Here is a 53,923-nt window from a genome sequence, read left to right on the forward strand (position 1 = left end):
TTCGACCTCTACCGTGACTTCCTGCTGACGCCGCAGGACGGCGGCCTGGAGTACCTGAACGCCGCGCTCGGGTTCGAGCGGGGCACCGTCAACCAGGGCAACTTCTCGGTGCTGCCGCATGCGGCCATCCCTGACGGCGGAGCACTGACGGGAGCCCGCGAGGCGGTCACCGTGCACGAGCTGGGCGGCGGCACCCCGATCCGAGTCGAAGCCGAGAACGTCGGCAAGGGCGGCATCGACGCCGGCGTGTTCGGCTACTACGCCGTCAACATTCACGACACCGGCGGCCTGGCGCTCGTCAACGACCCGATCACCCCCTGACGGCGGCTGACCGATGGCGGAATGGGCGACGCCCGAGCAGGCGCGGGACTCGTGGAGCGACGCGCCTGACGACCCTGCCCTGCTGGGCCGTCTGCTCAACGCCGCGCAGGAGATGTGTGAGCTGTACGCGCCGGCACTGGCCACGGGGGAGCCAGTGCCGGCCCGCTACACCGAGGCGGTGATCTTGCAGGCGCGGGAGGTGTGGCAGGCGATGGACCGTGACGGCGACGTGCTCGGGTTCGACGGCGAGTACGCCGTCCGGGTCCGGCCGCTGTCGGCGTCGGTGAAGTCGCTGCTGCGTCCGCCGCGGGGTCGGCCGTCGTTCGGGTCCTGGGGGTCGACGTCGTGACGAGCATTCAGAAGTGGGTTGCGGGTGTGCTCGATGACGCGCTGCCGGACGCGTACATCGTGCGCGGCTACTGGTGGGCGCCGGACGGGGCCGAGCCCGGCCGGACGTACGTGTCGGTGTACCGGACGCTGGCCGAGCCGGCCGCGAACGTGCAGGGCGCCCGCCGGCACGAACTGAACGTGGACGTCATGACGAGCATCACCAACCCGAAGAAGGCGGACGACGCGCTGGACGCGGCGCTGTCGGCCGTGCTCGACGTCATCGACACAGACGAAGACTTCGGCGGCCTGACGTGGGTGCGGGCGGACCGGATCGTGGCCGGCGAACAGCAGTACCCGGCCTACACCATCAGCGTGTGGTGCGTGAGCACCCGAGAGACAGAGGAAGGCGCCTGACATGGCACAGATTGCCGTCAAGCCGTTCGTGCTCAAGGACGTTCTCCTGGGCATCGAGGTCGACAACTACGAGGCGCACGTGTCGGCGGTGACGTTCACGCCGGCCAACTCCGCGCAGGAGTGGCGCGGCCTGACCCCGTCCGCGGTGTTCACCGACCCGGGGTCGGAGACGTGGACGGTCACGCTGGAGATCGCGCAGGACTGGGAGACCCCGGATTCGCTGGCCCGGTACCTGTTCGAGAACGCCGGCCAGACGCGGGCGGTCACGTTCAAGCCGCAGTCCGGGTCCGGTCCCACGTTCGAGGCGAACGTCACGCTCGTGTCGCCGGCCATCGGCGGCACCGGCAACTCGTACGCGACGGCGTCCGTGGCGTGCGGCGTGCAGGGCCGCCCGACTCTGGTCGACCCGTCGCCGGCGCCTGACGCCTGGACCGCGGAGACCGCCTACGAGGTGGGCGACCGGGTCAGCATCGGCGCCGCGGTTCTGCGTGCGCTGACGGACGGCACGTCCGCCGCCGCCGAACCGACCGCGCCCGGCCGCAGCAACGTCGTCGTCGACGGCACCGTGGCCTGGCTCCAGACCGCCTGACCCATGCTGCGCGTCGGGAACCATCGCGAGCTACAGGCCGTCGTCTTGGCGTTGAAGGCGATGGACCGTGACCTGGCCCGCGATATCCGGCGCGACACCGTCCGCACGATGGGGCCGGAGTGGAAAGAGGCCGTACAGCGGCGGGCGTCCTGGCACATGGATCACCGGGTGATCGTGCCGGGCACCCGCATCGCTGGCGGCAACCCGCCAACGATGATCGCCGCATCGTCCCGGCGGCGGCTGTCCGGCGGGCTGGTGCCGGTGCAGGCGTGGGGCGGGTTCGAGTTCGGGTCGAACCGGAGCCGCCGCACCACCTACACCCGCCGCAACCGCCGCACGGGCGGCACACACAGCGTCACCCGCAACACCACCAGGCAGCTACCGCGGCGCGCACCCCGCGGCCGTGTCGCGTACCCGGCCGTCGCCGAGATGGCGCCACGCCTCGCGTCGCTGTGGGTCCAGACCGTAGTCCGTCGAGTGCACGAGGCCGCCGAAGGGAGGCAGTGAGACATGGCCCGCCCGATCCGCATACCCATCGTCTCCGACGTCTCCGGGGTCTTACGCGGCACCAACGACGTAGAACGTGCGCTGGACGACGTAGCCGACTCGCTCGACGACGTCTCCCGCGAGGCGCAGCGAGCCGGCCAGGACGCCGGCCGCGAGCTAGCGGACGGGTTCGAGCAGGGCATGCGGCTGGTCGACCGCGTTGCGGAGGTCGCGGGCGAGGACGCTGCCCGCGAGTTCGAGGCCGGACTACGCGCCGGCAAACCGGCCGACGTGCTGGCCGACGACTTCCGGGCCGCTGCCGACCGGGTCGGCGCCGAGGCTGACGGCATGGCCGCCGAGGTTGAGGGCGCCACCGAGCGGATGGAACGCAGCTTCCGCGACGCGTTCGACAGCATCCCCAACACGACGCGCCCGGCGATGCAGCGCACTGCGCAGGACGTGGACGACACCGCGTCGCGTACCCGGGCCAGCATGCGCGAGCTGGGCGACGAGGCCAGGCAGAACGCAGCCGAGACGTTCTCCAGCTTCGACGGCAGCGCCCGGTCATTCGCGGACGGGCTACAGGGCACGTTGGGCGGCATCGTCGGGTCGCTCGGCCCGCTCGGTGCTGCCATCGGCGCCGCCGGAGCGGCCGGCGTGGGGCTCGTCGTCCGGCAGTTCGACCGGGCAGGAGAGCGCGCCGAGGCGTTGCGCGAGCGTGTCCGCGGTGTGCTCGACAGCCTTAACGAGATACGCGACCGTGGCGGGTCCGCGCTCGATCCCATGATCGACCGGCTGTACGAGATGGCCGATGCCGCCGGCGAGGGTGACGAGTCGCTGGCCCGGCTGCGTGAGGACGCCGAGGGCATCGAGGGTCTGTCGTTCGAGGGGCTGGCGCAGGGTCTGGCCGGCGACGCCGACGCGCTCGACGAGGCCGCGGACCGGATCCGCGACTACCGGGCCGTGATCGAGGACGAGCTGTTGCGCGCCATCCGACTACAGGACACCGAGGGGGAAACACGCTGGGCGCGGGAGAGGGACCGCGTAGACGACCTAATCGGTAAGACCGAGGAAGAGGCCGAGGCTCGCCGCCGGGCCGCAGAGGAACGCGCCGCGCTCGAAGCAGCGGGAATTCAGGAGCTGATCCGCCGCCAGGAGGCCGAAGAGGAAGCCGCTGCGGCCCGCCAAGCTGCGGTGGATGAGTACCTGGCGGCTGGCGAGGTGGTCGCCGAGCGGGAAGCGGCCATGCAGGCGGAGCGGGTCGAGGCGGCGGAGGCCGCGAACCAGCGCATCACTGAGTCGGTGCTGTCGCTGTCGGAGGCGTACGGCGAGGTCCGTAACGACGCCATCGAGGACGGCGAGATCACCGCGTCCGAGTTGATCGGGATTCTCGACCAGCAGTTGGCCGACCAGAACGCTCGCATCGAGGCGTGGGCGTGGGCGCAGGAGAACCTGACGGCGCGGCAACGGCAGGTGCTGCTCGACATGGGTGAGGACGGGTTCTTGGCGTTGCAGGGCCTCATCAACGCCACGCCGGAGCTGCGCGCCGACGCGCTGGCCCGGCTCACCACGGTCGGTGAGCGCAAGGCGTCCGCGGAGGTGGACGGCTACGAGCGCGGCATACCGGACACGGTGCCGGGACCGAACATCGTTGCTGGGTTCGACGGGTCGGCCATCGAGCGCGGCTTGGCGAGGTTCCACGGCATGACGATCCCGATCAACTTCCGCGGCACGGTGGGCCGTACGAACGTGATGACGAACTGAGGGGTGGGTGTGGCTACGACGATCAGCAACGGGACGTCGGCGGTGGTGCCGCTGCTGGTGCTCGGGTGGGCGCCGGTGCGGCCGTCTCGCGCTGTTGTGCACCGCCTCATCGGCGATGTGTTCGCGGCGGTGACGCTGCGCCCGCAGGCGGCTCGTGAGGGCACGCTGCGGCTGCTGTGCGCGGACGAGGCGGCCGCGCAGGCCGCGGTCGATCTGCACTCGCAGGGTGTCGTCCTGACGATCACGGACGGGGACGTGGCCGCGGTGTCGATGACGTACGTGGTGACCGGGAACGTCGCTTCGGAGCTGGACCCGCAGACGCTGCGCCGGTGGCTCGTGTCCGTGGACTACACCGAGGTCGCGCCGTGACGGTCTCGACCCACCTGACCCGGCTGACCATCGCCGGCCGCGCTGTCGACGTCGCGGACGCGTCGTTGACCCTGGACGCTGACCAGAACCCGTACGCCGTCCTGACCGCCACGGTGCCGCTGGCGGCGCTGAGTGACGGCGACGTGGCCACGAACGGGCACGGCCAGTTCGGGACGCGGGACATCTTCAACGAGGACCCCGAGAGCTGGTGGTTCAATCCGCACGGCATCCCCGGCCCGGCGGACACGGTCCTCGTGGATGGCATGTGGGTGACGACGTGGAATGAGCCGTCCTCGGCGTACCCGCTGCCGCACTCGCGCACGTCGTTTCAGTACGTGCCGGCGCTGGCCCAGCACTCCTACACCGCCTCGACCCGCATCCGAGCCGACGTCGATCTGCTCACCGCGACCATGGTCGTGGAAATGGTGCGCGAGGGCGGGTGGTTCGACGAGGTCGGCCGGTTCACCGTGCCCAACGTGCCGGCCGGCGAATGGGCGCAACTCGCAGTCGAGTTCGCCGCGCCGACCGGTGCCCGGTATGTGCACGTGCACGTCGAGACCCGCGCCGTCGACGGGTACGAGGTCGGGGACACGCTCGTGCAGGACGGCGTCACGATGGCGCGGACGCTGTCCATGGACGCGCTCGACCCGCGCCAGACCCCACCGCCACCGGTGTCCGTGGGGCTGACGCAGGCGTTCTCCTACGGCAACCCGCTGGCGGACATCTCCGCCGACTACGCCGGCGCCACCTTGGCGGACCTGGCCCGGGTGGAGACCGACTTTCTACTCACGGCCGACTTTGAGGACGGCTTGGACGGGTTCACCGGGACCAACCCGAACAGCGCCGTGTGGCCGAACCACGAGTCGATCTTGACGCTGTCGACCGAGCGTGCGCACAGCGGCGCGCAGTCGGTGCACGTGCAGGCGGTCAATCCGACCAACGTGTGGATGATGTTCGGGCCGCCGGCGCCGATCCCGCCGGGGAAGCCGTTCTTCGCCGACGCCTGGTTCTACTGGACCGGCACCGGCCCGGCGGCCGCGGCGACCATGGTCGAGTTCTACGACGCTGACGGGCAGTGGGTGGCTATCAGCTACGGCACCGCCCACGCCGCGCCCGTAGGCACGTGGAACCGTGTGCGCGGCGACATCGAGGTCCCGGACAACCCGGCCATCGCGACGGCCCGCCTCGTCGTGTACGTGTCGGCGGCCGGCGCCACCGATGTCTGGTTCGACGACGTCACGTTCCGGTTCGCCCGGCTCGGACTGTCGTCGCTCACCAGCGAGTACGGGCGGGCGTTGAACCCGAGGTTCGGGTTCGCCCCGTCGACGAGGGTGCGCGCGAACCTACACCTGCGCCGCGTGAGTGTCGGCCACCAGCCGGGGACGGTCGCCATCGAGGCGGCGTCCGCGGACTCGCTGCTGCTGGACTACAGCCTGGTCGCCACGTCGGCGATGACGCCTACCGGATCGACGATCCGCGACTGCGTGAACATGGTCTTGTTGCACGTGCTCGGGGTCGCGTTGCCGGCCGGCGACACCGGCGGCGAGCTGGTCGACACCGAGGCGCTGCCCTGGCAGCCCGGCGAAGGCAGCTACGACTACCTCAACAGCATCGTGGCGATGGGCGGGTACCGGCTGTGGTGCGACGAGCGCGGCACCTGGCGCCTGGAAGACCCCGAGCTGGTGGTGCCGCCGTCACGGTTGGCCGGGTCCGCGCTCACCGCGGTCGACCTCACCGAAGAGATCGACCGGGCCGGCGGGCTGTGGTGTGACGCGGCCGTGGTCACGTACGAATGGGAAGACAGCAACGGCACGTCGCGGCGCCGGCACGACGCCGCCGGCATCACCGGGTCACGCACCGCCACAGCCACGGTCCAGCGGCCGTACCCGGGGTCGGGGATGGCGCGGGGCATGGTGCGCAAGGGCCAGTCCTACGGCCGCGTGGTCGGCTACACCGGGGTCTCGAACTACGACGTGCGCCCGTACTGGGCGGTGCAGTTCGACATGCCGGACGGGTCGATCCAGCAGGGCGTGATCTCACAGGTGCGGTGGGACCTGCCGGCCGACGAGATGACCGTAACCACGCGCTGGCTGCTCGGCATCACCGAGCACTCCTACCTGTACACGCCGCCGGGCGTGGCCTATGACGACGTCCCGGCCGGGGTGTCGTACGACGACTACCAGTGGACGGGGTGACACATGGCCAACGGTGATGACGCCGCCGAGGTCGGCATGGACGTGGTGGCCGGGTCCCAGGACATCAGGCAGGTCTACTCGGAGGTCAACAAGACCCGCGACTACCTCGCGCAGCACCGCACCAGCGGCACGCACCGGGCCGACCAGATCACCAGCGGCACACTGCCGGTGGCGCGTGGCGGCACCGGACGGAACAACCTCTACGCCGCGTTCAGCGACGTCGGCGCGCACCCGACCACCAATCGTCTGCTGATGGTCGACCAGAACAACATCGTGCGGAGCCTGCGCAACGGCGACCTCGACCCGGCATACATCGGGTACCGCCTGCACTTCGGCATTTGGGAGGGCCTGACGTTCGCCGCCGATGGCACGGAGGTGGTCGCCCACGAGGCCGGATTCACGCCGACGTTCGTGCAGACGCAGGGGTTCCTCACTGCCGGCGGGACCGCCGTCATCGTCACGCCACGTGCGGACAACGAGCCGGCCAACAGTGAGAACGTGTTCTTGCGGGCGTTCAACCTGCATACCGGGACGCCGTACCAGGGCAACCTCTCGAAGGTGTCCTACATCGTGGGGAGGTCGGCCTGACATGGGCGCGCTGGACGAGAACGGCATCTGGCTCTACACCGAGGACGACCCCGCTTCCCCGTTCTCGGACACCCTCAACCTGCTCGCCGAGTCGACGTCGGACCAGTTCACCGCCGACCGTGCCCGCCTGTCGGCCGTTGAGGGCCGCGGCAACGCGTCCGCGTGGTCGCCGTCGTTCACCAACGCCGCGGTCGGCAACGGCGCCGTGAACGCGTACTGGGCCAGGGTTGGTGCCCTCGTCCACTGGTCGTGGAAGTGGGTGTTCGGGTCGACCTCGAACATCACCGGCGTGTTCGTGTCCGACCTCCCCACGGCCGTCACCGGCGGGTCGTGGATGGCGGTCGGGTCCGGGTTCGTCGGCCGCGGCACGGCCACGTCGAACCGGACAACCCTGGTGTGCCGCATGTCCAGCTCGAGCGGGTTCAACCTGTGGATGGACGGGGACAGCGTCAACGAGGATTCGCCGCTGGGGCCCTGGCTGGCTGGCGACGTCATCAGTGTGGGAGGGGTGTACCTCGCGGCATGAGCGACACAGTCACCGTGGCACTCATCGGCGCGATTGGCGCCATCCTGGCCGGCGTGCTCGTCGAACTCGTGCGAACCCGCCGCCGAGCCGACGTCGCCGCCCACGAGGTACAGCCCAACGGCGGCGACTCGCTCCGTGACGTCATCAACCGGATCGACCGCCGCCAGCTCGTCGCCAGCGAACGCGCCTCCCGTACGGAGGGAAAGGTCGACCGGCTCGGCATCCAGCTCGCGGACCACCTGGCCGCCGCGGCCGAGGAATCACGGACCATCGCCCGCATACTGCGCCACCTCGACCTACCAGACGCGTAGCGGGGAGAGCCGCTACAGGCGCTCGATGCGCTCTGCGATCTGCGAGCCAAGGCCGGGCCGGCGGGCGTCTGGCTGCCAGGTGAGCGCGGCGACGACCAGCCAGGCCATGAGGAAGGCGCCGCCAGCGCCCATCATTAGGACTCCAAGGGTGCGGCCGGTGGCGCTGCCGTCGTCGTAGCCTTCGGGCAGGCTGAGGCCGTAGGCGATGGCGCCACCGGCGAGCAGGACGCCGGCGAGCGTGACCAGGGCGGCCCGGAACGGGTTGACTGGCGTCGGGGTGGGTGTGCTCATCGGGTCCTCCATGGAAGCGGTCGGGTACGTCTACCACGGACCCCGGACACAACCCGCGGTGTCCGGGGCCGGCGGGTGTCTACGTGGCGAGTCCGGCGATGATGGCGAAGACCATCATGGCACCGATGGCGCCGAGGATGATCATTGCCCAGCGGGCCAGGCCGGGTGGTGGGTCGTTGGGGTCGGTAGGGTCGTGCATGGGCCTGCCTCCAGCCTGCGTCTGGCGGGTGGGTCAAGAGCCCGTCGCGGTGTTGGCGCACCTGCGGCGGGCTCGCCACGTCTACGGTGCGGGCACCACCGCCTCTCGATCGCGGACGGCCGCGGCGGCGGCGCCGTGCTGGTTGGTGTGCAGGTACATGGTGGTCTCCTGTCAGATGGCGTCGACGACAGCGGTCAGTTCGTCGTCGTCGACGAGGGTGTAGATCTGTGTGGTGGCTACCGACGCGTGCCCGAGCAGCCGTTGCACGGCGCGCAGGTTGCCGCTGGTGCGCAGCGCCCGGGTGGCGAAGCGGTGCCGCAGGGTGTGGCCCTTCATGCCAATGGCTCGCTTGGCGATGTCGCCGACGAATCCGGGCGAGACGTGCCCGCTGGTGCGGCCGGGGAACACCCATTCGAGCAGGTCGTCTTTGCGTGCTCCGCCGTAGCGCCACCCGGTGCCGGTGGCGCCGGCCTGCCGCCGCTCGTATTCGTCGGCCAGGGCCAGCGCCCACCGCCGCTTCACCGGCAGCACGCGGGTCTTGCCGCCCTTGCCGTGCAGCCGGATTCGGACCGGGATGGTCCGCATCGTGCCGTCGTCGAGGATCACCTGCGACCACGTCATGTCGTCCCACCGCTGCCGGGCTGTCTCCGCTGCCCGGGCGCCGCCTTCCGCACCCGACAGCAGCACGAGCGCGGTCTTGTGGTCGGCGGCGGCTAGCGCGTCCTCGAACACCGGTTCGGGGGTGGGGGTGGGGACGCCGCGGGGCACGCTGGGCGTTTTCAGCCCGATGGTGGGGTCGCTCTTGCACCGCTTCGTCTCGACCATCCACCGGTAGAACCCGCGGAGCGCGGCGATCTCGGACTTGAGGGATTCGGCCGACCACTTCCAGGATGCGAGCCAGCTCACGATGTCGTCGCGGCTGACCTTGCCGGGCATGCGGTGCAGGTGGTACTCGCAGAACCGCCTGATCTGGTAGCGACGCTTCCGGATCGTGGTCTCCGGCTTGAAACCGGCGGCAGCCAGGGCTCGCGAGTAGGCGTTGATGCAGTCCGCCCAGGCGTCGATCCGTCTCCGGGCGTGCAACTCGGTGGTCTCCCCGCTGGTACGTACATCGTGGCAAGGGTGATCTTCAGCCACGTCGCTACGCAAAGTCACGACCCGCTCACTCTCTGTGACCGGATTGCAATGTTTGCCCCGGCGTGTCGGGAGGGTACGAGTTGCCGGATTGTGGCAATGGGCGAGCGGAGCGCCAGGACTTCGTGCGTGCTGACCTCAGCGGGAGCGGCTGAGTCGAAATACCGACCGGTACCCACACCGTTCGGGTTGCAGTTCCGGGCGGGTGGTGAGCTCGGCCACCGCGGCGGCCTGCTGCGCGGCAACCCAGGCAGCGAGCCGGGCCCATCCCGCGACCGCCTCCACCACCCCATACGTCGACACCGCCGTCACGTCCGTGTCGGCCAGCGCCCGCGCCAGCCCCGGCCCCGTCGGTGTCTCCTCGACCGGGACTTCCCCGCCCGCGTGGTCGTCGAGCAGGGCGGTCAACTCGTCGTCGAGGAGGCCGTCCGGCAGCACATCCAGGCCGACGTCGGCGTCGGCGGGCAGCTCGCCCGGGTCGAAGCTCACCCATGCCCCGGTCCGCGGGTCGCGGGCCACCAGACCCGCCGCCGCGGGATCGACACCCCGCAACACACCACTCAGACCACCTTTTCCGAACATACGAACGACCCTAACAGCCACCACCGACAACATCCCCGGAGCCAATGTGCGAACGGGGTCGGTCGCAGGGACAGGCGCACGTCGGCCAGCCGGAGCCGGCAGCATCAGGGGCATCTACCAACTGAGGCGCTGCGCGACTTCCGGCGTAGTCCGCCAGCCGCCCACCTGTGCCGTTCCAGCCGTCCGCCAGCGACCTCGGCGGCCCCTTCCGGCGGGGGCCCGCCGCGCCGTCGGCCACGTCGTGGAGCCCGCCCGAGCGGTCCCCGTTCCAAGCCGGCGAGCGCCGGACGTCGGGAGAGGTCAGCGCACGCCGTAGAGGTAGTCCAGTGCGAGCTGGTCCAGCCGCTCGAACGCCATGCCGCGGCTCGCGGCCTCGTCCGGGTCGAAGGCCTCGGCGCGCAGCGACTCGATGTCCTCGCCCTCGGCGAGGGTGGGGACGGCCAGCTGGTCGACCCGCGCCGCCTGCAGCGCCTCCTGCACCTCGGGGTCGGCCCGGAACGCGCGGGTCTTCTCACGCAGGATCAGGTAGTTGCGCATGCAGCCCGCGGCCGACGCCCACACGCCGTCCATGTCCTCGGTGCGCGGCGGCTTGAAGTCGAAGTGCCGGGGGCCGTCGTAGCCGCCGGACTCGATGATGTCGACGGTCCAGAAGGCGCCGCGGGCGTTGCCCGCGCCGAACCGCAGGTCCTGGTCGAAGCGGGGGCCGTGCTGGCCGTTGAGGTCGATGTGGAAGAGCTTGCCGTGCCACAGTGCCTGGGCCAGGCCGTGCGCGTAGTTCATGCCGGCCATCTCCTCGTGCCCGACCTCCGGGTTCAGGCCGACCAGCTCGGGGTGCTCGAGCTCGTTGATGAAGGCGATGGCGTGGCCGATGGTGGGCAGGAGGATGTCGCCGCGCGGCTCGTTCGGCTTGGGTTCGATGGCCACCCGCAGGTCGTAGCCGCGGTCCAGGATGTACTGGCCGAGGATGTCGAAGGCTTCCTTGTAGCGGTCCAGGGCCGCTCGGATGTCCTTGGCGGCGCCGGACTCCGCGCCTTCCCGGCCGCCCCACGCGACGAACACCTTCGCGCCCAGTTCGGCGCCGAGGTCGATCTGGTCGGCGGCCTTGCGGATGGCGAAGCGGCGCACGTCGCGGTCGTTGTTGGTGAAGCCGCCATCGCGGAAGACTGCGTGCGAGAACAGGTTCGTCGTGACCATCGGAACCTGGATCCCGGTCTCGTCCAGGGCGTCGCGGAACGACTTGAGCCGACTGTCACGTTCGGCCGCGGACGCACCGAACGGGACCACGTCGTTGTCGTGGAACGTGATGCCGTAGGCACCGAGCTCGGCCAGCTTGTGCACGGCGGCGGCGGGGTCGAGCGGCGGGCGCACCGCGCCGCCGAAGACGTCCACCCCTTCCCATCCGACGGTCCAGAGCCCGAAGGAGAACTTGTCGTCCCGGGTCGGGGTGTAGTCGTTCATGTGCCAGCCTCCAGTGCGGCGGTGATCGGGAGCGGGCCGAAATGTTTCGACGGTGTTTCGCACACCCTATGGCTGCATCGAGCCGCCCCGCAAGGGTCAACAGCTGGCCAATTCCGGTCACTGCGGTCGCCGTTGACAGGACGGTCACCGCGTCACTACGGTGACGGCTCCGAAACTTTCGGTCCGGCGAGAGGTGACGCGTGGCCATCAGCGACGAGGTACGCAGGAGCCAGGCCTGGTTCGGCGCCGTCGCCGGCCGTTCCGGCATGATCTACCGGTCCTGGCTGCGCAATCAGGGGTATGGCGCGGAGGTCTTCGACGGGCGGCCGGTCATCGGCATCGCCTCCACCTGGTCCGAGCTGGCTCCCTGCAACGCACACCTGAACCGGGTGGCCGAGTCGGTGAAGCGCGGGGTGTGGCAGGCCGGCGGTTTCCCGCTGGAGTTCCCGGTCATGGCCACCGGCGAGACGCTGATGCGCCCGACCGCCATGCTCTACCGCAATCTGCTGGCCATGCAGGCCGAGGAGCTCATCCGGGCGAATCCGCTGGACGGGGTCGTGCTGCTGTCCGGCTGCGACAAGACCACGCCGGGGCTGCTCATGGGCGCGGCCAGCGTGGATCTGCCGGCCATCATGGTCACCGGCGGGCCGATGCTCAACGGCAAGTTCCGCGGCGAGGACGTCGGCTCCGGCACCCATGTCTGGAAGTTCGAGGAGGACCTCAAGGCCGGCCGGATGACCCAGGAGGAGTGCTTCGTCGCCGAGGGCTGCATGGCCCGGTCCAACGGCCACTGCATGACCATGGGCACCGCCTCGACGATGGCCTGCATGGCCGAGGCGCTGGGCATGCAGCTTCCCGGCTCCGCCACCTGGCCGGCCGTCGACGCACGCCGGTTCGAGGTGGCGCAGCAGGCCGGGCGGCGCATCGTCGCCATGGTCGACGAGGACCTGCGGCCCAGCGCCGTCATGACCCGGGCGGCGTTCGAGAACGCGATCCGCGCCAATGCCGCCATCGGCGGGTCCACGAACGCGATCGTGCACCTGACCGCGCTGGCCGGGCGGCTCGGCGTCGAGCTCGGCCTCGACGACTTCGACGAGCTGGCCCGGCCGGTACCTACCATCGTCGACCTGATGCCGTCGGGTCGGTTCCTGATGGAGGACTTCTGCTACGCGGGCGGGCTGCCGGTGGTGCTGCGCGAACTCGCCGAGGCGGGGCTGCTCGACGGCGACGCGCACACCGTCACCGGGCAGAGCATCGGCGCGAACGTCGCCGCCGCAGAGTGCTGGAACCGCGAGGTCATCCGGCCGCTGGCCGAACCGCTGCAGGAGGCCGGCACCGGCACCGCGGTGCTGCGCGGCAACCTGGCACCGGGCGGCGCCGTCATCAAACAGTCGGCCGCCTCGCCGGGGCTGCTGACGCACACCGGCCGGGCCGTCGTGTTCGACACACCCGAGGACTACCACGCCGTCTGCGACGACCCCGACCTCGACATCGCCGCCGACGACGTCATCGTCATCCGCGGTGCCGGCCCGCGCGGCTATCCGGGCATGCCCGAGGTCGCCAACGTCCCCATCCCCACGAAGCTGCTGCGCGCGGGCGTCACCGACATGGTGCGCATCTGCGACGGCCGGATGAGCGGCACCGGCTACGGGACGGTCGTGCTGCACGTGACGCCGGAGGCTGCGGTCGGCGGCCCGCTGGCGTTCGTCCGCACCGGCGACACCGTGACGCTCGACGTGCCGGCCCGCTCGCTCACCGTCGACGTGCCCGACGACGAGCTGGAACGCCGGCGTGCGGCGTGGAAGCCACCGGAACCGGCGCACGCCTCCGGTTACGGCTGGCTGTACACCCAGCACGTGCTGCAGGCCGACCAGGGCGCGGACTTCGACTTCCTGGTGGGTGCCCGGGGCGCGGCGGTCCCGCGCGAGTCACACTGAAGCTCCCCACGACGGACGGAGATCACCGTGCTGCTGGTCAGGTTCGCCACCCCCGACACCGCGACAGCCCGTATCGGCGTACTGGACGCAGGCACCGTCACCGAGCTCGACGGTGTCGGCTCGCTCGCCGAACTGTGGCGGCTGCCGATGGCCGAGCTGCGGGCGAAGGTCGAGGCGCCGAGTGGACCCGCCGTCGATGTCCACCAGGTAGCGCTGCTGCCGCCCGTCGACGGCGGCACCGAGGTGTGGGCGTGCGGCGTCACGTACAAGGTCTCGGAGGAGGCCCGCATCGAGGAGAGTGAGCGCGCCGCCTCCGTCTACGAGCTGGTGTACGACGCCGAACGGCCCGAACTGTTCTTCAAGTCCGTGGCGTGGCGGGTGGTCGGCGACGGCGAGCCCATCGCCGTCCGGGCCGACTCCCGCATCGACGTGCCCGAGCCGGAGGTCGCCGTCGTCGTCAACGCGCACGGCGAGATCGTCGGCTACACGGTGTGCAACGACGTCTCGTCACGGACCATCGAGGGCGAGAACCCGCTCTACCTGCCGCAGGCCAAGTCGTATCTCGGCGCCTGCGCCGTCGGCCCCGGCATCCGGCCGGCCTGGGAGGTAGCCGACTCGTACGCCCTCACCGTGTCCATGACCATCAGCCGCGACGGCGCCACCGAGTGGGAGGGGACCGCCGGAACCCACCAGTTGCGCCGCCGTTTCGACGAGCTGGCGTCGTTCCTCACCCGGGCCGACGCGCACCCCGACGGCGCCGTGCTGTCCACCGGTACCTGCCTGGTGCCGGCCGCGCCCTGGACGCTCACCACCGGTCACGTCGTGTGCATCGAGGTCAGCGACGTCGGCGCGCTGACCAACCCGGTGGTGGAGGGGCTCGACGCGATGACGTGGCTGGTCGACGCCCGCGACGACGTCCGGCTCCGGGCCGCGGCCGCGTCACGGACATGACCACCCGGGTCACCATCGCCGACATCGCCCGCGAGGCCGGCGTATCGGAGGCGACGGTCAGCAAGGTGCTGAACGGCCGTCACGAGGTCGCGCCGGCCACCCGGTCGCGGGTGCAGGGCCTGCTGGAGGCCCGCGGCTACGAGCGGCGCGGCATGCGGCTCGAACGCCCGGCGGCCGGGCTCGTCGACCTCGTCACCTCCGAGCTCAACACCCCGTGGGCGATGGAGGTGCTGCAGGGCGCGGAGCAGGAGGCCCGCCGGGCCGGCGCGGCCGTCGTCGTCACCGCCACCGAGGGCCGCGACGACGACAGCTGGCTCGAACGGGTCACCGCCCGCCGCACCGACGGCGTCCTGCTCGCGCTCTCGCCGCTGGCACCGGCGGCGGCCCGCAGACTGACCGCAGCCGGGACCCCGTTCGTGCTGGTCGACCCGGTCGGCGGGTTCGACCCCTCGGTCCCCACCATCGGGGTCACCAACTGGGCCGGCGGGCTGGCGGCCACCGAACACCTCATCGGGCTCGGGCACCGGCGCGTCAGCGTCATCACCGGCCCGCCGGACCTCGTCTGCAGCCAGCAACGCCTCGACGGGTACCGGGCCGCGCTCGGCCGGGCCGGCATCGCCGTCGACGACACCCTGATCCGGTACGGCGACTTCCGTGCCGACGGCGGCGCCCGAGAAGTGGCCGCCCTGCTCGACCTGCCCGAACCGCCCACCGCCGTGTTCGCCGGGTCGGACCTGCAGGCCACCGGCGTCTACGCGGAGGCGCACCGGCGCGGGCTGCGCATCCCCGACCAGCTCAGCGTCGTCGGCTTCGACGACGTCGCCCTCTGCGAGTGGGTGTCGCCGGCACTGACCACCGTGCGCCAGCCCCTCACGGAGATGGCCCGTATCGCCATCCGCACCGTCCTGGACCGTCCCGGCACCGGCCAGCCGCTGCGCATCGAGCTGGCCACCACGCTCGTGACCAGGGAAAGCACGGCGGCACCGGCCCGGTCCTGAAATTCTTGGAAGAAATCTCCCGCTCGATGTCGAGGGCCCGGCCGCGGCGCCGACGTACCCGGTGAGAGCTCGCCCACCGGGGCGGCCGCGAGAGGGAGACCACGATGACCATCACTGCCGTTGCGGACCAGCGTTCCGCGGCCCGCGAGCTGCGCCCCGTCGTCGACGGTGCCGTCCACCTGCCCGGTGAGCCCGGTTACGACGAGCACCGCCGTCCGCTGATGCCGACCCTGGACCCGCGGCCCGCCCTGGTGGTGGAGGCCGTGACGCCCGCCGACGTCCAGGCGGCCGTCCGGGCCGCCCGCGAGCACGACCTGCCGTTCTCGGTCCAGGCGACCGGCCACGGCACCTACGTGCCGAACGACGGCGGCCTGCTGCTCAAGACCACCGCGATGAACACCGTGCGGATCGACCCGCACCTGCGGATCGCCAAGGTCCGGCCCGGCGCGGTCTGGGGCGACGTGCTCGCCGCCGCGGCGCCGTACGGGCTAGCTCCGCTGTCCGGCTCGTCCGCCACCGTCGGCGTGACCGGATACACCCTGGGCGGCGGCATGGGCTGGCTGGCCCGTCGGTACGGCTTCGCTGCCGACAGCGTGCTGAGCGCCGAGGTCGTCACCCCCGATGGGCGGCGCGTCATCGCCGACTCGCACTACAACACCGACCTGTTCTGGGCGCTGCGCGGTGGCGGCGGGAACTTCGGCGTCGTCACGTCGCTGACGTTCCGGCTCTACCCGGTGGCGCAGGTGTACGGCGGCATCTCGTGGTTCCCCGCCGACCGGGCCGCGTCCGTGCTGCGCACGTACCGCGACTGGGCCGGTTCGGCCCCGGACGAGCTGAGCACCGCCGTCGTCCTGAGCCGCATCCCCGACGCCCCGAGCATCCCGGAACCGCTGCGCGGCTGGCGTGCCGTCGGGATCAAGGCCATGTACACCGGCGACGCCGAGACCGCCGAGGGGCTGCTGCGCCCGTTGCGGGACGCCGCCGGCCCGGCACTCGTCGACGGCTACCGGACGATGGCCTACGCCGACGCTGCCATGGGCGGCACCCCGGCCCGCTTCTTCGACTTCTTCCCGGAGCTCGGCGACGAGGTCGTGGACACCCTGGTGCACGCCGCCGACCGCCCGGGTGGCATCGGCCCCACGGTCGAGATCCGGCACTGGGCCGGCGCCACCGGCCGTCCCGGCCCCGGAGCCGGCCCGGTCAGCCACCGCGGCGTGTCGTTCAGTGTCATCGTCGACCAGCCGGAACTGTCCGTCACCGACCGGCTGCGCCCGCACGGCATCGGCGGGTCGTTCCGCAACTTCCTGGCCGACACGAGCCGGACGGCAACCGCCTACACCGCCGCCGACTGGGCCCGGCTGCGCGAGGTGAAGCGCTCCTACGACCCCCACAACGTCTTCCACCTCGGCCACGACATCCCGCCCGCCGCGTGAGCTACAGCGCGGCGACGGCGCGGACGCGGTCGAGCCGCTCCCGCCACCAGGCGACGCGGTCCGGGTCGCGCTGCCGGAACGCGTCCAGCCGGTCCGGATCCGGCGCCGGAACCGACCCCGTCGCCGGCACCGGGAGCCACCCGTCGACCGGCCGGAGCGCAGCGCCGTCCGCGACCACGTCGCCGTCCAGGAGAGACAGCGTCCCGAGCCCGCAGGCGAAGTCCAGCTCCGGCAGCGCACCGGCCAGGGCCAGCTGCGCGGCCAGACCGACACTGGTCTCCAGCGCCGACGACACGACGCACGGCAGCCCGGCCGCGGCGGCGACGTCCAGCGACCGGCGCACGCCGCCCAGCGGTGTGCACTTGATGACGGCGACGTCGGCGGCTCGGGCCACCGCAACCCGTAACGGGTCCTCCGCCCGGCGGATCGACTCGTCGGCGGCGATCCGGACGTCCACCGTGCGGCGCACCGCGGCGAGCTCGTCGACGGTCCCGCAGGGCTGCTCGACGTACTCCAGGCCGCCTGCCGCCCGGTCGAGCCGCCGGATGTGCGCGATGGCGGTGTCGACGTCCCAGACAGCGTTCGCGTCGACCCGGACCGCACCGGCCGGACCGAGAGCGGCGCGCACCGCCTCGACCCGCGCCAGGTCCTCCGCCAGTGAGCCGGGGTGGTCGGCGACCTTGACCTTCGCCGTCGTGCACCCGGACTCCGCGACGATGCGATGCGCGTGCTCGGGCCCGACGGCCGGCACGGTGCAGTTGACCGGGACGCGGTCGCGGACCGGCTCCGGCCAGCCGGTGGTGCACTGCTCGACCGCGGTGGCCAGCCACCCGGCCGCCTCGGCGTCGTCGTAGTCGTCGAACGGGCAGAAGTCGCCCCACCCGGCCGGACCCTCGATCAGCATGCCCTCGCGGACGGTGATGCCCCGGAACCGGGTGCGCATCGGGATCGCATAGACGACCGCCCCGGCGTAGTCGGGCATGGTCAGTCAACCGAGCCCGCGGGCACGACCCACTCGGTGGCTTGACCGGTGACACCTGCGATCAGGTCGTAATCGGCGTCGTAGTGGACGACGACGGCGTCGTGCACGTGGGCGCACGCCGCGACGATGAGATCGGCGAGCGAGATGCCGCGATGTTGGCTCACCGCGGCCATACTCCGCTGTGTGTCCAGGGCATGGGACAGGACCTCGGGTGTTATCGGCAGCTCGCTGTAGGCGCTGATCAGCGCTGACCGCCGTGCTTCGTAGTCGCTGGGCGATGTCGAGCTCCGGAGCACCTCCAAGTCGGTGATGGCGCACCGGTAGAGCGGTCGCCCGGCGCCGAGGTCGTCGACACGCTGGAGGACCGCGGGTTTCGCGAGCCGGTGGATCACCGAGGTGTCGAACAGGTAACCGCTCAGTGCCACGCCTGTTCCGCCTCCGCGTCCAGCTCCGCAGGCGTCTTCCCGGTCGCAGCGATGAGTTCGCCGAGGCGACGGCGCGCTTGTTTGGCCGTGGTGGACCGCAGCGCAGCCTCCACCGTCTCGCGCTTGGTCTTGGTGCCTAGAACCTGTGCGGCCTCGGCCAGCAGGTCTTCGTCGATGTCGATCTGCGTCTTCGTCATGGAGACCCTCCGGAAGGTATCGTCCTGAGTATATCTCGCAGTGGATATCTGCCAGCCGATGTCTGCGCGCTGGGGCGTTTATGCGGGTCGCCGCTGGACACCGTACGTTTGATGGACTGGATCTGGGTCGAGGGCTACTGGCTCAGCCGGCTGGTGTTCCAGCGGGCACTGGCCCTCGTGTACCTGATGGCGTTCCTCAGCGCCGCGAACCAGTTCCGGGCGCTCATCGGCGAACACGGACTCCTGCCGGTGCCGAGATACCTGGCCCGCACGTCGTTCCGGCGTTCGCCGAGCCTGTTCCACCTGCACTACTCCGACCGCTTCTTCGCGGCCGTCGCCTGGACCGGCGTCGCCGTGTCGGCGGCGCTGCTGGCCGGGATCGGTGACGGCCTCCCGCTGCCGGCACACATCGCCGTGTGGGCGCTGCTGTGGGCGATGTACCTGTCGATCGTGCACGTCGGACAGGTCTGGTACGGCTTCGGCTGGGAGTCGCTGCTGTGCGAGGTCGGCTTCCTGGCGATCTTCCTCGGCCCGGCGGACGTCGCGCCGCCGCTGCTGGTGCTGCTGGCCCTGTGGTGGGTGCTGTTCCGGCTGGAGTTCGGCGCCGGGCTGATCAAGCTGCGCGGCGACCGGTGCTGGCGCGACCTGACCTGCCTGTACTACCACCACGAGACCCAGCCGATGCCCAACCCGTTGAGCCGGACCTTTCACCACCTGCCGCGCTGGATGCACCGCGTCGAGGTGGCGGCCAACCACGTGACCCAGCTCGTGGTGCCGTTCCTGCTCTTCGTGCCGCAGCCGGTACGGGGCGCGGCCGCCGTCGTCGTCATCGTGACGCAGGGCTGGTTGATGCTCAGCGGCAACTTCGCCTGGCTCAACGCCGTCACCATCGTGATCGCGACGACGGCGGTCGGCGACCGGCTGTGGGGGGTGGTGCTGCCGGTGTCGCCGCCGGGCGAGCTGGATCGGCCAGGCTGGTTCCTGGTGCTGACGGTGCTGCTGGCGGTGGCGATCGTGGTGCTCAGCTACTGGCCGGTGCGCAACCTCCTGTCGCGCGGGCAGCTCATGAACTACAGCTTCAACCCGCTGCAACTGGTCAACGCGTACGGGGCGTTCGGCAGCATCACCCGTATCCGGCACGAAATCGTCGTCGAGGGCACCGCCGATCCCGAACCCGGCCCCGGCAGCGAATGGCGCGAGTACGAGTTCAAGGGCAAACCCGGTGACGTGCACCGGCGCCCGCGGCAGGTGGCGCCCTACCATCTGCGCCTGGACTGGCTGATGTGGTTCGCCGCGCTGTCGCCCGGTTACGGCCAGCCGTGGTTCCCGCTGCTGATGAGCCGGCTGCAGGCGGGCGACCGGACGGTGCTGAAGCTGCTGCGCCACAACCCGTTTCCGGACGCGCCGCCGGCGCACGTGCGCGCCCGGCTGTACCGCTACCGGTTCACCGACCGGTCGGAACGACGCGAAACGGGCGCCTGGTGGCACCGCACCCTCGTCGGCGACTACCCCTGGTGATCCATGATCAACGCGGCTGGGTCCACACGTGCCGGTGCCCCGGACCGCGCGGGTCCGGGGCACAGTGCGTGGTGAAGGGTCAGCCGGCTTGTGCCGCGTACTCGTCCCGGGCCGCTTCGAGCAGGCCGCGCCACGAGTCGACCTCGGGCCGCCGGCGCAGCAGCGCCCGCCGCTCGCGCTCGGTCATGCCACCCCAGATGCCGAACTCGGTCCGGTTGTCCAAGGCGTCCGCAAGGCACTCGGTGCGGACCGGGCAGCCCAGGCACACCGCCTTCGCGCGGTTCTGCGCGGCCCCTTGGACGAAGAGCTCGTCAGGCTCACTGGCGCGGCACGCCGCCAAGCTGGTCCAGTCATCGATCCACGTCATCCGGCTGTCACCCCCGTCAACTTGGTGAACACACCAAAAACCCTCTCTAGTTCACCCCGATGACGTGACGCTATGCAAAGCCGTGGGTCATGACCAGACCCTAATTGACCGAAACCAATATCAACCGGTCGGCCGATGGCGGGCTGACCGCGAGATCTGGTACATGTATGCGGCCCAGGTCCGTCAGTTACGGATAGTCTGCCACGACCACGTAAGCTGCCCCTCATGGCGTTACGTCCCTCCGCCGTCGTAGCCACGGTTCGTCGCATCCTCCTCGTGGCCGGCGTCGCCGCTCTCTGCGGTGTCCTGCTGGCCGGACTCGCTCTGCCCGTCGTTGCCGGCCTCGGACTGACCGCTCGCGAAGGGGCGGACACGTTCGCCGAGATGCCCGCCGACTTGGAGCCCGGGCCGATGGCCCAGACGTCGACCATGGTCGATGCCAATGGCGAGCCGCTGGCCACGTTCTTCGACGAGAACCGCGTCTACGTCACGCTGGACCAGATCGCGCCGGTCATGCTGGACGCGATCCTCGCCATCGAGGACGACCGCTTCTACGAGCGCGGCCCCATCGACATCCAGGGCACCCTGCGCGCCTTCATGCAGAACGTCGACGCCGGCGAGACTCAGGGTGGTGGCTCCACGCTCACCCAGCAGTACGTGAAGCAGGTGCGCATCTCCCAGGCCACCACCGAGGAGGAACTGGCCGAGGTCCAGGCCAGTAGCGGCACCGCGGGTTACCGACGCAAGCTCGACGAACTGCGAATGGCCGTGCAGATCGAGCAGGAGTTCAGCAAGGACGAGATCCTCGAGCGCTACCTCAATATCGCGTTCTTCGGTAACCGCGCCTACGGCATCGAAGCGGCCGCCCGGGCGTACTTCAACACGACCGCCGCCCAGCTGACGCTGCCGCAGGCAGCCATGCTCGCCGGCCTGGTCCAGCAGCCCATCCGGTACGACCCCACCAACGATGCCGAGGCCGCGCTCGGGCGCCGCAACGTCGTGCTGAACCGGATGGCCGCCACCGGTCGCGTCACCGAGGCCGAGGCCGCCGAGGCCCGTCAGCTCGAGCTGGGCCTCAACCTCGCGCCGACGTCGAACGGCTGCGTCAATGCGTGGGCCGGCTACTTCTGCGACTACGTGGTCAACGAGATCAGGACGCTCGAGGAACTGGGTGGGACACCGGACGAGCGGGAAGCCATGCTGCTGCAGGGTGGCCTGCGCATCGAGACCACCGTCAGCCGGCCCGCGCAGGAGGCCGCCGACGCTGCCGTGGCCGACATGATCGACCCCACCGACGAGCCCATCGGGTCGCTGGCAACCGTCCAGCCGAACAACGGCTACATCCGGGCCATGGCCAACTCCCGCACGTACGGCGTCGAGGGCGAGGGCGTCAGCAACATCAACTACGCCGTCGACCAGTCCATGGGCGGCGGCCGGGGTATCCAGTCCGGCTCGACGTTCAAGGCCTTCGTGCTGGCGGCTGCCATCAACCAGGGCATCGGCCTGAACCACTCGCTCAACTCGCCGCCGCGGATCAGCCTGCCGGTGAACTCGTTCACGACGTGTGACGGCCGGATCCGCAGCACGGAGACATGGTCGCCGCGCAACTCCACCGGTTCCGGGCGGTACAACCTGGTGTCCGCCACCGAGGACTCCGTCAACACCTACTTCGCACAGCTCGAGCGCGAGACCGGCATCTGCGAGCCGGCCACCATCGCGCAGAGCGCCGGCGTCATGCGAGCCGACCTCGACCCGGACGGCAACGTGCAGCCGCTGCAGCAGGTGCCGTCGTTCGTGCTCGGCGCCAACGAGGTCTCGCCGCTGGCCATGGCCGGTGCGTACGCCATGTTCGCCAACCGCGGCGCGTACTGCCCGCCCACGTCGATCGCACGCATCACCGACTCGGCCGGCAACGTGCTGGTCGACCACACCCAGCCGGCCTGCGAGCAGGTCCTGGACCCGGCGGTCGCCGACGGAGTCAACGCGGTGTTGCAGAGCGTCGTCGACAACGGCACCGGTCGCAGGATGCGGCTCGACGACGGTCGCCCGGCCGCAGGCAAGACCGGTACCACGAACGACTCCATCGCCGTGTGGTTCGTCGGCTACACGCCGCAGTTGGCCACCGCGGTGGCCGTCGCCGATGTGGACGGCACCCAGGAGGACCTGGAAAGCCATCGGCTCAAGGGTGAGCGCATCCGGGATGCCTGCGGTGGCTGCCTTGCAGGGCCGATCTGGAAGTCGATGATGGACGGCGCTCTCGCGGGCGCCCCGGAGGAGTCGTTCACCGCGCCCGACCCGAGCACCATCCGCGGCGTCTCCGCCACCGTTCCCGACGTGCGCGGTCTGGACACCGACGCCGCCATCGCGGCGCTGGAGGGGGAGGGTTTCACCTCGTCCGTCGCCGGCCAGGTGCGCTCTGACTTATCCGAGGGCCTCGTGGTGCGCACCGACCCGGCCGCCGGGGCGGAGGTTGCTTCGGGTTCCAACATCGGCCTGTACGTCAGCAACGGCCAGCCGGAAGAGGACGAGGACGAAGACGAGCCCACCGACAACTTCACCATCGCGCCACCCACCGTTCCGCCCACCTTCGATCCTGACGGCGACGAGGAAGAAAACGACGGCTGGCGCTGAGGTCCGACCGACGGCTGCGCGGCGCTGTTCAGGCGGCGTGCGAACCAGAGGGAAACGGAGTCATCGCCATTGCTAGCAAGAGGTGGAGGCGCCTCCGGAGGACGTTGGTCGGCGCGCTGATCGGTATGGCCGCGCTGGCCATCGCAGCCGTCCTCCTCGTGTGGTGGCAGTGGCAGCAGGCCGAGCAGAAGGTGCTGGAGGAGCAGGTCACGCAGGCCGAGACGATCCGCGGCCTGCTGGAGCGGTCACGCGCTGCCGGACGGCTCGAGGAAGCCGACGTCGAAGCGATCGTGCGCCGGGCCGAGGGTGGCGAGCTCTATTCGATGACGGAGCGGGCGGACGACATCTACATCGTCGCCCGAGTGGGGGCGCATGGCCGGCCGGCTTTCGGCGTGCCTGGTCTGGACTATGCCTGTTTCGGGTTCAACGTCCCAGTGTTCTCCGCTCCGGTGACCATCGAGCGGCTGTCGCCCGAAGAGGGCTACGGCTGGCCGGACGAGTGTCGCAGCGGCGAACCTGTCGTCGAGTGAGCCTGTCACCGGGTGTCGAACAGGGCGCCGATGCGGCGTAGGCCGTCGAGGTCGTGGACGTCGCCGACCAGGGCCGGGACGTGGGTCACGGGGACCTCGGGGTGGGCCGTGGTGAAGCGTTCGCCCACCCGCTCGTCCCGGGCGGCCAGCCGCAGCCGCTCGGCGTGCAGCCGCAGCAGCGACGCGGTGAGCTCGTGCGACCCGGCCGCTTCCAGACGCTCGGCGGCAGCCACCGCCTGCTCCGCGCCGATGCCTCCGGACTCGCGCAGGTGCACCCGGTTGAGAACCAGTCCGGCCATCGGCATCGCGTCGCGGGAGAGCCGGTCGACGAAGTAGGAGGCCTCGCGCAGCGCGTCCGGCTCTGGCGCGGCGACCACGATGAACGCGGTCTCGGGTCGCTTGAGCAGCGCGTACGTCTGGTCGGCCCGCTCCCGGAATCCGCCGAACATAGTGTCCAGCGCGTTGACGAAGGTGGACACGTCACGCAGCAGCTCACCGCCGAGGATCTTCGTGAGCGCGGACGTCACGACGTTGAAGCCGGCGTGCAGCAGCTTGAGGTAGGTGCGCCCGCCGGCCCGGGCGGTGCCGCCGAGTAGCCGGATCAGGCGGCCGTCGAGGAACGAGCCGAGGCGTTCAGGTGCGTCCAGGAAGTCCAGCGCGGATCGCGACGGCGGGGTGTCGACGACGATGAGGTCCCAGTCGGAGCGGGCCCGCAGCTGGCCGAGCTTCTCCATCGCCATGTACTCCTGCGTGCCGGCGAAGGAGGAGGAGAGCGCCTGGTAGAACGGGTTCGCCAGGATCTGGCGGGCCCGTTCGGGGGTGGCGTGCGTCTCCACCACCTCGTCGAAGGTCCGCTTCATGTCGAGCATCATCGCGTCGAGCGTGCCGCCCGCGGACGTGTCGACTCCGGAGACCGCGCGGGGGATGTTGTCCAACTCGGACAACCCCATGGACTGCGCGAGCCGGCGGGCCGGGTCGATGGTGAGCACGACGGCCTGCCGGCCCCGCTCGGCCGCGCGCAGCGCGAGTGCGGCCGCCGTCGTCGTCTTGCCGACGCCGCCGGAACCGCAGCAGACGACGATGCGGATGCGGCGGTCGTCGATGAGCCGGTCGGTGTCGAAGCCGACCGGCCGGTGGCCGCGAGCTGCCGGGTTCACGCGGCACCCTGCTCGGTCAGTGCCTCGGCCAGTTCGTAGAGCGCGGTCGGGTCGACGCCGTCGGCCTGCCGGGGCAGCTCGTACACGGGCCGGCCCAGCCCGGTGACGACCTTGCGCTGTTCGCGCTCCAGCGCCACCCGTTCGGCGTGGTCGGCGGCCTCGCGGGTGAGGAGGTCGACGACGTCGCCATCGGCCGGCAGCCCGGCCGCTTGCAGCCCGCCGGCGACGATGTCGCGGTCCAGTTTGCCGCGGCGGGCGGCGGTCAGCTCCCGCGGACTCAGATGGGCCGGGCGGACCTGGTTGACGACTACGGCTCCGACCGGGATGTGCGCGGCGTGCAGGTCGGCGACGGCGTCCGCGGTCTCCTGCACGGGCATGTCCTCCAGCAGCGTGACCACGTGGACGGCGGTACGCGGACTGTGGATCAGCTCGGTGATGGAGGTGGCCTGCCGGTTGATCGGCCCGACCCGGGCCAGGGACGACACGGACGTGGCGACGTCGAGGAACCGGACGACGCGGCCGGTGGGCGGCGCGTCGAGCACCACCGCGTCGTAGACGAACCGGTCACCGGTGCGGCGTCGAGCGGCCTCGTACGCCTTACCGGTCAGCAGCACGTCACGCAGCCCGGGCGCGATGGTGGTGGCGAAGTCGACGAACCCCAGCTTGTCGAGTGCCCGGCCGGCGCGGCCCAGGCGGTAGAACATGTCGAGGTACTCGTGCATCGCCTCGCGCGCCTGGATGGCCAGCGCGTGTACCTCACCGCCGCCGGGGGCGGACGCGACTCGTTGCTCGGCATACCCCAGCGGGGGGACGTCGAAGAGCTGGGCGAGGCCCTGACGCTCCTCGACCTCGGCGACCAGGACCCGCCGGCCGCCGGTGGCCAGCGCCATGGCCAGCGCGCCGGCGACGGTCGTCTTGCCGGTGCCGCCTTTCCCGGTGACGACGTGCAGCCGCACGCCCTCCCAGTCACCCACGCCCCAGAGCCTACGTGACCGCCGGGACGTGCTGCGTGAAGGAGCGCACCGAACGGCCGTGCAGGAGCCGCTGCAGCGCGAACCCGGCCGACAGGGCGATGTAGCCGCCGACGGCGTCGAGCACGTAGTGGTTCGCGGTGCCGGTGATGACCACCAGCGTGAGCAGCGGATACAGGACGCCCAGGACGCGCAGCAGCCGGTGCCGGGCGAACATGACGATGGCGATGCCGCACCACATCGACCACCCGGCGTGCATGGACGGCATGGCGGCGTACTGATTCGTCAGGCTCTGCAGGTCGCCCGAGGTCACCGAGCCCCACGTCTCGTGGATGGCGACGGTGTCGTGGAACAGTCCTCCGGGCAGCAGTCGCGGCGGCGCCAGCGGGTAGAGGAAGTACCCGAACAGTGCCAGCCCGGTGGTGAAGGCGAGAGCCGTGCGGGCGGCTCGATACCTGCCGGGGTGCCGCCAGAACAGCCACACCAGCACCGCGCCGGTGACGGCGAAGTGCATGATCGCGTAGAAGTAGCTCATGGCCACCGCCAGCCATTCGGCGGCGTGGACGGTGTGGTTGAGCCACAGCTCGAAGTCGATGTTCAGGTTCTGTTCGGCGCGCCAGATGTCGAAGCTGCTGGCGATGGCGCGGGTCTGGTTCTCGGGCACCGCGTTCCGGATCATCGAGTACACGCCGTACGCGGCACCCAGCAGGGCCAGCTCGGCGATCAGGATGGGACGCCGAGGCGTCCGGACACGCCTCAGCACCCGCTGCCAGATGGACGGGTGAGGTGGAGCGGCGGCCGGCGCCGGTGGTACCGGCGCCGGCTGCTCCACTACGGATGGATGTGCCACCCCAAAATCCCCCAACTACCGGTTCAGGTCGTCGTCAGATCGCGCCGGCGGAAGCCGAGCAGGCCGATCCAGACGAGGGCGACCGCTAGCACACCCATTATGACGAATGCCGTCCCTGCGGGGTCACCACCTGGTAGGCCTCCGGCCGCGTCGAACGGCGAGATCTTCGTCACCCAGTCGGGGAACTGGAAGAATCCGCCCAGCATCCCGACGACCACGCCGTAGGCGACGACGGCCCACGCCAGCGGTAGTGCCCGCGGTAGGAACCCGACCAGAGCCACCGCGAGGGCCGCGACGAACCAGATCGCGACCGTGTGCGCCAGCGCGGCGCCGAAGTACTCGGGGAAGACGCTGCTGTCCCCGAGCGATGCCGCGGCGGTGATGCCGAGGCCCAGCCCACCCACGAGGATCAGCAGCAGGCTGCCGGCGAGGGCGATGACGAGGTGGCTTGCGGCGAACCGGACTCTGCCGACGGCGGTGGCGAGCACCGGCTCGGCCCGTCCGGCGGTCTCCTCACTACGCAGGCGGGTGACGGCGATGATGGCGTAGGCGGCGGCCAGCACCGCCATCAACTGGATGATCATCGCCATGAAACCCTCGATGATCGTCTGGCCGGTGCCCTGTTCGAGCATGTCGGCGATCGTGGAGTTGTCGTTCACGAACTCCTCGATCGACGACGTCAGGCCGCCGTAGCCCAGGCCGAACATGAACAGGCCCACGGTCCAGCCGATCAGGTTGCCGCGCTGCAGCCGGATCGCCAGCCCGAGCGGCGTCGACAGTCTCCCGCCGGCGCGCTCCGGCCCGGGCTTCGGCCGAACTAGGCCGGCGCCGACGTCCCGGCGGCTGGTCAGCGCGAACGCGACAGCGACCAGTGCCACCGACACGGCCAGCGCGATCAGCAGCGGCCACCAGCGGTCGTCGACGTAGACCATGGTGCGTTGCGCCCAGCCGATGGGCGACAGCCAGGACAGCGCCTCGCTGCCCACGTCGCCGATGGCCCGCAGCGCGAACGCGGCGCCGAGGGCGGCCGCAGCCATCCCGGAGGCGGCCCGGGCGTGCTCGGTGACCTGTGTGGTCACCGCGGCGATACCGGTGAAGACCAGCCCAACGGAGGCGGTCGCGGCACCGAACAGCAGCGAGCCGGACGCAGACAGTTCGTCGAGGGTGGCCGGCATCAGCAACGCCAGCAGGGCACCGATGACCAGGTTCGCGCCACCCACGACGACGATGGCCGCCGTCGTGCCCGCGTGCCGGCCGAGAACCCCGGCCCGCAGCAGCTCGGAGCGGCCGGTCTCCTCTTCGGCGCGGGTGTGCCGCACCATGAGCAGGATGCTCATCAGCGCCACGGCGATGGCCAGGAAGCCCAGCAGCTCGTTGGCGGTCATGGCGCCGTAGGTGTAGTCGTCCTTGCCGTACGCCGGCCCGGTCAGCGCGACGGTGGCCGGGTTGTCCAGCAGGTCCGCGCGGGCCTGCCGGTCGGCAGCCGTGGGATACGTCTCCGGGAACGTCGGCAGGCTGCCGACGACGGCGAGCACAATCGCGCCGATCCAGATGGGAAGCCGGACACGGTCGCGCCGCAGGATGAAGCGGATGAGAGTGCCGGTGCCCGCGAGCGTTCCGCCGCCGCGCCGGGCGGCGGCGTGCTGACGCGGCCCTCGTTCGGCGGTGGCGACGCTCACGTCGACGCTCCCGCCTCGGCCGCTGCCTGCTCAGCGGCGAGCTCGTCGCCGTAGTGCCGCATGAACAGTTCCTCGAGTGTGGGCGGCTGGCTGACCAGCGACTCGATGCCGAACTCGGTGAGGCGACGGATCGCGGCATCGATGTTCGCGGTGTCGACGTCGAAGTTCGCTCGCGTGCCGTCGGCGACCAGGTCGTGGATGCCGGGCAACTGCTCCAGCCCGCTGACCGGGCGGGAGGTCTCGACGGCGATCGACGTGCGGGTCAGGTGTCGCAGCTGGGAAAGCGTGCCGCTTTCGACGATCTTGCCGGCGCGGATGATGCTCACCTTGTCGCAGAGCTTCTCCACCTCGGCGAGGATGTGGCTGGAGAGCAGCACCGTCTTGCCGTCGTCCTTCCACTCGTCGATGCACTCGGTGAACACGGCCTCCATCAGCGGGTCGAGGCCGGACGTGGGCTCGTCCAGGATGAGCAGTTCGACGTCGGAGGCAAGCGCGGCCACCAGGGCGACCTTCTGCCGGTTGCCCTTGGAGTACGTGCGCCCCTTCTTCGTCGGGTCGAGGTCGAACCGTTCCAGCAGGCTCTTGCGGCGCTTCTCGTCGAGTCCGCCGCGCAGCCGTCCGAGCAGGTCGATCGCCTCGCCGCCGGACAGGTTGGGCCAGAGGTTGACGTCGCCGGGCACGTAGGCGAGCCGCCGGTGCAGGGCGACGGCGTCATGCCACGGGTCGCCGCCGAGCAGCTGGGCGGTGCCGGAGTCGGCACGCAGGAGCCCGAGCAGGACGCGGATGGTTGTGGACTTGCCGGCGCCGTTGGGGCCGAGGAATCCGTGGACTTCGCCGGTGGACACGTGCAGGTCCAGCCCGTCCAGGGCGCGGACCGTTCCGAAGGTCTTCACCACGCCGGCGACGTCGATCGCTGTCGTCATGCGACCGACACTACACAGTCTTCACACTTTTGTGAATCTATTTAAGTCCGTTATGGTCATGGCGTGCGTGAAGGGGGTGGCATCGGCATGAGCGGGAAGAGCGACGAGCCCGGCCGGGCGCACGAGGAGGCCGTGCTCCGGTTCGTGGAGCGGTTCGCCCTGCTGTTCGCCGATTCGGGACTGCCCCGCATGCCGGCTCGGGTGATGGCGTACGTCCTGACCGCGGACGCCGATGCGCACACGGCCATGGACCTGGCTCGAGGGCTGCGGGTGAGCCCGGCCGCCATCTCCGGCGCCGTCCGGCTGCTGGTCGATGTGAGGCTGCTGGTCAAGGAGCGGGTGCCCGGTGGTCGTGTCGACCAGTACCGCCTGCACTACGACGACATCTGGGCGACATTGGTCGGGCGGCAGCTCCCGGTCTTCGATCGCTACGAGGAGGTGTTCACGGAAGGCTTGGGTTCGCTCGCACGGGACCGTCGGGGCGCCCGGCGGATCCGGGAGACCCGCGAGTTCTTCCGGTTCTACCGAGCTGAGCTGCTCGAGATGAACGAGCGTTGGACGGCCCGGTCGCGCGCCGTCACGAGCGAGCGGCGACCGGCTCCGGCGACACCGCCGGGGTGACCGGCCGGTTGCTGCCGCGAGCCAGCAGCACCACTCCGGTGCCTGCGACGACGGCCGCGAGCGCGGCCACGGTGACGGTGCCCGCTCCGCCGCCGAGCCGCTCGCCCAGCAACCCGATGCCGATGGTGGCCGCTGCGACGGGGTTGACGATCGTGGCGGCCGCCAGTGGCGCGCCGAGGCCCCCGCGGTAGGCCGTGCGGGCCAGAGCCAGGCCGCCTCCGGCGAAGACCACGACGACGATGCTGGCCGGGTTGAGCAGGCCGGTCCAGCCGGTGTCGGCCACCCGGATGGTGACCGTCTGGGCCAGTGCCGAGGAGACCCCGAAGGTCACCCCCGCGGCGAAGGCGTAGAGCAGGCTGCGGCGAACCGGGCGCAGGTGCATCCGGCCGGCCGCAACGACGGCTGCCAGGACCAGGAGGACGACTGTGCTGGTGAGAATGCCGATCTGCGGGGAGGTGAGTTCGCTGCGCGGCCGGGTCGGCGACGTGAAGAGCAGCAGCCCGGCGATTCCGGCCATGCTCAGGCCCATGCCGACCCACTCGCGCCGCACGACGCGCCGCGTGCCCAGGGCGGCCGACAGCATGAGCGCGAAGGCGAGACTCAGCACCCCGAGAGGCTGGACGACGGTGAGCGGACCGAAGTGCAGTGCGCACACATGCAGCGATGCCGCCGCGGCGGTCAGGGCGAGGGAGGACCACCAGTGGTGGCGGGCGACCATGCCGAGCGCGGCGACGGCATGCAGGCCGGCGGCCGCGATGGCGAAAGCCACGGCGAAGCCCACGATGCTCACCGCCATCCCGTCTCGGCAGTCCGATGCGGGGAGCGCCGGTCACTCGGCGGCGGCTCCCACCCCCGAAAATGTAACGGCCCGCGGCCGGTGCGCGGCGGCACACCCCCGGAGGTCCGAGCCTACAGGGATTTCATGAAGTTGTGAATTAGATGAAATGTATGATGGTGGTCACGCATGAGGGGGACCGAACCGATGGCTGATCCGGCGCCGGCCGACGACTACGACCAAGCACTGCTGCGGTTCGTGGAACAGTTCGCGCTCGTCCTGGCCGACTCCGGACTGGCGCGGATGCCGGCGCGGGTGTTCGCCTACGTGCTGGCCGACGACGCCGAACGGTACACGGCCGCGCAGCTCGCCGACGGGTTGCGGGTGAGCCCGGCCGCCATCTCCGGTGCGGTGCGCACTCTGGTCCAGGCGGGGTTGCTGGCTCGTGAACGCGAACCCGGCTCGCGCGCTGACAACTACCGCATCTACGACGACGACGTCTGGTCGCACATCATCATGCAGCGCGAGCCCTTGCTGCGCCGCTACTCCGAGGTGCTGTCCGACGGCATCGGCACGCTCGGCGACGCCCCGGGCTCGCGGCGGCTGGCCGAGACCCTGGCGTACATCGACTTCATGCGCGCTGAGCTGCCGGGCATCATGAAACGCTGGCGCGAGCGTCTGGCGGAGCTTCGCGAGGAGCGCTCAGAGGTCGAGTAGCAGTCCGAGCGGAGACTCCACCCGGTCCGCGACCCAGCGCAGGAACCCGCCGGCCACGCCACCGTCGCAGACGCGGTGGTCGAACGTCAGCGACAGCTGGGTCACCTTGCGGACGGCGAGCTCGCCGTCCACCACCCACGGCTTGTCGACGATGCGCCCGACACCCAGCAGCGCCGCCTCCGGATGATTGATGATCGGCGTGGAACCGTCGACGCCGAAGACGCCGTAGTTGTTCAGCGTGAAGGTGCCGCCGGTGAGCTGCTCCGGCGTGAGCCCGCCGTCGCGCGCCAGCGCGGTCAGGGCAGCAAGCTCGCTCGCCAGTTGCGTGGTCGTCATGCGCTCGGCGCCGCGGACCACGGGGACGACGAGCCCCCGGTCCGTCTGGGCCGCGAAGCCGAGGCCGACGCCGTCGTGCCGAACGACCACGAGGTCGTCGCCGTCGTGCTCGACCGAGGCGTTGAGCTCCGGATACTTCCCCAGGCCGGCTACGACGACGCGCCCGAGCAGCGCCAGCAGCCCGATCGGCCGGTCCGGCGCCGCCGCGCGCAGGGCCTCGCGTGCCTCCACGAGGGCCGTGGCGTCGACGTCCACCCAGGTGGTGGCGTCGGGGATCTCCCGCCGGCTGCGGGCCAGCCGGTCGGCGACGGTGCGGCGCACGCCGCGTAGCGGCTCGCGTCGACCGGACGCTGACGACGGCATCGGGCTCGGCGCCGGAACCTCCGCCGCTTCCACGTCGCGGCGGAGGATCACCCCCGCCGGGCCGGTGCCGGACAGGAGTCGCACGTCGACGCCGCGGTCGCGGGCCAGTCGGCGCACCACCGGCGACAGCACCCGCGGCGCCGTACCCGCCCGCGCCTTCCGGCCCCGCGAGCGCCGCCGCAGCGTTGCCTGGCCGGTGCCGTACCCCACCAGCACCGCGCCGGACGTCGTCGTCGCCGGCTCCGCACCGGCGGGCGCGACGGTGACCAGCGGCGCGCCGACGGCAACCAGCTCACCCGGCGCCGCGTGCACCTTCGTCACCCGGCCGGCGTGCGGGCAGGGCACCTCGACCGTGGCCTTGGCGGTCTCGACGTCCACCACGACGTCGTCGACGGCCACCTCGTCGCCCTCAGCCACCCGCCAGGTGACGATCTCCGCCTCCGTCAAACCTTCACCGAGGTCGGGCAGGCGGAACGTGCGCTCCTCGCCCGGGATCGCGTAGTCGGTCATGCTGATCCCGCCGTCAGGAAGCGCGGGTCGGGCGCGTCGTCCCACTGCAGGCGGTCGACGGTGTCCAGCACGCGGTCGACGCCGGGCAGGTGGTACCTCTCGAGCACCGGCGGCGGGTAGGGGATGTCCCAGCCGGTCACGCGCAGCACCGGCGCCCACAGGGAGTGGAAGCAGCGCTCCTGCACCCGGGCCGCGATCTCCGCGGAGACGCTGGCGAAGCCCGCCGCCTCGGCCACCACCACGCACCGTCCGGTCTTGCGCACCGACGCCGCCACGGTGTCGTCGTCGAACGGGACCAGTGTGCGCAGGTCGACCACCTCGAGCTCGCGGCCGCCGTCGTCCACCGCGGCGGCCGCCGCCTCCAGTGCCACCGGAACCGTCGGGCCGTACGCGAGCAGGGTCGCGTCGGCGCCCTCACGCCGCACCTCGGCCGTGCCGAACGGCGCCGTACGCACCGGCAGCGCCGTCTCGTCCTTGCTCCAGTAGAGCTTCTTGGCCTCCATGAACACGACCGGGTCCGGGTCGGCGATCGCCTCGCGCAGCAGCGAGTAGGCATCGGCGACGGTGGCCGGCGTGACCACCTTCAGCCCGGGCGTCTGCACGTAGTACGCCTCGGACGAGTCGGAGTGGTGCTCCACACCGCCGATGCCGCCGGCGTAGGGCACGCGGATCACCATCGGCAGCCCGACCGCTCCGCGGGTGCGGTTGCGCATCTTGGCGACGTGCGAGGCGAGCTGCTCGAACGCGGGATACGCGAACGCGTCGAACTGCATCTCGACCACCGGCCGGAAGCCGTTCATGGCCATCCCGATGGCGAGCCCGACGATGCCGCTCTCCGCCAGCGGCGTGTCGAAGCACCGCTGCTCGCCGAACTCGGCGGTCAACCCGTCGGTGACCCGGAAGACGCCGCCGAGCGCGCCGACGTCCTCACCGAAGACGACGACGGAGTCGTCCTCGCGCAGCGCGTCGCGCAACGCCGCGTTGAGTGCCTTGCCCATGGTCAGCGTCATCGCGCCTCCCCGGCGTCGAGCTCCTCCGCCAGCCACCGTGCCTGTTCGCGCAGCTGCGGTGTCGGCTCGGCATAGACGTGGGCGAACAGGTCGGCGGGGTCACCAGTGGGCTCAGCGGCCAGCCGGGTCCGCACGTCCGCGGCGAACGCCTCGCCGGCCTCGCGGGCCGCGGTGACGTCGTCGTCGGTGAGGTCGCCGCCGGCCCGCAGGTGCGCTTCGAGCCGGGCGATCGGGTCACGGCGCTTCCACGCCTCCACCTCGTCGTGGCCGCGGTAGCGGGCGTCGTCGTCGGCGTTGGTGTGCGGCTCGACGCGGTACGTGTGCGCCTCGACCAGGACCGGGCCGCCGCCCGCCCGGGCGGACTCCACCGCGTCGATGAGCACCGCCATCACGGCGACCGGGTCGTTGCCGTCGACCCGCTCGCCGCGCACGCCGTACCCGACGCCCTTGTGCGCCAGCGACGGTGCCGCCGTCTGGCGCGACAGCGGCACCGAGATCGCGAAGCCGTTGTTCTGCACCAGGAACACGACCGGGGCGTGGAAGACCGCGGCGAAGTTCATCGCCTCGTGGAAGTCGCCCTCGCTGGTGCCGCCGTCGCCGACCACCGCGAGTGCGACGGTGTCCTCACCGCGCCGCGTGGCCGCGTAGGCCAAGCCGACCGCGTGCGGCGCGTGCGTTGCCAGCGGCGTGCACTGCGGCGCGGTGCGCGTGGCGATGGGGTCGTAGCCGCAGTGCCAGCTGCCACGCAGCAGCGTGAGCGCCTCGACGGGGTCGATGCCGCGGCTGACCAGCGCCATCGTGTCGCGGTAGGTGGGGAACAGCCAGTCGGTGTCGCGCAGGGCGAGGACGGCGCCGATCTCGCACGCCTCCTGGCCGCGGCTGGACGGGTAGACGGCCAGCCGGCCCTGCTTCGTCAGCGCGGTGGCCTGCGCGTCGAACCGGCGGCCGACCACCATGGCCCGGTACGCCCGGCGCAGTAGCTCCGTGGGCGGCCGCTGGTAGCGACCGTGCGCGTCGCCGGGCGCGGCGCCGCCGTCGTCGTTCAGAAACCGGATCGGCTCGGACGCGGGCAGCAGCGCGGTGGGGTCGTCGGGCGGCACCGCCGTGGGCATCCGGTGCTCGGCTTGCGTGGTCATGGCTCACTCCATCCGCCGCGGACGCTCTATCTGCAGATGGTGCTCTGCGTGAGATGATTTCGCCACAACCGGCGAAAATCGGCGATGGACAGCGAGGTTGAGCGGCTATGAGCGACCAAACGTCTCAACGTGAGCCGGGTCACACCTGGAATACCGGCCAATCGTCTGCCCGCGAGCTCGACGACGTCGACCGGCGCATTCTCGCCGAGCTGGTCGAGCACGGCCGGCTGTCCATCCGTTCGCTGGCCGAGCGGGTGCACGTGTCGCGGGCCAACGCCTACGCGCGGGTCGACCGGCTGCTCGCCGACGGCGTCATCACCGGGTTCGCCGCACAGGTGAACCCGGAGCGAGCCGGCCTCGCCACCAGTGCCTACGTGCTGCTCTCCATCCAGCAGAACACCTGGCGCGAGGTGTCCGCCGCTCTCGGGTCGCTGCCGTACGTCGAGCACTTCGCACTGGTCGGCGGCGACTTCGACGTGCTCGCCCTGGTGCGCGCGCCCAACAACAGCGAGCTTCGTCACGTCGTCCTCGAACACATCCAGGACGTCCCCGGTGTGCTCAGCACCCGCACCTGGCTGGTCTTCGACGAGCACCTCGGCCAGGGCTCCCGGTGGGCCTGACGGCTCGCCTCATGGACCTCTTAGCGACGTCTTAAGCCCTTCTCATCCGGCCCGTGGAGAGTCACTGGCAGCGGTCACCATCAGCTGCCGATCCCGGGGAGGGCTTGTGCCGAAACAGCCGCCGCGACATCTACCATCTCGCCGCGCCGTGCTCACGGCCGGCGGTCTCGCTGCCGGATCGATCGTGGCGGCCCCGACCGCGGCGGCCGCCGCTTCGGGCGGCCGGATCCCTCGAGACCTGCGACCCGGCGGGCGGTTCGACCGGTACCTCGGCGACCTCGCCGAACGGGACCAGTTCTCCGGCGTGGTGTTGCTGGCGCACCGGGACCGTCCGGTGCTGGAGCGGGCGTACGGCCTGGCAAACCGAGCCCGGCGAGTGCCGAATCATGCAGGTACGCGGTTCAACGTCGCCTCGGTGACGAAGAGCCTGACCGGCATCGCCGTGATGCAGCTTGTCGAGCGCGGCGACCTCGGCCTGGACGCGCCGGTCGGTTCCTACCTGGACGGCTTCCCACCGTACATCGCCGACGTCGTCACCGTCCACCAGCTGCTCACCCACACGGGCGGGATGGGCGGGTACAGCCGGACGGACCGGTTCCGCGAGGGCCTGGCGGCTTGGGCCAGCGAGGCCGAAGTGATGGCGGGCATCCTGGACATCATTCGCGATGCCCCGCTGGAGGCCGTCCCCGGGACCGAACACATCTACAGCGACTCCGGATACGCGGTGCTCGGGGCGATCGTGGCCGCCGTCGCGGGCGGGCCCTCCTACTACGACGAGGTCCGCGAGCACGTCATGGCCGCCTCGAGGATGACACGATCGGGCTTCTTCTCCGAGCCGGAAGTCCTGGCGGCCGACGACATCGCCCATCCACACACCACAGATCCGGAGTCCGGCTTGCGGATCGACTTCACCACCAGCGAGTTCTTCGGGTTCGTCGGCGGCCCGGCCGACGGCGCCTACTGCACGGCCGCCGACCTGCTGCGGTTCGCCGCCGCCCTCCGTGACGGCGATCTGCTCAGCTCGGCGTTCACCTCGCTGACGACGTCCGCCAAGGTGCCGGTACCTCCGGCGAAGGCGCCGCCGGCCTGGGCGGACCACCAGTTCTACGGCTACGGCTTCCGGGTGGCGATCGCCGGTGGACAGCTGCTGTTCGGCCACTCGGGCACCGGTGCCGGCAACCGCGCCAACATCGACATCTTCCCCGACCTGAACTGGGTCACCGTGACGCTCAGCAACTACGCCGAGCCCATCACCGACATCGTGCGGCTGCAGCGGCAGCTCGTCACCCGGCAGTAGCCGGATCCCTCCCCGCAACCGAAGGAGAACCATGCCCGATCACCTGCCGAAGCCCGTCCGGCCGAGCCGCCGGTCCGTCCTCGCCGCGCTCGGCGCCGCCCCGCTGGGCGCGGCTGCGCTGGCGGCCGCGGCCCCGCTGGCGGCACATGCCGAGCCGAACGGCGGTGCAGCGGCGGCGTCGGCCGATCCGGACGAACTGTTCGCGTCCGGGCGGTTCGCCGCTGCTGACGCCGGGTACCGGCGCATCTTGGTCCGGCAGCCGGACCACGCCCACGCACTCGCCCAGCGCGGCTACATCGCGCTGCTGTCGAACGACTTCGAGGACGCCGAACGGTTCCTCAGCCGGGCGATCGAAGTGGCGCCGGACGACGTCGCATCGAAGGCGCGGCTGGCCGACTGTCACGTCCGCCAGGGGAAGGCCGAGGCCGCCGTACCGCTGCTGCTCGCGTCCGGCCAGCAGGCCAAGGCCGCCCAGTACGCCGCGATGGTCGGTCACCGGCCGTTCGAACCCCATGGCGAACCTGTCGACCGGCTGCCGCTGCTGCACCTGGACCCGCTGCCGGTCCTGGAAGCCAGCTGCAACGGACACCGAGCACGGTACTTCTTCGACACCGGGGCGACGGTCGTGATCGGCGCGGCTACCGCCCTCGCCGCAGGCGTCGAGGCGTTGGCGTCGGAGGACCTGCAGCAGGGTGGCAAACCACACAGGTTCAACTACGGCGTGGCCGACTCGTTCGCGCTCGGCGGCCTGGAACTTCGCCATGTGCCGGTCATGTGGACCGAGAGCCCCACGGCGATGCCGCCGGTGCCCGACGCGGACGAGCAACCCACGGGCGTCATCGGGACGACCCTGATCTCTCACCTGCTCGCCACCCTCGACTACGGACGGCGTGAGATGGTCGTGCGCCGGCCGACGGCCCAGCAACGCCGGGCGTTCAGGGCCGAGTCCGCGCGTGCCCGCGCGTCCGTCATGCCCTTCTGGATGGCACCCGACCACTTCCTGTTCGCGCCGGCGACCGTCGAGGGCCACGGCCCGCGGGTGTGCAGCATCGACACCGGCGGCCCGGGCATCGGCCTCGTGGTCACCGAGGCGGATGCCGAGATGCTCGGGCTCGAGGTCGACTACGACGACGAGCAGCACTTCTTCGGTAAACCCGTCTACCCGTTCACCGGTGCGAGCGTCAGGATGGGGAAGATTCGCCGCGACGTGCCCGGAATCGCCGGGGACCTGAACTACTCGCTGGCACGCGGCGGGTTCCGGTCGCTCGGCAACGTCTCGCACGAGTTCTTCCGGCCGCTCGCGTTCACCTTCGACTTCGTCGACATGCGGCTGTCGCTGGCGCGGACGACGTGAGGCGCGCTGCCGGCCCGCCATCCCGCCAAGTAGGCTCCCGCTCATGGCGAAATGGGAGTACGCGACGGCGCCGGTCCTGGTGCACGCGACGAAGCAGATCCTGGACAACTGGGGCGAGGACGGCTGGGAGCTGGTCCAGATCGTGCCCGGGATGAATCCCGAGAACGTGGTGGCCTACTTCAAACGGGAGAAGCCCGAGTGACGCCGGAGGAGCGGCTGACCGCACTGGGGCTCACCCTCCCGGAGGTGGCGAAGCCGGTCGCGGTGTACATCCCCGCCGTTCGTACCGGCTCGTACGTCTTCACCTCCGGGCAGTTGCCGCTGCGCGACGGCGCCCTGCTCCACAACGGCGTGCTGGGCGCGGACGTCACCCCGGACCAGGGGTACGAGGCCGCCCGCCAGTGCGCGCTGAACGCGCTGGCCGCCATCCGGGCCGACGTGGGCGACCTGTCGGCCGTCACCCGGGTCGTGAAGGTGCTCGGCTTCGTCGCCTCGGCTCCGGATTTCACCGGTCAGCCGCAGGTGGTCAACGGCGCCAGCGAACTGCTCGGCGACGTCTTCGGCGACGCCGGCCAGCACGCCCGCAGCGCGGTCGGTGTCAGCGTGCTGCCGCTCGGTGCGCCGGTCGAGGTCGAGCTGATCGTCGAGGTCGGCTAGGGGGCACCTCGTGGCGGCTGGACAGAGCCGGCGAGTGCTGCCGGAAGCCGTGGCACAGCGGGCCCGGGCGTTCGCCGCCGGCGGACTGCCGGTGGCCGACGCGCGGCCGGCCGCCACGGTGGCGCTGCTGCGCGACACCCCCGGCGGGCTCGAGGTGTACGTGCACCGGCGACACACCGGCATGCCGTTCGCGGCGGGCATGCTGGCCTTTCCCGGCGGGCGGGTCGACCCGGTCGACATCGCAGATGGCGGCGACGGTTTCGTGCGCGCGGCCCTGCGCGAGCTGCACGAGGAGACCGGTGTGGTCCTCGAACCCGGCCAGCTGGTGCCGTGGGCGCACTGGATCACGCCGCGTTTCGAGGAACGCCGTTACGACACCTGGTTCTACCTCGCCGGGCTCCCGTCCGGGCAGCAGCCGGCCGACGTGTCCGGCGAGGCCGACGAGGTCGGCTGGACCCGCCCGGCCGACGCGCTGGCCCGGGCCGACCGCGGCGAGGTGATCATGCTGCCGCCGACCCACGTGGTGCTGACGTCGCTGACCGGCTTCGCGACCGCGGCCGAGGCGCTGAGCGCCGGCGCCGGGCGCGTAGTCGAGACCATCACCCCGGGCTGGCTGGACGACGGCGAACAGGTCTGGGGCCTGCTGCCCGACGACGCCGACTACCCCGGTGACGATCACGGCGGTGCGGTGTGAGCGCCGACGCCGTGACGCTGCCGGGCTGGTGCCGGCTGGTCCGCGCCGGGAATCCCGGGCCGATGACCCTCGACGGCACGAACACCTGGGTCCTCGCGACCGGTGCGGGCGCCGTCGTTGTCGATCCCGGCCCGGAGCTGGAATCACACCTGGCCGCGGTGGCCGCCCTCGGACCGGTCGCGCTGGGGGTGGTGACGCACCACCACAGCGACCACTGTGGCGGCGTCGAGCGGTTTCGCGAACTCACCGGAGTATCCGTGCTGGCCCGCGACCCCGTCGGCAGCGGTGCCGACGACGTCCTGCCCGCGTCCGGGTCCACGCTGGACGTGCCCGGCCTCGATATCACCGTGCTCGACACCCCGGGCCACACGGCGGACTCGGTGTCGTTCGTCGTCTCCGACGGCACCACCACCGGGCTGCTGTCCGGCGACACCGTGCTCGGCCGGGGCACCACCGTGGTGATGCATCCGGACGGCGACCTCGGCGCCTATCTGGACTCGCTGGACCTGCTGCGCCGCACGGCCGCCGCGGGGTGGGTGCTGCTGCCCGGACACGGCCCGGTGCGGCCGGACGCCGCGGCGGTGGCGGACAAGTACCGCACGCACCGTCTCGCGCGGTTGGAGCAGGTGCGCACCGCGCTCGCGGCCGGCGCCCGGACGGCCCGCGAGATCGTCGAGATCATCTACGCCGACGTCGACCGCTCGGTCTGGCCGGCCGCCGAACGCACCGTCGAAGCCGCCCTGGCCTACCTCAGCCCAGAGGCGTGATCACGCAGGTGCGTGGCTCAGCGGGCGCGGCGGCGCAACCGGTCGACGTCGAGCACGACCACCGAACGCTGCTCGAGGCGCAGCCAGCCACGCGAGACGAAGTCGGCCAGCGCCTTGTTGACCGTCTCACGAGACGCGCCGACCAGCTGGGCCAGCTCCTCCTGAGTGAGGTCGTGCACGACCCGCATGCCTTCCTCGGACGGCACGCCGAACCGCGTCGACAGGTCGAGCAGCTGCTTGGCCACCCGGCCGGGCACGTCGGAGAAGACCAGGTCGGTCTGGATGTCGTTGGACCGGCGCAGCCTCGACGCCAGCTGCAGCAGCAGACCGCGCGCCACCTCCGGACGCCCGGTCAGCCAGGGCGTGAGGTCGGCGTGGCTGAGGCTCCACAGCGTGGTGTCGGTGACGGCGGTCGCGGTGGCCGAGCGGGGACCGGGATCGAACAGCGACAGTTCGCCGAACATCTGGCCGGGGCCGAGCAAAGCGAGCAGGTTCTCGCGGCCGTCCGGCGCCGTCCGGCCCAGTTTGATCTTGCCTTCGGTGACGACGTAGACGCGATCCCCCTCGTCGCCTTCGCGGAAGAGCGTCTCGCCCCGATTGAGGTGGACCTCGGTCATCGACGCGCGCAACGCGCCGGCGGCCTCGTCGTCCAGCTCGCGGAACAGCAGAGCGCTCCGAAGCACGTCGTCAACCACTACCTGGTCCTCCTTGCCGGTCCGGCCACGGGCGCCGGTTCACGGCCGTCGTTCGATCGTGACAGGTGTTTCGCATCACGTTGGCCGCAACCTATTGTGCCTGCGGCCCATCATGGCCGACTATTCGCCCCCGCAACGAGATTTCTGCCGAAACCCGCGGGACAGGATATGCGCCGGCACGGAGAGCCCGGCTGTCGGTGGCCGAAAGTACAGTGAAGTGGTGGCGATGGTGGAACCCGAATCCCGGCTCGCGCTCGTACGCCGTGCCCGGCGCATCAACCGCGAGCTCGACGCGTTGTATCCCGACGCGCATTGCGAACTCGACTTCACCACCCCGTTCGAGCTGCTGATCGCCACCGTGCTGTCGGCGCAGACCACCGACGTCCGCGTCAACGGCGTCACGCCGGCGCTGTTCGCCCGCTACCCCGACGCGGTCGCGTTGGCCGCCGCCGAGCGCGAGGAGGTCGAGAAGCTCATCCAGCCGACGGGGTTCTTCCGGGCGAAGACGCAGTCCATCCTCGGACTGTCGCAGGCCCTGGTCGAACGCTTCGGCGGTGAGGTCCCCGGCCGTCTCAAGGACCTGGTCACCCTGCCGGGCGTCGGTCGCAAGACCGCGAACGTCGTGCTCGGCAACGCCTTCGGCGTTCCCGGCATCACCGTCGACACCCACTTCGGCCGGCTGGTGCGCCGCTTCGGTTGGACCACACAGACCGACGCGGACAAGGTCGAGACAGAAGTCGGCGCGCTGTTCGGAAAGAGCGAGTGGACCATGCTGTCGCACCGGGTCATCTGGCACGGTCGCCGGCGCTGTCACGCTCGCCGTCCGGCCTGCGGTGCCTGCCCGCTGGCCCGGCTGTGCCCGTCCTACGGGGAAGGGCCTACCGACCCGAAGGTCGCTGCCAAGCTGGTCCGGAACGGGCCGCGTGCATGACGGCAGCTGAGCGCGACACCGCGTCTCGTCTCGGCCCGCCGCCCTGGCTGCGCCCGATCGCCGATGCCGCCGGAGCGATCTCCAGCGAGCAGCTCGCACGGTGGCTGCCGCCCGCGGACGGGTCGGCGCGGGCGGCCGCGGTGCTGGTGCTGTTCGGCGAGTCCGGCGGCGAACCCGACGTCCTGCTCACCGAGCGGGCGCCGGGCCTGCGGCGGCACGCGGGTCAGGCGGCCTTCCCCGGCGGTGTCAGCGACCCCGGCGACGGCGGCCCGGCCGGTACCGCGCTGCGCGAGGGGGTCGAGGAGACCGGGATCGATCCCGCCGGCGTCGACGTCCTCGCGACTCTGCCGCCGCTGTGGATCCCCGTCACCAACTATGCGGTGACGCCGGTGCTGGCGTGGTGGCGGGAACCCTGCGAGGTGCGCGTGGTCGATGCCGCCGAGGTCGCGTCGGTTCGCCGGGTGCCGCTGCGTGCGCTGCTCGACCCGGCCAACCGGATGTCGGTGCGGCATCCGTCCGGGACGGTTGGCCCGGCCTTCCGCACACACGGCCTGCTGGTGTGGGGGTTCACCGCCATCGTGCTGTCCCATTTGTTCGAGGCTGCCGGAATCGACGAACCGTGGGATCGTACTCTCGTCGTGCCGCTCCCAACCGGGCCCGGCGGTCAATCCGAAGGTCGAGGTGCGATCTGATGCTGGGCCTGAACGCGGTGGACCTGCTGATCGTCATCTTGGCGGTCGTCGTCGGGTACACCGGGTGGACGCACGGGTTCGTCGTCGGTCTGCTGTCGTTCATCGGCTTCGTCGGCGGCGCCGTCGGCGGGCTGCTGCTGGTCCCGCTGGTGCTCGGCGGGTTCGACCCGGGGCTCGGAGTGTCCGTGCTGGCCGTCCTGCTGGTGCTGGGGGTCGCCTCCATCGGGCAGGGCGTGTTGGCGTGGGCCGGCGGCTGGGTGCGCTCCAAGGTGTCGTCGCAGCCGGCACGGAAGTTCGACGCCGCCGGCGGTGCCCTGCTCGGTGTGGCCGGCCTGCTGCTCGCGGCATGGGCGTGCGGCCTGGCCATCTCCACCGCGGCCGTGCCGTACGCATCACCCGGCGTGCGCGAATCGCGCATCCTGCACCTGGTCGACCAGGCCGTCCCGGTGTCGCCGGACAGGTTTCGCACCGCGTTCGAGGACGTCGTCACGGCCGGCGGCTTCCCCCAGGTGGTGGTCCCCTGGGAGGCCGAGCCCATCGTCGACGTCGAGCCGCCGGGCAGCCTGCTGCGCCGCGACCCGGAGGTGCGCACCGCGTCGCAGAGCGTCATCCAGATCACCGGTCGCGCCGATTCCTGCGACCGCGTCATCACCGGCAGCGGCTTCGTCGCCGCCGCCGAACGGGTCATCACCAACGCCCACGTCGTGGCCGGCGTACGCGAGCCCGTCGTGACGTTCCCCGACGGCGAGCCGATGGCCGCCCAGGTGGTCGCGTTCGACCCCGACACCGACCTCGCCGTGCTGGCCGTCCCCGGGCTGCCCCAACCAGCGCTGCCGCTGAGCGAGCAGGAACCGGCCAGCAGTGTCGAAGGCGTCGTCATCGGCTACCCGAACAACGGCCCGCTGCGCAGCGAGGAAGTCCGGGTCCGCGACGTCCACCAGCTCATCGGCCACGACATCTACGACGACGACACCGTCACCCGCGAGGTGGTGTCGCTGCGCGGCACCATCCGGCCGGGCAACTCCGGCGGCCCGCTGATCTCGCCTGACGGCGCGGTCATGGGCGTGGTGTTCGCGGCGTCGCTCACCGACCCCGAGACGGGCTACGCGCTGGCTCCGAGCGAGTTCGCCGACCTCGTCGCCGAGTCCGCCGGGCTGGTCGAGCCCATCCCCACCGGCGCCTGCACCTGACGCCGTCGCCCCGCCCTTGTCACCCCGGCAGCTTCAGCAGCCAGTCGAGGAGGACGTCTGTGACCATGGCCGGCGACTCTTCGTGCGGGAAGTGACCGACCCCGTCCATCGGCAGCCAGTGGTACTCGCCGGAGATCATCTCGCGGGACGCCGCCGCCAGGTCGATGGAGATGTTCGTGTCCTGCGATCCGTGCACCTGCAGGACGGGCAGGTTGAGCGGGTCCTGCAGGCGCTTGGCGAAACGCCTGCCGTCGCCGCGGAACAGCGAGCGGAACATCCACCGCTGGTACTCCAGCGCGCAGTGCGGCGCCGGCCACAACTGCATGGCGGCGCGGTAGCGCAGCGCGGCATCGGGTTCGGGGAACGACGCACCCGGTGCCGACCAGCGTCGCAGCAGGCGCTCGACGTGGGCACCGTCGTCGGCGATGAGCCGGCGTTCGGGCACCATGGGCGTTTGGACGCCGGCCAGGGAACCGCTGTGCCGGAACCCGCCGCGCAGCAGGTGACGCCGCAGCACCAGCGGATGCGGCATCGAAAGTACGGCGAGCGCTTCGATGTGAGCCGGGCGCATGGCTGCGGCGGTCCAGGCACCGTACGCACCCCAGCCGTGCGCGACGAGCACCGCCCGCCGTTCGCCGAGCGAGCGGATGACGCCGGTGATGTCGGCGGCGAACGTGAACGGGTCGTACCCGCGCGGGGTCTTGTCGCTGCCGCCGTAGCCGCGCAGGTCCATCGCGGCCACGCGCCAGCCGGCGGCGGCCAGAGCCGGCAGCTGATGCCGCCAGGCCCACCAGAATTCCGGGAAGCCGTGTAGCAGCAGGATCAGCGGGCCGTGCCCCATCTCGGCAACATGGAACTGCGCGCCGTTGGCGGCGATGGACCGGTGGGTCCAGGGACCGGGGATGTCGACCGTCTGGCGGTGCTCGGTGGTGATCACGTGCGGTCGGCGGTCCCAGTGAGTGCGCGGGCGGCGTCGCGGGCCGTCGTCTTGGTCCGCTCGGCCCTGGTCACGCGACCGAAGCTGCTCTTGGCGATCAGGGCCAGCACCAGCGCGATCACGAGGTAAGCACCCGCGACCACGAGGAAGGACCATCCCAGCGCCAACCCTAGTGCGTGCACACCGTAGACCAGCGCGAACGACCCGAGGATGAACGCGATGAGCGCCAGGAACGCGGCGCCGGCGATCATCGCGCCACCCAGCCCGGCGGACCGGGCGTCGTTCTTGAGCTCGGCCTTGGCGAGTTCGATCTCGTCGTGGACGAGCGCGGTGAGATCGTTCTTGATCGAGGCCACCAGCTGCCCGATCGACGCCGAGCTCGCGGTGGCACCGTCGCCGGCGGATCGAGTGGTCATCCGGTACCCCCTCGTCGTAGTCGTCACCTCAGGCCCCGACGCAGGCCGTTGCCACGTGCTCGACTCTAGAGCAGGTCTGGGCCGCGGGTCGGGAAGACCGGCCGACCGGTTGACGATCTCGCCGTTCAGCGGGTGCTCGAATCGTCATCGCTGATTTGGTAGACGTCTGGGATGCCGTCGTGGTCCTCGTCACGCGACTCCTCCTCCGCCAGCCGGCGGTAGACGGCGTTGCGTCGTCCGAGTACGACGGTGGCCAGCAGCGCGGCCATGAGCGACCCGATCAGAACGGCGGTCTTGACCAGCTCGCCGTGGTACGGATCGTCCTGGAAGGCCAGGTCACCGATGAGCAACGAGACCGTGAACCCGATTCCGGCGATCGCCGACAGTCCGAACACGTCGCCCCAGGAGAGGTCGGCGTTGAGCTCGGCGCGGGAGAAGCGCGCCATCAGGTAGGTGCCGCCGAAGATGCCCAGGGCCTTGCCGGCCACCAGGCCGAGCACCACGCCCAGCGGCACCGGGTCGGTGAAGACCTCCCGCAGCGACTCGCCGGACACCGTGACGCCGGCGGCGAACAGCGCGAAGATCGGAACGCAGAGCACGGCGGAGAAGGGCCGCACGTTGTGCTCGACCCGCTCCGCCGGGGCCTCGGCCTCGCCGTCGCGGTGCTTGGCCCGGGTGAGCAGGCCGAACGCGACACCGACGACGGTGGCGTGCACGCCGCTCTCGTGCATGAGCACCCAGCACACGATGCCCATGGGGACGTAGAGCCACCATCCGCGCACGTTGCGCCGCTGCAGCAGGGCGTAGACGACCAGGATGGCGGCGGCGCCGAGCAGCGGCCACAGTTCGAGGTCGCTGGTGAAGAAGACGGCGATGATCGTGATGGCGAGCAGGTCGTCGACGACGGCGAGGGTGAGCAGGAACGCCCGCAGCGCGGTAGGCAGCCGGGACCCGATGACCGCGAGCACCGCCAGGGCGAACGCGATGTCGGTGGCCGTCGGCACCGCCCAGCCCTGCATGGACCCGCCGCCGATGACGTTCGTCAGCGTGTATGCCAGGATCGGCCCGATCATGCCGCAGGCGGCGGCCACGATGGGCATGATCGCCTCTGCCGGGCGGCGCAGGCTCCCCACCACCAGCTCACGCTTGAGTTCGAGCCCGGCGACGAGGAAGAAGACGGCCAGCAGGCCGTCGGCCGCCCAGGTGGCCAGGTCGAGATCGAGGTGCAGGCTCGCCGGCCCGATGGTGGTGGTGCTGACGGTGGTGTACGAGTCGGTGGCCACGTTCGCCCAGATCAACGCCGTGGCCGCCGCTATGAGCATGAGGAAACCGCCGGTCGTCTCGCTGCGTAGCGCGGAGGCGACGAACTGTGCCTCGGGCCAGGAGGAGCGGCTGAACAGGCGGCGGGGCACGGTGGCATCACCTTCCGTTGTGAGGAGACGGGTCTGGAGACGCCGACCAGACTTCCCGGCACACCGGTGAGAATTCTACGGGACCGCCGCGGGAGCTCAGCCCGGTGCTCCCGCTTCGCCCGGTATGTGTGCCAGGCGAAGCGGGATGACACCTGCGGATAGCCCGGCCACCGGCACCGATCAGCGCGTGGACGACCGGACCGGCTGACCCGGCCGCCACCATCTGATCAGCATCCCGGTGCGGGTGTCGTTGAGGCCGGCCACCGCGACGTCGTCTATCTCCAACCGGAACAGGTGGAAGGGCTCCGACGGCAGATCCGGCCGCTCGGCGCGATGTGCCGCGAGCGCCGCTTCGTCGACCTCCACGGCACGGCCGGTGATCTTGACGTCCGGCGCGGTCATCGAACCGTCGCCAGGGTTGGAGTGCAGCGCGTACCGCGGGTCGCGGCGCAGATCGCGCGCCTTCATCGCGCCGAGCATCGAGCCGAGGGTGAGGTCGTCTCCGTCGATGTGCACCTCGGTGCCGCTGACTCGCGGCGCGCCGTCGGCGCGCAGTGTCGCCAGCACGTGGTGCTTGGTCGCGGTGAGCTGGGCGCGCGCGATGCGGGCGAGGTCGGGCGCCTCGTCCTCGAACTGTCTCCATGTCGCCATGAGCGCCAGCATGACTGCCGATCGCTGACACCGTCTGTCAGGGATCTGGTCTAGGTTCGTCGCATGCGAGCCAGCCGGTTGATGGCAATGATGCTGCTGCTCCAGCAGCGCCGGGAGGTCACGGCGGCGGACGTCGCGGCCGAGCTGGAGGTCAGCGTCCGGACGGTGTACCGCGACATCGCGGCGCTGCAGGCGGCCGGTGTGCCGCTGTGGACGGAGTCTGGTCCCGGCGGGGGCATCCGCCTGGTCGAGGGGTGGCGCACCAGCCTCGACGGGCTCACCGGCGACGAGGCCGCCGCGCTGTTCCTGGGCGGTGTGCCCAGCGCCGTCGCCGACCTCGGCCTCGGCACGGTGCTCGTCGCCGCGCAGACGAAGGTCATCGCGATGCTGCCGCCGGAGCTGCGCGGCCGGGCGGCCCGGCTGCGCGAACGCTTCCACGTCGACGCCCCCGGCTGGTTCGGGCCCACACAGCCGCCGGCGCAGCTGGAGGCCATCTCCGCGGCCGTGTGGTCCGGGCGCCGCGTCGACATCGTCTACCGGCGTGCGGACCGGACGGTGCACCGCCGGCTCGACCCGCTCGGCCTCGTGTTGAAGGCCGGCACCTGGTATCTGGTGGCGGCACACCGGCAGCAGACACGTACGTACCGGCTCAGCCGCATCGACGACGCCACCGTGCTGGCCGACGCGGCGGCGCGGCCGGACGGCTTCGACCTCGCCGAGTGGTGGGCGGAGTCATCGGCACGGTTCGACCGGTCGCTGCTGCGGTACCGCTGCCGTGTGCGGCTGTCGCCGACGGCGCTACGCGTGCTGCACACCGTCGTCGGCCCCGTTTCCGCGGCGCAGGCGCGGGAGTCGGCCGGTCCGCCGGACGACGACGGCTGGCGGGCCGTCGAGCTGTGGACCGAAGCCGAGGACGTCGCGACGCATCAGCTCGTCGGCCTCATGACCGGCGTGGAAGTGCTCGAGCCGGCCAGTCTGCGCGCGGCCGTGCGTGCCGTTGCCCTCGAGCTGGCGGCCCGCAACGCATGAGTGATCGACAGGGGGCTGCTACCCCGCTGGCGGTAGCAACCCCCCGCCGATCACCGGTGGAGCGTCAGTCGTCGGAGGAGCCCGTCGACAGGCCCTGGCTGATGAGGTTCATGACCGTGGGGTCGGCGAGCGTCTGGACATCGCCCAGCTCCCGGTCCTCGGCCACGTCACGAAGCAGCCGCCGCATGATCTTGCCGGAGCGGGTCTTCGGCAGCTCCGGCACCACCATGATCTGCCGGGGCTTGGCGATCGGGCCGATCTCCTTGGCGACGTGGTCGCGTAGCTCCTTGACGACATCGGCACCGCCGTCACCTGCGCTGGAGCGCAGGATCACGAACGCCACGATGCCCTGCCCGGTGGTCGGGTCCGAGGCGCCGACGACGGCGGACTCGGCCACCTTGGGGTGGGACACGAGCGCCGACTCCACCTCGGTGGTGGAGATCCGGTGGCCGGACACGTTCATGACGTCGTCGACGCGGCCCAGCAGCCAGATGTCGCCGTCCTCGTCCTTCTTGGCGCCGTCGCCGGCGAAGTAGCGGCCCTCGAAACGCGACCAGTAGGTGTCGATGAAGCGTTGGTCGTCGCCCCAGATGGTCCGCAGCATGGCCGGCCACGGCTCGGTGAGCACCAGGTAGCCGCCATGGCCATTGGGGACGGCGTTGCCGGCGTCGTCGACGACGTCTGCGGCGATGCCGGGTAGTGGCACCTGCGCCGAACCGGGCTTGGCCGACGTCACGCCCGGCAGTGGGCTGATCATGATGGCGCCGGTCTCGGTCTGCCACCAGGTGTCGACCACGGGGGTGCGGTCGCCGCCGATGACCCGGCGGTACCAGATCCATGCCTCCGGATTGATCGGCTCGCCGACGCTGCCGAGCACCCGCAGCGACGAGAGGTCGCGCCGGCCGGGGATGTCGTCGCCCTGCTTCATGAACGTGCGGATGGCGGTCGGCGCCGTGTACAGGATGGTGACCCCGTACTTCTGCACGACGTCCCACCAGCGGCCGGGCTCCGGGTAGTCGGGTGTTCCCTCGTACATCACCTGAGTGGCGCCGTTGGCCAGCGGCCCGTACACGATGTAGCTGTGCCCGGTGACCCAGCCGACGTCGGCCGTGCACCAGTACACGTCGGTCTCGGGCTTGAGGTCGAACACGTTGCGGTGCGTGTACGCCGTCTGCAGCAGGTAACCGCCGGACGTGTGCTTGATGCCCTTGGGCTTCCCGGTGGTGCCGGACGTGTAGAGGATGAACAGCGTGTCTTCAGCATCGTTGGGTCGTGGGGCGTGCTCGTCGGACTGACGGTCGACGATGTCGTGCCACCACACGTCGCGCTCGCCGTCCCAGTCGACCTCCTGCTCGGTGCGGCGCACCACAAGCACCTTCTGCACCGACGGCGACTTGGAGACGGCCTCGTCCACGGCCGGCTTCAGGGCGGACGGCTTGCCGCGGCGATAGCCGCCGTCGGCGGTGATGACGAGCTTGGCCTCGGCGTCCTCGATGCGGCTGCGCAGCGCCTCGGCCGAGAACCCGCCGAAGACGACGGAGTGGATGGCGCCGATGCGGGCGCAGGCCAGCATGGCGACCGCGGTCTCCGGGATCATCGGCATGTAGATGGCGACCCGGTCGCCGTGCTGGACGCCCAGCTCGGTGAGGGCGTTGGCGGCCTTGGACACCTCGCGCTGCAGATCGGCGTAGGTGATGGTGCGGCTGTCGCCGGGCTCGCCCTCCCAGTGGATGGCAACGCGGTCGCCGTTGCCCGCCTCGACGTGCCGGTCGACGCAGTTGTAGGCCACGTTGAGCTTGCCGCCGACGAACCACTTCGCGAACGGCGGGTTGCTCCAGTCGAGGGCCTGGTTCCACTCGGTGTCCCAGGTCAGCAGCTCGCGCGCCTGGCGCTCCCAGAACGCCAGCCGGTCGGCGGACGCCTCCTCGTAGAGCGCCGCTGTCGCGTTGGCCGTCGCTGCGAACTCCTCAGACGGAGGAAACCGGCGGTCCTCGTGCAGCAGATTGGAGAGAGCGTCATTGGTCACGTTCGTCTGCTCCTCGTGTCGTGATGTCTGGGCAGGGCCGGGCATCGTTTCGATCAGCGACTGTATCGAGCCGTCCGAGCACGCTGCCGTCTACCTCACCATCGCAGGTGCCCGGTGGCAAGGACGGTGAGGTGACGGCAGCGTGACGTCAGTGCTGTACCGCCCTCTCCGCGCCCGCTCCGGTGAGGGAACGCACCTCCATCTCGGCGTACTTGGCGCCGTCGTACTCCTTCGACAAGCGGGTGCCGATGAAGCCGAGCAGGAAGCCGGCCGGGATGGAGACCAGGCCCGGGTTGTCCAGCGGGAACCAGTGGAAGTCGACATCCTGGAGCATCGACGGGCTCCGCCCGGTCGCCGGATTGACCGGCTTGCCGGACACCACCGGCGAGAAGATGATCAGCGTCACCGCGGTCAGCAGGCCGCCGTAGATGCTCCAGAGCGCCCCGGCGGTGTTGAACCGCTTCCAGAACAGCGAGTAGAGGATCACCGGCAGGTTGGCGCTGGCCGCGACGGCGAACGCGAGCGCCACCAGGAACGCGACGTTCTGACCGTTGGCGACGATGCCACCGGCGATCGCCACCGCGCCGATGACCACGGCGGTGATCCGGGCGACCCGGACCTCGTCGTTCGCGCCCATCTCGCCCTTCTTGATGACGTTCGCGTAGACGTCGTGGGCGAACGATGCCGACGCGGTGATCGTCAGCCCGGCGACGACGGCGAGGATGGTCGCGAACGCCACCGCGGCGATGATGCCGAGCAGGATGGTGCCGCCCAGCTCGTAGGCCAGCAACGGTGCGGCGGAGTTCACACCGCCCGGTGCGCCGAGGATCTCCTCCGGCCCGACCAGCGCGCCGGCGCCGTACCCGAGCACCAGCGTGAACAGGTAGAACAGGCCGATCAGCGCGATCGCCCAGGTGACGCTGTGCCGCGCCTCCTTGGCGGTGGGTACCGTGTAGAAGCGCATCAGCACGTGCGGCAGGCCGGCGGTGCCGAGCACCAGGGCCAGGGCCAGCGAGATGAAGTCCAGTTTCGACGTGTCGCTGGCGCCGTACTGGTTCATCGGGTCCAGCAGAGCGGCGGCGCCGTCGGCGGTGTCCACGGCGGCGCCGAGCAGCTGCGACAGGTTGAAGTCGTGCTGCGCCAGCACCCAGACCGTCATGACGGCCGCGCCCGCGATCAGCAGGATCGCCTTGACGATCTGCACCCACGTGGTGCCCTTCATGCCGCCGACCAGAACGTAGAAGACCATCAGTGCGCCGACGACGCCGATGACGACACCCTGCCCGCCGCGGTCGGTGACCCCGAGCAGTAGTGCGACCAGGCCGCCGGCACCGGCCATCTGCGCCAGCAGGTAGAAGAACGAGACCGCCAGGGTGGACGTCGCGGCCGCCGTCCGGACCGGCCGCTGCCGCATCCGGAACGACACCACGTCGGCCATGGTGAAGCGGCCGGTGTTCCGCAGTAGCTCAGCCACCAGGAGCAACGCCACCAGCCAGGCCACCAGGAAGCCGATGGAGTACAGGAAGCCGTCGTAGCCGTAGACGGCGATGGCGCCGGCGATGCCGAGGAACGACGCCGCGGACAGGTAGTCGCCTGCGATCGCGATGCCGTTCTGCTGTCCCGTGAAGGAGCGGCCGCCGGCGTAGTAGTCCGCCGCCGTCCGGTTGTTGCGCGACGCCCGCAGCACGATGACCAAGGTCACCGCCACGAACAGCGCGAAGATCGTGATGTTGACCGCTGGGCTGCCGACATCGGTGCTCATCGATCCGCCCCCTCGAGCTCTTCGCGGATGGTGGTGGCGATCGGGTCCAGCTTGCGGTCCGCGTACCGGACGTACAGCCAGGTGATCAGGAACGTCGACGCGAACTGGCCGAGGCCGAGCAGCAGGCCGACGTTGATGTTGCCGACGACCCGCTGGGACATGAAGTCCACCGCGTACGTCGACAGCAGCACGTACAGCAGGTACCAGCCGATGAACGCCGCCGTCATCGGGAACACGAAGGCCCGGAGGCGCCGCCGCAGTTCGGCGAACTCGGGGCTGGCCTGCATGCGTTCGTACTCCTCCGCCGTGGGGAGCTTTCGCTCCGGCGGCGGTATGTCGGTCTGTGCCACGCTCAGACCTCCTCGTCGTCGTGTGGTCCGGCTCACATCCGGCCGGTTTGGGGCGTCACGCTAGGGCGCCCCGGACGGACCTCGGGAGTGTCTCGGACGCGACGTGCGGCGAGCGGGCGATGGGATCGGCGTACGGGCTCAGGCGTTGCGGCGAACGGTCGTCCTCACGCGACGAGCGGTTTCGTGCTGTCGCATCGGCTCGGCGGCCGATGTCGCGGACGGCCTCAGCCAGCAGCGGTACACTTGGTACATGTCTGAAGCTCCGATCGAGTCGATCCGCCAGGTCCGCCAGCATCTGGCCGACGTCGTCGAGCGAGCGGCGAGCGACACACCCACGGTCATCACGCGGCGCGGCCAGGCGGTGGCAGCGGTCGTCTCGCTGGCGGACTACGAACGACTTCGCCGCTCGGAGCGTGGCCCGCACCGAGCCTGGGCCGCTCGTGTGGCCGCGTTGCCGCCCATCTCGGGCGATGCCGACACGCTCGATCTGCTGCACGAGGCCCGCGCCGAGCGCGACGCCGACCTCGCCCAATGATCATCGTCGACGCGTCCGTGGTCGTGGAGGCGCTACGGGACCACACCTCGGTCCACCTGAGCTTGCTGGTGTCCGATGAGGCCGCCGCAGCGCCGGCACATCTGGACGCCGAGGTGCTGTCGGTCTTCCGCGGTCTCGTACGCGGTGGGCATTTGGACCCGAAGGCTCTCCCCGCGTACTCCGAGGCGCTGGCCACGGCCCCGATAGACAGGCTGGAGCTGCCGCCTCTGTCGAGTACCGCTGTGACGTTGTTCGACAACCTCACGGCCTACGACGCGTTGTATGTGGCGGCGGCGATGCAGCACGACGCACGCCTCGCGACTCGGGATCGCGGCATGGCAGAGGTCGCCGCGCGGCTGGACGTACCGCTGGTGACACTGAGCTGACTCAGGTGCGCCAGCGGTCCTCGGGGTCCCAGTCGCCGCGGTTGAGCTCGAGGTTCTCGGGTGTGTGCAGGCGTACCATCGTCCGGTTCACGCCGGGTGCCATGTGCTGCTGCGTCCCGAGCGACACGACGATCATGACGAGGAATGCCAGCGGCATGGTCCAGGCGGCGGGTTGGGCGAGCAGCGCACCGATCCAGCCGTCCTGCGGTCCGCCGAGGATGGTGACGGCGACGGCGGCCGTCGACGTCCCGCCTCCGGTCAGCAGCCCGGCGACGGCGCCTGGCCAGGTCAGGCGCCGCCACCAGATGCCCAGCAGCAGGAGCGGGCAGAACGACGACGCCGCCACCGCGAAGGCGAGCCCGACGACGTCGGCGATGCCGAGGAACGGGCTGGAAAGCGCCAGCCCGATCGGCACCAGCAGTGCCAGCACGGCGCCCAGCCGGAACCCGGTGACGGGGTTGCGGACCCGGCCGCGCAGCAAATCCTGCGACAGCACGCCGGCCACGGACACCGTCAGCCCGGACGACGTGGACAGGAACGCGGCGAACGCTCCCGCGGTGACGAGCGCGCTGAGCGCGTCGCCGAGGACGCCGTCGACCAGCCGGCCGGGCAGGACCAGCACGACCGCGTCGGTGCGCCCGGTGAGCAGCAGCTCCGGCGTGTACAGCCGGCCGAGGGCTCCGTAGATCCCCGGTAGGACGTAGAACACACCGAGCAGCCCGAGCACGGCGAGTGTGGTCCGCCGGGCGGCGCGTCCGTCGGGGTTGGTGTAGAAGCGCACCAGCACATGCGGCAGTCCCATGGTGCCGAAGAACAGCGCGATGATCAGGGAGTACGTCGCGTAGAGCGGATGGTCGCCACCGGCGGTGAGGGGGAGTGCCCATGCCTCGCCGGTCATCGGTTCGAGGTTGGACGCGTGCGGGATACGGGCACCGGCCGGGAACTCCA

At 71.0% G+C, this 53,923-nt stretch carries 59 protein-coding genes (2 of these 59 cut by a window edge); 33 read left to right on the top strand and 26 right to left on the bottom strand.

Features of this window, described 5'->3' with window-relative positions:
• The 11 genes in view from JIAGA_RS0101425 to JIAGA_RS0101475 are tightly spaced (at most 13 nt apart) and all read left to right on the top strand, a layout consistent with a single transcriptional unit that may run on beyond the window.
• Window positions 1-321, top strand: the final stretch of a protein-coding gene (locus JIAGA_RS0101425) for a phage major capsid protein (RefSeq protein WP_026874288.1). The gene continues 1,344 nt to the left of window position 1, outside the view; 321 of the gene's 1,665 nt are visible here — the last part of the coding sequence; the start codon falls outside the window, past its left edge; the stop codon is at window positions 319-321.
• Window positions 322-334: 13 nt separating this feature from the next.
• The gene (locus JIAGA_RS0101430; RefSeq protein WP_026874289.1) at window positions 335-670 is read left to right on the top strand and encodes a head-tail connector protein; all 336 of its coding nucleotides are present in this window, start codon (window positions 335-337) and stop codon (window positions 668-670) included.
• Window positions 667-1,065, top strand: a complete 399-nt coding sequence (locus tag JIAGA_RS0101435) for a hypothetical protein (RefSeq protein WP_157552532.1) — start codon at window positions 667-669, stop codon at window positions 1,063-1,065. Before JIAGA_RS0101430 ends, JIAGA_RS0101435 begins: the two co-directional genes overlap by 4 nt.
• A 1-nt stretch (window position 1,066) precedes the next feature.
• On the top strand, window positions 1,067-1,654 hold the full coding sequence (locus JIAGA_RS0101440) for a hypothetical protein (protein WP_026874291.1): 588 nt from the start codon (window positions 1,067-1,069) through the stop codon (window positions 1,652-1,654).
• A 3-nt stretch (window positions 1,655-1,657) separates the two neighbouring features.
• Window positions 1,658-2,161, top strand: coding sequence for a hypothetical protein (locus tag JIAGA_RS0101445; RefSeq protein ID WP_026874292.1), 504 nt, complete (start codon window positions 1,658-1,660; stop codon window positions 2,159-2,161).
• A gap of 3 nt (window positions 2,162-2,164) precedes the next feature.
• Complete coding sequence (locus JIAGA_RS0101450) at window positions 2,165-3,904, top strand: hypothetical protein (RefSeq protein ID WP_026874293.1); 1,740 nt, start codon at window positions 2,165-2,167, stop codon at window positions 3,902-3,904.
• Window positions 3,905-3,913: 9 nt separating this feature from the next.
• Entirely contained in the window at window positions 3,914-4,273 is a 360-nt protein-coding gene (locus JIAGA_RS0101455; RefSeq protein WP_157552535.1) for a hypothetical protein, read from the top strand.
• On the top strand, window positions 4,270-6,468 hold the full coding sequence (locus tag JIAGA_RS0101460) for a hypothetical protein (RefSeq protein ID WP_026874295.1): 2,199 nt from the start codon (window positions 4,270-4,272) through the stop codon (window positions 6,466-6,468). Before JIAGA_RS0101455 ends, JIAGA_RS0101460 begins: the two co-directional genes overlap by 4 nt.
• Before the next feature lie 3 nt (window positions 6,469-6,471).
• The gene (locus tag JIAGA_RS0101465) at window positions 6,472-7,056 is read left to right on the top strand and encodes a hypothetical protein (protein ID WP_026874296.1); all 585 of its coding nucleotides are present in this window, start codon (window positions 6,472-6,474) and stop codon (window positions 7,054-7,056) included.
• 1 nt (window position 7,057) lies between these two features.
• Window positions 7,058-7,582: a hypothetical protein gene (locus tag JIAGA_RS0101470; RefSeq protein ID WP_026874297.1), complete on the top strand. Its 525-nt coding sequence runs from the start codon at window positions 7,058-7,060 to the stop codon at window positions 7,580-7,582.
• On the top strand, window positions 7,579-7,893 hold the full coding sequence (locus tag JIAGA_RS0101475) for a hypothetical protein (protein ID WP_026874298.1): 315 nt from the start codon (window positions 7,579-7,581) through the stop codon (window positions 7,891-7,893). Before JIAGA_RS0101470 ends, JIAGA_RS0101475 begins: the two co-directional genes overlap by 4 nt.
• A gap of 12 nt (window positions 7,894-7,905) precedes the next feature.
• On the opposite strand, the gene JIAGA_RS0101480 is transcribed toward JIAGA_RS0101475, so the two are convergent.
• From JIAGA_RS0101480 to xylA, 4 genes are all read right to left on the bottom strand, one after another.
• The gene (locus tag JIAGA_RS0101480; protein ID WP_157552538.1) at window positions 7,906-8,184 is read right to left on the bottom strand and encodes a hypothetical protein; all 279 of its coding nucleotides are present in this window, start codon (window positions 8,182-8,184) and stop codon (window positions 7,906-7,908) included.
• 370 nt (window positions 8,185-8,554) lie between these two features.
• Window positions 8,555-9,466: a tyrosine-type recombinase/integrase gene (locus JIAGA_RS0101490; protein ID WP_051425543.1), complete on the bottom strand. Its 912-nt coding sequence runs from the start codon at window positions 9,464-9,466 to the stop codon at window positions 8,555-8,557.
• Window positions 9,467-9,655: 189 nt separating this feature from the next.
• Window positions 9,656-10,099 (bottom strand): hypothetical protein, encoded by a 444-nt coding sequence (locus JIAGA_RS0101495; RefSeq protein ID WP_157552544.1) that lies wholly within the window; start codon window positions 10,097-10,099, stop codon window positions 9,656-9,658.
• A gap of 300 nt (window positions 10,100-10,399) precedes the next feature.
• Window positions 10,400-11,557 (bottom strand): xylose isomerase, encoded by a 1,158-nt coding sequence (gene xylA, locus JIAGA_RS0101500; RefSeq protein ID WP_026874302.1) that lies wholly within the window; start codon window positions 11,555-11,557, stop codon window positions 10,400-10,402.
• 200 nt (window positions 11,558-11,757) lie between these two features.
• On the opposite strand from xylA, the gene JIAGA_RS0101505 reads away from it, so the two are divergent.
• From JIAGA_RS0101505 to JIAGA_RS0101520, 4 genes are all read left to right on the top strand, one after another.
• Entirely contained in the window at window positions 11,758-13,494 is a 1,737-nt protein-coding gene (locus JIAGA_RS0101505) for an IlvD/Edd family dehydratase (protein WP_026874303.1), read from the top strand.
• Between the two features lie 27 nt (window positions 13,495-13,521).
• Window positions 13,522-14,445 carry a fumarylacetoacetate hydrolase family protein gene (locus JIAGA_RS26835; RefSeq protein WP_035811951.1) on the top strand — a complete coding sequence of 308 codons (924 nt, stop codon included), beginning with the start codon at window positions 13,522-13,524 and terminating at the stop codon, window positions 14,443-14,445.
• Window positions 14,442-15,443 (top strand): LacI family DNA-binding transcriptional regulator, encoded by a 1,002-nt coding sequence (locus JIAGA_RS0101515; RefSeq protein WP_026874304.1) that lies wholly within the window; start codon window positions 14,442-14,444, stop codon window positions 15,441-15,443. The genes JIAGA_RS26835 and JIAGA_RS0101515 overlap by 4 nt, the downstream gene beginning before the upstream one ends.
• Window positions 15,444-15,547: 104 nt before the next feature.
• Window positions 15,548-16,876 (top strand): FAD-binding oxidoreductase, encoded by a 1,329-nt coding sequence (locus JIAGA_RS0101520; protein ID WP_084469392.1) that lies wholly within the window; start codon window positions 15,548-15,550, stop codon window positions 16,874-16,876.
• 1 nt (window position 16,877) lies between these two features.
• Here the strand turns inward: JIAGA_RS0101520 and JIAGA_RS0101525 are convergent, their stop codons facing one another.
• Genes JIAGA_RS0101525 through JIAGA_RS0101535 form a run of 3 tightly spaced genes read right to left on the bottom strand, consistent with a single transcriptional unit; the run spans window position 16,878 to window position 18,480 of the window.
• Window positions 16,878-17,858, bottom strand: coding sequence for an o-succinylbenzoate synthase (locus JIAGA_RS0101525; protein WP_035811953.1), 981 nt, complete (start codon window positions 17,856-17,858; stop codon window positions 16,878-16,880).
• Between the two features lie 2 nt (window positions 17,859-17,860).
• Window positions 17,861-18,283, bottom strand: a complete 423-nt coding sequence (locus tag JIAGA_RS0101530) for a PIN domain-containing protein (RefSeq protein ID WP_026874307.1) — start codon at window positions 18,281-18,283, stop codon at window positions 17,861-17,863.
• The gene (locus JIAGA_RS0101535) at window positions 18,274-18,480 is read right to left on the bottom strand and encodes a type II toxin-antitoxin system VapB family antitoxin (protein ID WP_026874308.1); all 207 of its coding nucleotides are present in this window, start codon (window positions 18,478-18,480) and stop codon (window positions 18,274-18,276) included. The genes JIAGA_RS0101530 and JIAGA_RS0101535 overlap by 10 nt, the downstream gene beginning before the upstream one ends.
• Before the next feature lie 111 nt (window positions 18,481-18,591).
• Here JIAGA_RS0101535 and JIAGA_RS0101540 point away from each other — a divergent pair, with 111 nt between their 5' ends.
• Window positions 18,592-19,998, top strand: a complete 1,407-nt coding sequence (locus JIAGA_RS0101540) for a lipase maturation factor family protein (protein WP_026874309.1) — start codon at window positions 18,592-18,594, stop codon at window positions 19,996-19,998.
• A 79-nt stretch (window positions 19,999-20,077) separates the two neighbouring features.
• Here the strand turns inward: JIAGA_RS0101540 and JIAGA_RS26840 are convergent, their stop codons facing one another.
• Window positions 20,078-20,365: a WhiB family transcriptional regulator gene (locus JIAGA_RS26840; protein WP_035811956.1), complete on the bottom strand. Its 288-nt coding sequence runs from the start codon at window positions 20,363-20,365 to the stop codon at window positions 20,078-20,080.
• A gap of 225 nt (window positions 20,366-20,590) precedes the next feature.
• Here JIAGA_RS26840 and JIAGA_RS26845 point away from each other — a divergent pair, with 225 nt between their 5' ends.
• The gene (locus tag JIAGA_RS26845; RefSeq protein ID WP_084469393.1) at window positions 20,591-22,996 is read left to right on the top strand and encodes a penicillin-binding protein; all 2,406 of its coding nucleotides are present in this window, start codon (window positions 20,591-20,593) and stop codon (window positions 22,994-22,996) included.
• A 104-nt stretch (window positions 22,997-23,100) separates the two neighbouring features.
• Window positions 23,101-23,526 carry a hypothetical protein gene (locus JIAGA_RS0101555; protein ID WP_026874310.1) on the top strand — a complete coding sequence of 142 codons (426 nt, stop codon included), beginning with the start codon at window positions 23,101-23,103 and terminating at the stop codon, window positions 23,524-23,526.
• Window positions 23,527-23,531: 5 nt separating this feature from the next.
• On the opposite strand, the gene bagB is transcribed toward JIAGA_RS0101555, so the two are convergent.
• From bagB to JIAGA_RS0101580, 5 genes are read right to left on the bottom strand one after another with little or no spacing between them, the layout of a single operon-like run.
• Window positions 23,532-24,683: an ArsA family ATPase gene (bagB, locus tag JIAGA_RS0101560; RefSeq protein WP_026874311.1), complete on the bottom strand. Its 1,152-nt coding sequence runs from the start codon at window positions 24,681-24,683 to the stop codon at window positions 23,532-23,534.
• Window positions 24,680-25,657 carry an ATPase BagA gene (gene bagA, locus JIAGA_RS0101565; RefSeq protein ID WP_026874312.1) on the bottom strand — a complete coding sequence of 326 codons (978 nt, stop codon included), beginning with the start codon at window positions 25,655-25,657 and terminating at the stop codon, window positions 24,680-24,682. Before bagA ends, bagB begins: the two co-directional genes overlap by 4 nt.
• Window positions 25,658-25,667: 10 nt before the next feature.
• The gene (locus JIAGA_RS26850) at window positions 25,668-26,504 is read right to left on the bottom strand and encodes a phosphatase PAP2 family protein (RefSeq protein ID WP_051425545.1); all 837 of its coding nucleotides are present in this window, start codon (window positions 26,502-26,504) and stop codon (window positions 25,668-25,670) included.
• Window positions 26,505-26,527: 23 nt separating this feature from the next.
• Window positions 26,528-28,183 (bottom strand): ABC transporter permease, encoded by a 1,656-nt coding sequence (locus JIAGA_RS0101575; protein WP_026874313.1) that lies wholly within the window; start codon window positions 28,181-28,183, stop codon window positions 26,528-26,530.
• On the bottom strand, window positions 28,180-29,106 hold the full coding sequence (locus JIAGA_RS0101580; RefSeq protein ID WP_026874314.1) for an ABC transporter ATP-binding protein: 927 nt from the start codon (window positions 29,104-29,106) through the stop codon (window positions 28,180-28,182). The genes JIAGA_RS0101575 and JIAGA_RS0101580 overlap by 4 nt, the downstream gene beginning before the upstream one ends.
• 63 nt (window positions 29,107-29,169) lie before the next feature.
• Here JIAGA_RS0101580 and JIAGA_RS26855 point away from each other — a divergent pair, with 63 nt between their 5' ends.
• On the top strand, window positions 29,170-29,727 hold the full coding sequence (locus JIAGA_RS26855) for a GbsR/MarR family transcriptional regulator (protein WP_211239462.1): 558 nt from the start codon (window positions 29,170-29,172) through the stop codon (window positions 29,725-29,727).
• Here the strand turns inward: JIAGA_RS26855 and JIAGA_RS26860 are convergent.
• On the bottom strand, window positions 29,684-30,523 hold the full coding sequence (locus tag JIAGA_RS26860) for a DMT family transporter (protein WP_051425547.1): 840 nt from the start codon (window positions 30,521-30,523) through the stop codon (window positions 29,684-29,686). The genes JIAGA_RS26855 and JIAGA_RS26860 overlap by 44 nt on opposite strands.
• Window positions 30,524-30,691: 168 nt before the next feature.
• Between JIAGA_RS26860 and JIAGA_RS0101595 the strand changes: the two genes are divergently transcribed.
• Complete coding sequence (locus tag JIAGA_RS0101595; RefSeq protein WP_211239463.1) at window positions 30,692-31,219, top strand: GbsR/MarR family transcriptional regulator; 528 nt, start codon at window positions 30,692-30,694, stop codon at window positions 31,217-31,219.
• Here JIAGA_RS0101595 and JIAGA_RS35870 read toward each other — a convergent pair.
• From JIAGA_RS35870 to JIAGA_RS0101610, 3 genes are read right to left on the bottom strand one after another with little or no spacing between them, the layout of a single operon-like run.
• Complete coding sequence (locus tag JIAGA_RS35870; protein ID WP_026874316.1) at window positions 31,205-32,428, bottom strand: dihydrolipoamide acetyltransferase family protein; 1,224 nt, start codon at window positions 32,426-32,428, stop codon at window positions 31,205-31,207. The two genes, JIAGA_RS0101595 and JIAGA_RS35870, sit on opposite strands and share 15 nt — an antisense overlap.
• The gene (locus JIAGA_RS0101605) at window positions 32,425-33,438 is read right to left on the bottom strand and encodes an alpha-ketoacid dehydrogenase subunit beta (protein ID WP_035811957.1); all 1,014 of its coding nucleotides are present in this window, start codon (window positions 33,436-33,438) and stop codon (window positions 32,425-32,427) included. Before JIAGA_RS0101605 ends, JIAGA_RS35870 begins: the two co-directional genes overlap by 4 nt.
• Window positions 33,435-34,574 (bottom strand): thiamine pyrophosphate-dependent dehydrogenase E1 component subunit alpha, encoded by a 1,140-nt coding sequence (locus tag JIAGA_RS0101610; RefSeq protein ID WP_026874318.1) that lies wholly within the window; start codon window positions 34,572-34,574, stop codon window positions 33,435-33,437. The genes JIAGA_RS0101605 and JIAGA_RS0101610 overlap by 4 nt, the downstream gene beginning before the upstream one ends.
• Window positions 34,575-34,681: 107 nt before the next feature.
• Between JIAGA_RS0101610 and JIAGA_RS0101615 the strand changes: the two genes are divergently transcribed.
• The 7 genes from JIAGA_RS0101615 to JIAGA_RS0101645 all read left to right on the top strand — a co-directional run bounded on the left by JIAGA_RS0101615 (window position 34,682) and on the right by JIAGA_RS0101645 (window position 39,963).
• Entirely contained in the window at window positions 34,682-35,194 is a 513-nt protein-coding gene (locus JIAGA_RS0101615) for an Lrp/AsnC family transcriptional regulator (RefSeq protein ID WP_026874319.1), read from the top strand.
• Between the two features lie 184 nt (window positions 35,195-35,378).
• The gene (locus JIAGA_RS0101620) at window positions 35,379-36,491 is read left to right on the top strand and encodes a serine hydrolase domain-containing protein (protein WP_211239464.1); all 1,113 of its coding nucleotides are present in this window, start codon (window positions 35,379-35,381) and stop codon (window positions 36,489-36,491) included.
• A 31-nt stretch (window positions 36,492-36,522) separates the two neighbouring features.
• The gene (locus JIAGA_RS26865; RefSeq protein ID WP_051425548.1) at window positions 36,523-37,845 is read left to right on the top strand and encodes a retropepsin-like aspartic protease; all 1,323 of its coding nucleotides are present in this window, start codon (window positions 36,523-36,525) and stop codon (window positions 37,843-37,845) included.
• 43 nt (window positions 37,846-37,888) lie between these two features.
• A complete protein-coding gene (gene sp36 / locus JIAGA_RS35145) occupies window positions 37,889-38,047 on the top strand; it encodes a Sp36 family protein (protein ID WP_119659507.1) in 159 nt (52 codons plus the stop codon).
• Window positions 38,044-38,502 (top strand): RidA family protein, encoded by a 459-nt coding sequence (locus JIAGA_RS0101635; RefSeq protein WP_026874321.1) that lies wholly within the window; start codon window positions 38,044-38,046, stop codon window positions 38,500-38,502. Before sp36 ends, JIAGA_RS0101635 begins: the two co-directional genes overlap by 4 nt.
• A gap of 10 nt (window positions 38,503-38,512) precedes the next feature.
• Window positions 38,513-39,196, top strand: a complete 684-nt coding sequence (locus tag JIAGA_RS26870; RefSeq protein WP_084469395.1) for an NUDIX hydrolase — start codon at window positions 38,513-38,515, stop codon at window positions 39,194-39,196.
• A complete protein-coding gene (locus JIAGA_RS0101645) occupies window positions 39,193-39,963 on the top strand; it encodes an MBL fold metallo-hydrolase (protein WP_026874322.1) in 771 nt (256 codons plus the stop codon). Before JIAGA_RS26870 ends, JIAGA_RS0101645 begins: the two co-directional genes overlap by 4 nt.
• Window positions 39,964-39,980: 17 nt before the next feature.
• On the opposite strand, the gene JIAGA_RS0101650 is transcribed toward JIAGA_RS0101645, so the two are convergent.
• Entirely contained in the window at window positions 39,981-40,658 is a 678-nt protein-coding gene (locus tag JIAGA_RS0101650; RefSeq protein WP_026874323.1) for a cyclic nucleotide-binding domain-containing protein, read from the bottom strand.
• Between the two features lie 226 nt (window positions 40,659-40,884).
• Here JIAGA_RS0101650 and nth point away from each other — a divergent pair, with 226 nt between their 5' ends.
• The 3 genes from nth to JIAGA_RS0101665 are packed head-to-tail and all read left to right on the top strand — an operon-like array spanning window position 40,885 to window position 43,471.
• Complete coding sequence (nth, locus tag JIAGA_RS0101655; protein ID WP_051426554.1) at window positions 40,885-41,589, top strand: endonuclease III; 705 nt, start codon at window positions 40,885-40,887, stop codon at window positions 41,587-41,589.
• On the top strand, window positions 41,586-42,281 hold the full coding sequence (locus JIAGA_RS26875; protein ID WP_051425550.1) for an NUDIX hydrolase: 696 nt from the start codon (window positions 41,586-41,588) through the stop codon (window positions 42,279-42,281). The genes nth and JIAGA_RS26875 overlap by 4 nt, the downstream gene beginning before the upstream one ends.
• The gene (locus JIAGA_RS0101665) at window positions 42,281-43,471 is read left to right on the top strand and encodes a MarP family serine protease (RefSeq protein WP_051425551.1); all 1,191 of its coding nucleotides are present in this window, start codon (window positions 42,281-42,283) and stop codon (window positions 43,469-43,471) included. The genes JIAGA_RS26875 and JIAGA_RS0101665 overlap by 1 nt, the downstream gene beginning before the upstream one ends.
• A 19-nt stretch (window positions 43,472-43,490) precedes the next feature.
• Here JIAGA_RS0101665 and JIAGA_RS0101670 read toward each other — a convergent pair whose 3' ends face one another.
• The 4 genes from JIAGA_RS0101670 to JIAGA_RS0101685 form a co-directional block, all read right to left on the bottom strand.
• On the bottom strand, window positions 43,491-44,408 hold the full coding sequence (locus JIAGA_RS0101670) for an alpha/beta fold hydrolase (protein ID WP_026874326.1): 918 nt from the start codon (window positions 44,406-44,408) through the stop codon (window positions 43,491-43,493).
• Window positions 44,405-44,824: a phage holin family protein gene (locus JIAGA_RS26880; protein ID WP_051425552.1), complete on the bottom strand. Its 420-nt coding sequence runs from the start codon at window positions 44,822-44,824 to the stop codon at window positions 44,405-44,407. The genes JIAGA_RS0101670 and JIAGA_RS26880 overlap by 4 nt, the downstream gene beginning before the upstream one ends.
• A gap of 125 nt (window positions 44,825-44,949) precedes the next feature.
• Window positions 44,950-46,236, bottom strand: a complete 1,287-nt coding sequence (nhaA, locus tag JIAGA_RS26885; RefSeq protein ID WP_051425553.1) for a Na+/H+ antiporter NhaA — start codon at window positions 46,234-46,236, stop codon at window positions 44,950-44,952.
• Window positions 46,237-46,416: 180 nt separating this feature from the next.
• Window positions 46,417-46,887, bottom strand: a complete 471-nt coding sequence (locus JIAGA_RS0101685; protein WP_026874327.1) for a pyridoxamine 5'-phosphate oxidase family protein — start codon at window positions 46,885-46,887, stop codon at window positions 46,417-46,419.
• Between the two features lie 63 nt (window positions 46,888-46,950).
• On the opposite strand from JIAGA_RS0101685, the gene JIAGA_RS0101690 reads away from it, so the two are divergent.
• Window positions 46,951-47,916 (top strand): helix-turn-helix transcriptional regulator, encoded by a 966-nt coding sequence (locus JIAGA_RS0101690; RefSeq protein ID WP_026874328.1) that lies wholly within the window; start codon window positions 46,951-46,953, stop codon window positions 47,914-47,916.
• A 64-nt stretch (window positions 47,917-47,980) separates the two neighbouring features.
• Here JIAGA_RS0101690 and acs read toward each other — a convergent pair whose 3' ends face one another.
• From acs to JIAGA_RS0101705, 3 genes are all read right to left on the bottom strand, one after another.
• A complete protein-coding gene (acs, locus tag JIAGA_RS0101695) occupies window positions 47,981-49,942 on the bottom strand; it encodes an acetate--CoA ligase (RefSeq protein ID WP_026874329.1) in 1,962 nt (653 codons plus the stop codon).
• A 148-nt stretch (window positions 49,943-50,090) separates the two neighbouring features.
• Entirely contained in the window at window positions 50,091-51,704 is a 1,614-nt protein-coding gene (locus JIAGA_RS0101700; protein ID WP_026874330.1) for a solute symporter family protein, read from the bottom strand.
• Window positions 51,701-51,991 carry a DUF485 domain-containing protein gene (locus tag JIAGA_RS0101705; protein ID WP_084470173.1) on the bottom strand — a complete coding sequence of 97 codons (291 nt, stop codon included), beginning with the start codon at window positions 51,989-51,991 and terminating at the stop codon, window positions 51,701-51,703. The genes JIAGA_RS0101700 and JIAGA_RS0101705 overlap by 4 nt, the downstream gene beginning before the upstream one ends.
• Window positions 51,992-52,304: 313 nt before the next feature.
• Between JIAGA_RS0101705 and JIAGA_RS33595 the strand changes: the two genes are divergently transcribed.
• Together JIAGA_RS33595 and JIAGA_RS26895 are read left to right on the top strand one after the other, a co-directional pair.
• On the top strand, window positions 52,305-52,589 hold the full coding sequence (locus tag JIAGA_RS33595) for a type II toxin-antitoxin system prevent-host-death family antitoxin (RefSeq protein WP_035811959.1): 285 nt from the start codon (window positions 52,305-52,307) through the stop codon (window positions 52,587-52,589).
• On the top strand, window positions 52,586-52,975 hold the full coding sequence (locus JIAGA_RS26895; protein ID WP_035811960.1) for a type II toxin-antitoxin system VapC family toxin: 390 nt from the start codon (window positions 52,586-52,588) through the stop codon (window positions 52,973-52,975). Before JIAGA_RS33595 ends, JIAGA_RS26895 begins: the two co-directional genes overlap by 4 nt.
• 1 nt (window position 52,976) lies before the next feature.
• Here JIAGA_RS26895 and JIAGA_RS0101720 read toward each other — a convergent pair whose 3' ends face one another.
• Window positions 52,977-53,923, bottom strand: partial view of a sodium/solute symporter gene (locus JIAGA_RS0101720; protein ID WP_035811962.1) — the 3' portion only. Its footprint extends 805 nt past the window's final position; 947 of the gene's 1,752 nt are visible here — the last part of the coding sequence; the start codon falls outside the window, past its right edge; the stop codon is at window positions 52,977-52,979.

This window comes from Jiangella gansuensis DSM 44835, assembly GCF_000515395.1.
GTDB classification, from domain to species: Bacteria; Actinomycetota; Actinomycetes; order Jiangellales; family Jiangellaceae; genus Jiangella; species Jiangella gansuensis.

Excerpts from the sequence above, each read along its gene's own strand:
- JIAGA_RS0101475 (WP_026874298.1), top strand. The coding sequence starts at position 7,579 with ATGAGCGACACAGTCACCGTGGCACTCATCGGCGCGATTGGCGCCATC.
- JIAGA_RS26865 (WP_051425548.1), top strand. The coding sequence starts at position 36,523 with ATGCCCGATCACCTGCCGAAGCCCGTCCGGCCGAGCCGCCGGTCCGTC.
- JIAGA_RS0101690 (WP_026874328.1), top strand. The coding sequence starts at position 46,951 with ATGCGAGCCAGCCGGTTGATGGCAATGATGCTGCTGCTCCAGCAGCGC.
- JIAGA_RS26875 (WP_051425550.1), top strand. The coding sequence starts at position 41,586 with ATGACGGCAGCTGAGCGCGACACCGCGTCTCGTCTCGGCCCGCCGCCC.
- JIAGA_RS0101535 (WP_026874308.1), bottom strand. The coding sequence starts at position 18,480 with ATGACGAAGACGCAGATCGACATCGACGAAGACCTGCTGGCCGAGGCC.
- JIAGA_RS0101665 (WP_051425551.1), top strand. The coding sequence starts at position 42,281 with ATGCTGGGCCTGAACGCGGTGGACCTGCTGATCGTCATCTTGGCGGTC.
- JIAGA_RS0101700 (WP_026874330.1), bottom strand. The coding sequence starts at position 51,704 with ATGAGCACCGATGTCGGCAGCCCAGCGGTCAACATCACGATCTTCGCG.
- JIAGA_RS0101540 (WP_026874309.1), top strand. The coding sequence starts at position 18,592 with ATGGACTGGATCTGGGTCGAGGGCTACTGGCTCAGCCGGCTGGTGTTC.
- JIAGA_RS0101595 (WP_211239463.1), top strand. The coding sequence starts at position 30,692 with ATGAGGGGGACCGAACCGATGGCTGATCCGGCGCCGGCCGACGACTAC.
- JIAGA_RS0101705 (WP_084470173.1), bottom strand. The coding sequence starts at position 51,991 with ATGCAGGCCAGCCCCGAGTTCGCCGAACTGCGGCGGCGCCTCCGGGCC.
- JIAGA_RS0101430 (WP_026874289.1), top strand. The coding sequence starts at position 335 with ATGGCGGAATGGGCGACGCCCGAGCAGGCGCGGGACTCGTGGAGCGAC.
- JIAGA_RS0101515 (WP_026874304.1), top strand. The coding sequence starts at position 14,442 with ATGACCACCCGGGTCACCATCGCCGACATCGCCCGCGAGGCCGGCGTA.
- JIAGA_RS0101495 (WP_157552544.1), bottom strand. The coding sequence starts at position 10,099 with ATGTTCGGAAAAGGTGGTCTGAGTGGTGTGTTGCGGGGTGTCGATCCC.
- JIAGA_RS26895 (WP_035811960.1), top strand. The coding sequence starts at position 52,586 with ATGATCATCGTCGACGCGTCCGTGGTCGTGGAGGCGCTACGGGACCAC.
- JIAGA_RS26880 (WP_051425552.1), bottom strand. The coding sequence starts at position 44,824 with ATGACCACTCGATCCGCCGGCGACGGTGCCACCGCGAGCTCGGCGTCG.
- JIAGA_RS0101610 (WP_026874318.1), bottom strand. The coding sequence starts at position 34,574 with ATGACCACGCAAGCCGAGCACCGGATGCCCACGGCGGTGCCGCCCGAC.
- JIAGA_RS0101685 (WP_026874327.1), bottom strand. The coding sequence starts at position 46,887 with ATGGCGACATGGAGACAGTTCGAGGACGAGGCGCCCGACCTCGCCCGC.
- JIAGA_RS0101450 (WP_026874293.1), top strand. The coding sequence starts at position 2,165 with ATGGCCCGCCCGATCCGCATACCCATCGTCTCCGACGTCTCCGGGGTC.
- sp36 (WP_119659507.1), top strand. The coding sequence starts at position 37,889 with ATGGCGAAATGGGAGTACGCGACGGCGCCGGTCCTGGTGCACGCGACG.
- xylA (WP_026874302.1), bottom strand. The coding sequence starts at position 11,557 with ATGAACGACTACACCCCGACCCGGGACGACAAGTTCTCCTTCGGGCTC.
- JIAGA_RS0101520 (WP_084469392.1), top strand. The coding sequence starts at position 15,548 with ATGACCATCACTGCCGTTGCGGACCAGCGTTCCGCGGCCCGCGAGCTG.
- JIAGA_RS26840 (WP_035811956.1), bottom strand. The coding sequence starts at position 20,365 with ATGACGTGGATCGATGACTGGACCAGCTTGGCGGCGTGCCGCGCCAGT.
- JIAGA_RS0101615 (WP_026874319.1), top strand. The coding sequence starts at position 34,682 with ATGAGCGACCAAACGTCTCAACGTGAGCCGGGTCACACCTGGAATACC.
- nth (WP_051426554.1), top strand. The coding sequence starts at position 40,885 with ATGGTGGAACCCGAATCCCGGCTCGCGCTCGTACGCCGTGCCCGGCGC.
- JIAGA_RS0101465 (WP_026874296.1), top strand. The coding sequence starts at position 6,472 with ATGGCCAACGGTGATGACGCCGCCGAGGTCGGCATGGACGTGGTGGCC.
- JIAGA_RS0101580 (WP_026874314.1), bottom strand. The coding sequence starts at position 29,106 with ATGACGACAGCGATCGACGTCGCCGGCGTGGTGAAGACCTTCGGAACG.
- JIAGA_RS26860 (WP_051425547.1), bottom strand. The coding sequence starts at position 30,523 with ATGGCGGTGAGCATCGTGGGCTTCGCCGTGGCTTTCGCCATCGCGGCC.
- JIAGA_RS0101470 (WP_026874297.1), top strand. The coding sequence starts at position 7,058 with ATGGGCGCGCTGGACGAGAACGGCATCTGGCTCTACACCGAGGACGAC.
- JIAGA_RS0101440 (WP_026874291.1), top strand. The coding sequence starts at position 1,067 with ATGGCACAGATTGCCGTCAAGCCGTTCGTGCTCAAGGACGTTCTCCTG.
- JIAGA_RS26845 (WP_084469393.1), top strand. The coding sequence starts at position 20,591 with ATGGCGTTACGTCCCTCCGCCGTCGTAGCCACGGTTCGTCGCATCCTC.
- JIAGA_RS0101445 (WP_026874292.1), top strand. The coding sequence starts at position 1,658 with ATGCTGCGCGTCGGGAACCATCGCGAGCTACAGGCCGTCGTCTTGGCG.
- JIAGA_RS0101605 (WP_035811957.1), bottom strand. The coding sequence starts at position 33,438 with ATGACGCTGACCATGGGCAAGGCACTCAACGCGGCGTTGCGCGACGCG.
- JIAGA_RS0101525 (WP_035811953.1), bottom strand. The coding sequence starts at position 17,858 with ATGCCCGACTACGCCGGGGCGGTCGTCTATGCGATCCCGATGCGCACC.
- JIAGA_RS35870 (WP_026874316.1), bottom strand. The coding sequence starts at position 32,428 with ATGACCGACTACGCGATCCCGGGCGAGGAGCGCACGTTCCGCCTGCCC.
- JIAGA_RS0101480 (WP_157552538.1), bottom strand. The coding sequence starts at position 8,184 with ATGAGCACACCCACCCCGACGCCAGTCAACCCGTTCCGGGCCGCCCTG.
- JIAGA_RS33595 (WP_035811959.1), top strand. The coding sequence starts at position 52,305 with ATGTCTGAAGCTCCGATCGAGTCGATCCGCCAGGTCCGCCAGCATCTG.